Source organism: Brucella sp. IR073 (assembly GCF_049065735.1).
GTDB lineage: Bacteria > Pseudomonadota > Alphaproteobacteria > Rhizobiales > Rhizobiaceae > Paramesorhizobium.
Window position 1 is genome coordinate 113,421 of record NZ_JBAKHD010000007.1, and the last position, 57,671, is coordinate 171,091.

Sequence of the window (57,671 nt, forward strand, 5' to 3'; positions counted from 1 at the left end):
GACCATCGCCTGGGTCGCCCATCTGGATACTTCAAGCGAATATACGACCGATACCCATGCGCATGTGGTCGAATATAAGGGCGGCGACATCCTGCTCAATGCCGCGACCGGCGCGACCATGCGCGTTTCCGAATTCCCCGAACTCGAGCGCTACATCGGCGACCGGATCATCGTCACCGATGGTACCAGCCTGCTTGGGGCGGACAACAAATCCGCCATTGCCGAGATCATGCACGCCATGCAGGTGCTGACCACCCATCCGGAAATCGAGCATGGCGAGGTGAAGGTCGTCTTCGTTCCCGATGAGGAAATCGGGCTGCTCGGCGCCAAGGCGCTGGACGTTGCCTCCCTCAATGCCGATTTCGCCTATACGCTCGATTGCTGCGCCATTGGCGAGATCGTCTATGAAAACTGGAATGCCGGTGAATTCCGCCTGAGCTTCAAGGGCCAGCCGGCGCATCCCATGTCTGCCAAGGGAAAGCTGCGCAACGCGATCCTCTATGCGCAGGCGTTCATCGGGATGATGCCCGGCGGCGAGCGCCCGGAATATACCGAGGGCACCGAAGGCTATTATTGGGCGAAGGGCATTCAGGGCACGGTTGCCGAAACGACGCTGGTCATCGATATCAGAGATTTCACCCGCGACGGCTTCGAGGCGCGCCGGGCCTTCATCGAAAATCTGGCGGCGAGCTTCAACCAGCTTTACGGCGCCGGTACCGTCCATGTGGATTTCAAGCCCGTCTACCGCAACGTCGCCGAAAGCCTTGAGGGCGAGAACCGCTATCCGGTCGATCTGGCGCTACGGGCGATGCGCGCCATCGGCGTCGAGCCGGTCCCCGTGCCGATGCGCGGCGGATATGATGGCGCGGTGCTCTCGGAAAAGGGCCTGCCTTGCCCCAATCTTTTCTGCGGCGCGCATAATTTCCATTCGATCTACGAGTTCCTTCCGGTCGGCTCCCTCGTCAAGGCATCGCAGATGGTGATCGAGATATTGAAGAGCGCGGGCGAGAAAAAATAGTCAGGCCCGGCGCGATGGAGTAGCTATTCCATCGCGCCGGCTGCGTGTGCTTGTCAGTGCGCCATCATCTCGCGCGCAATTTCCTTTGCGCTCAAAGCGGACGGATAATAGGTCGGCCAGTTCGTCACTTCCTTAAGAAGGGCGGCGCGGTCATTGCCCCAGTAGAGGTGATAGTGGTCGGCGGCTTCCGGCGCGATCTTGTGGTCGCTGAACTGGATGTATTGCGGCGCCGCCTCGTCGCCATCCACCTTCTTGAAAATAAAGCGAACGCCGCGATTGCCCTTCTTGTACGTCAGGATTTCGTAGCCGTCGCTGGCATAGCGGGCCTGAAGCGGCTTCCCGTTTTCATAGAAGGTCACGGTGTCGCCCTTGATCTCGATCCGCTCGACATTCGTCCGGTAGCCGATCTCGTAATAGGCCTTGTATTCCTCGGCGGACTGGTCGCCCTGCTTCGCCTTGTGTTCCATCACCGGATCGAGCGTTCCGTCCTGGAGATAGGGATAGACCGATTGCCAGTCACCGGCCCAGTCCGAAAGGGGGCGTTCCGTGACCTGGCTGTCCTCGAAATAGCCTTTGTAGACCGGGTCGTCATGGTCGTGAGAATGCCCGTGAGCCGCGCCTGAGCCGCCGACGGCGACGATGGAGAAGGGCTGGCCTTCGACCGGGATCGTGCGGATTTCCTTCACCGTTTCCGGGTCGATCACGCGGATGACGGAATGGCGCGGATCGGTGATGACTATCTCGCCATCGGCAACAGCCAGGCGCGGACGCGGATCGCGCCAATGACCGTCCTTGCTGTAGGGCTCCGTGACCTTGCCCTTGCGGACGATTTCACCCTTGATCACGTCAAGCACATGCAGATTGCCGTCTTCGGTGAGGATATAGGCATTGCGCAGTTCTGCCGGATCGAGCACGAAATCGATGCGCCGGGTCGGCAGCTCGACCAGCCGGTAGGGCTTCTCATTGTCCGGGTCGATGAGGACGAGTTTGTCCTCCCCGTAATTGCCGAGGAAAAATTGCATCGCCTTGCCGCCAAGGAGCGTACTTGTATAGCCCTTCGGGAAATCGGCGGGGTAGGGGAGCATTTGCAGCTTCGGGCCATCAATGCCTCCTGGGCGCGCGACCAGAACGCCCTCCTTGCAGCCGAAGGCGACGAGCCGCGCGGACATGGCTTCGCCGTGAAGGTCCGTGCAAGTGGCGATATCGCCGACCTGCTTGCCATCCTCGCCGACAACGCGCAGCCCGACGCGGGGCGGCAGCTTATCGGGCGGGGTCTCGGCTTTCGTGTCCGGGACCGATACGAGGACATGGCGGCCCATGGTCACGGCGACACCGTGGTGAGGCTCTGTCGTATCGACGCTGCGCACCTGCGCCTTGCCTTCCAGAAGGGCCGCTTCGTCGATAATGTCCGCCTTGCCGCCATGGTCGTAGAAAAGCACCGCATGATCGTCATGCGGCACCACATGGCCGGGGCGCGCGCCTTCAAAGGTCACGGGAAGAAGTGCAGCATCCGAGACGTTGAGATCGCGATGATCGCCATGATCTGAAAATTCGATGCCGGTCTTAATGACATGCGTGATGCCATGGTCCGGCTGCGTCGCAAAAATGGTCTGGCCGGAGGCGCTGGCGGTCAGCGCCGCATGGCCCTTGAGCTGATAACGGCCAAGCTCCTTTCCCGTTTCGAAATCGATGGCGCGCACGACCGGCTGGGTATGGTCGGCGACGAATAGCCGCCAAGCCTTCTCCGTATCGCGATCATCGGCCAGCGCACCCGGCGTGGCCAGGGCGAGTGCCGCGGCCACGATGGCCGTCATGCGGTTTCGGGCGGGGGATATATTCATGGTGTCCCTTTCTTTCGTAGCGGGGTGGCAGGCCCGGTTGTGATGGCAGATGTGGTGGACGGTGCCTCACGAGCCTCATTAATGTTATTACATATCATATCGTAATAACATTACACAGATGCCATCTGTCAATCCCCGCAGCCCGGGCAAAATAAATAGACGAGCGCGCCCTCCGCCGCGCTCGTCCTTGTCGGCAGTTACCGGGTAATCTCCACTTTGGCCGTCCAGTCGCGCCCCTCCGGGACGGCGAGGACCGCTTAAATCTGCGCTATGCCGCCGTCGACAAATAGCTCGGTTCCCGCAATGTAGCTGGCATCGTCGCTCAGCAGAAACACTGCCGCCGCCGCGACTTCCTCGGGACGCGCCATGCGGCGGAGCGGAATCTGGGCGATGATCGCATTGCGGAATTCCTCTGACGTAGCCGCCATCATCGCCGTGTCGGTGGGACCGGGGCTGACGACGTTGACGCGAATGCCGCGCGGGCTCAACTCCGCCGTCCACGTCCGCGCGTAGGAACGCAGCGCCGCCTTGGTGGAGGAATAGACGCCGCGCTCCGGCACACCTGCCACCCCCGCGATGGATCCGACAAGCACCACCGACGCGCCTTCGCTCAAATCGCCAAGCGCCGCCTGCATGGCAAAGACCGGGCCACGGACATTGACCGCAAAATGCCGGTCGAAATGCTCCTGCGTCATCTCGCCGAGAGCCGCCGGCTCCGAAATGCCGGCATTAAGCACCAGCGCATCGATGCGGCCATGCGCGTCCCGGATGCTTGCGACCGCCCGTGCCACGTCATCAGGCACGCTCGCATCCGCGACAATGCCCCGCGCCCCTTGCCCCACCTTCGCCGCAGCCTCCTCCACTTCATCCGCGCGCCGCCCGGTGAGAAACACCGTCGCGCCCTCGGCGGCCAGCCGCTCAGCGATTGCGAGGCCGATACCCTTCGCTCCGCCGATCACCAACGCCACCTTGTCATCCATTCGAGCCATCGTCGTCTCCTTTGATTTAACGATGGCAGGATAGGTATACATCGTGTATCTGATATCAAGAACGCACTTTGGATAGCCTAGATATGACCGACGATACCGATCTCGAAACACTCTCACAGCGCGCATGTGCCGACATGGCGCGGGTGCGCCTCGTGCTGGACAAGATCGCGGACAAATGGACGATCCTGATCCTTACCGTGATCTGCCCGAAACCGGCGCGCTTCAACGAAATCAAGAGGCGCCTCGGCGGCGTTACGCACAAGGCGCTGGCAGACGCGCTGAAACGGATGGAGAAGAACGGGCTGGTGACGCGGACGGTGCTGCCGACTGCGCCCATCGGCGTGGAATACGCCATTACACCGTTGGGCCACTCACTGCGCCAGCCATTCGAGGCCCTTTGCGCCTGGGCGCTCACCCATGGCGATGCCATGGCAGCAGCATCGTTGCCGCCAGCGGAAGCCGAAACCAGCGGGAAGGAGCGGTAGCCGGGGCTATCGCATCATCGCTGCGACATTGCCGCCATCGACTGTGATGACCGCGCCGGTCGATGCCCGTGCCTTCACGAGATGGAGGACGGCTTCTGCCACGTCATCAGCGGTCACCTCGCGCTTCAGAAGATTGCCGCGCATGTATATGTCGGGCGTTACTCCCCGCGCGCGCGCCCGTTCCTCGACCATTTCATCCGTCATCAGCCCGGTTCGTATCCGGTCGGGGTGAACTGCGTTCACAGTGATGCCGTCACCGGCATGTTCCAGAGAATATTGGCGCATCAAGGCCAGAAGGGCGGCCTTGGACGTGCCGTAAGGACCGAAATCGGAACCCGGATTGACCGCCTGCTTGCTCACATTGAACACGATTGAGCCGCCCGTTCCCTGTTTTTGCATCACCTTCACCACAGCCCGTGCGATATAGTGATGGCTCCAAAAATTGAGATCGAACGCGGCCTTGAACAGCGCATCATCGACTTTGATCAAGGCTCCCTGAAAGGCCGCACCGGCATTGGAAATGAGGATGTCGATGCCGCCAAAATGCCTGACAATTTCGGCGACGGCATTCTCGGCCGCGGCAGGGTCGGTCAGATCGCAGGCGACGGCGAAGCCGCCGAGGCGCTTTGCTTCTGCTGCGACCCGCTCAGCATCGATGTCGATCAGGGCGAGCTCGGCGCCTTGGCTTTTCAGATTCTCTGCAATCGCAAGCCCAAGGCCACCGGCTGCGCCCGTCACCACAGCGATTTGCCGGGTGAGCGGCTTTTCCGTCTGCTTGGTCAGTTTCACCTGTTCCAGAGACCAATATTCGAGGTCGAAAAGATCTTCCTCCGGCAGGGCTTCGAACCGGTCGATACCCTCCGCCCCGCGGATGACCTCGATTGTGGCTTCCGCGACATCAGCGCAGATGCGAGCCGATTTTTGCGTCGCTCCCGCCGCGAAAAGTCCCACGCCTTCCACGTAAAAGACCCGGGGCATCGGATCGAGCATTTTCTTCCTGCCGCCGGCACGCGCATTGTTGCGCTCGAAATAGGCTTTGTATTCAGCGGCATAAGCCGCCACCGCCTCTTTCACACCCTCGGCCCATGTGTCGAGGCTGCCAATTTCGGGCCTCGGCAGGGCAATCCCATAGCGCTTGATATGGATGACATGCTCCGGCGTCGCGTTGCCGCGGCGCACGAGATCAGCAACATTGGGCGCGCCGCAGAAGTCGAGGATCTCGTCATTCACGCGATGCTCCAGGATGAAGCGGCGCGGGCGTCCTTCCTGCGATCCCGCCATGGCAATTGCACCGCGCAATACCGGCGCGATATCGCTGGCCGATGCGGAGGATGGGGGGATGGGGTTAGCGCTGGCGTTGCCGAAAGGATGCAAATTGCCCCTCATGATCCGCTGCTCCGCCCGGTCGATTGCGGCGATCATGTTTTCATAGGCTTCGCGCGGGTCTTCCGACCAGGTGAAGATACCGTGCTTCAGCAGGATCATGCCGGGAGCATCCGGACGGGCCGAAAAAGCCTTCAGGCAGGCTTTGGAAAGATCGAAACCCGGCATGACATAGGGAACGACGATCATTTCCGGGAAGGTTTCCCTGATAATCTCCTCGCCACGCGGCTGATTGGTGAGCGCTACGATGGCGTTGGCGTGGGTATGGTCCACATGCTTGAACGGCAGGATGGCATGAAGAATGGCCTCGACGGAAGGGTTGGGCGCAGCCGGATCGAGCAGCAATCGCCGCTGCAGCATGACCATGTCGTCATCCGACAGCGTCTCGTAATCGACCATTCCCCTCAAGGGCTCGAGGCGCAGCGCCGGCAAGCCGGCAGGCTCGATCGTGCCCATATCCCAGCCGCTGCCCTTGACGCAGAGCACGGAAACCTCGCTCCCATCATGGTCGGTCAGGACTGTCTTGACGGAGGTATTGCCGCCGCCATGCAGGACGAGCTTCGGCTCGGAGCCAAGAAGCCGTGTCGTATAGGTCCGGATAGCGACATCGCGGTTAACGCCCGCTTTTTCATATGCGCCGACGACCGCGTCGAAATCCGCCTGTGACCATTTTGATTTCATTTGTTGTTCCCCTAGCTGGCCGCCGCATATCCAAATGCGCGCACAAGACATGTTCCGGAAAAACTGGAATTTTCCGATTTAATGAAGCCTTATGAAGATCGCACTCCCTCTGTGCACAATTGACATATATATTTGACAATAGTCAACTGATAACGAGCCGAATTGATCGAATGGCATTTCTGTGCAACTCAGGAACGTGAGAGATAGTGGGAATCAATTATGAAATTGGGTGATTCATCGCCGCATGCCATCCCTGCGGAGTTCGACGACGCGGTGGTCTGGGCGGCGTGGCTTTATTACGAAAATCAGTTGACCCAGAACGAAGTCGCCCAGGAAATCGGGGTTTCGCGCGCAACCATCGTCAATTATCTTCAGGAGGCCCGGCAGAGGGGCGTGGTCAGGATTCTCATGAATCCTGACATCGTCGCGCGCACCGGCATCGCCCGCAAGCTCGCCGCGAAATTCGGCCTCACCGAAGCGCTTGTCATTCCGACCGAAAAATCCGTTACGCCGGAAGCGCGTCTGAAAGCGTTGGGCACCGGCGGCGCGCGGCTGATCGAGCGAATGGTGAAACCCGGTCAAACGATATGCGTGTCCTGGGGCCGCACCGTGCTGGCGGTCGCCGACGCAATCGCGCTGCCGCAGCCGCTGGAGGGGCTGACGGTGGTGCAGGTGACTGGCTCGTCTATCGGGAAGCGGGAATTCTCCGCCGAGCTGTGCACATCCATCATGGCCCGCAACATGGGGGCGACGAGCATCAACATGCTGGCGCCGGCGGTGCTGAGCACCGCCGCCCTTCGCGATGCGCTGATGGGCGAGCCGGTGCTCCAGCGGCAATTCGAGCTGATCGCAGAGGCCAGCATGATCGTGTTCGGTGTCGGCAGCCTTGCTGCCGAAAGTACGATGCGCATTGCCGACGTGGCGAGCAATGAGGAAATCGACGCCTATGCCGCGGAGGGCGCTGCGGCGGTCCTGATCTGCCGGTTCCTCGATCGCGAGGGCAACCAGATCGCCCGCGAGCTCGACCGCCGCGTCATTGGCATCGAGCTGGACGCGCTGCGCCGCGTTCCAAGCCGGCTTTGCGTCGCGGGCGGCGCGCACAAAGCCGAAGCAATTCGCGCGGTTCTCGCCGGCGGTTATGCCACGCATCTGGTCACCGACATGGACGCCGCTGAGGCGTTGCTTGCGAGTTAGGGCAATTTTATTTTTAAACGGAAGCGTTGGCGAGACAGTACCCCCCTCTGCCCTGCCGGGCATCTCCCTCTCAAGGGGGGGGGGGGATTACGCTTTCATCGATGCCCGGCACCAATCGCAAACGTCGCAGAATGAAGGCGGAAGATATTGTCAGCCAATCTCCCCCCTTGAGGGGGAGATGCCCGGGAGGGCAGAGGGGGGTTGCCTCGCAATTCCGCTAACTCAAATCGCGCTAGCAGCCCATTCCATCACCGTTTGACCGGCGCGCTGTTCATGAATGCGAGCGTCTCTTCGAACGAGCGGATACCCGCGTCGGATCCGAGTCCCGTCGCCACCAGCGCGGCTGAGGCCTGAGCGAAGTTCAGAGCATTCTTCAGATCCATCTTACGATGCAAGGCCGTAATGAACCCCGCATCGAAGGCATCGCCGCAGCCTGTCGTATCCACGACTTCGATCTGAAACGCGGGCTGGCGCATGATCTCACCGGACGCATCCATGAAACAGACACCGTCACCGCCGAGCGTGAACACGCAATGCTTTACGCCGCGCTTCAGAAAGAACGTTCCGGCTTCTTCCACGCTGGCCGCACCGGAGATCTGTTTCGCCTCCTCAATCGAAGGCATGAAATAGTCGATATGCGGGAAAAGCGGAGCGATGAGATCGAGCGTGCCCTCATTCGCGCCGAGCAGGTCGAAGGTTGTCGTCCTGCCGCGGGCTTTCGCTTCGGCGAGCAGTTTGCGGCTTGGCTCGCCGTCAAGCTTGGCCAGAAGTCCCGTGCCGCCGAGATGGATGATCGGTGGTGCCAAGACGGCGTCGAGCGCGCTGTCGGCGATCTCGAAATGATCGGACGCACCGCGCGCGTGCAGTGCCGGGCGGTCGCCATTGCGGCGGATATTCAGGATGGTGGAGGATGTGGGGACGCCCTTCAGCCGCTGCATCTGCGCCACATCGACGCCGAAGCGCTGAAGCGTCGCGATGACGAAATCCGCCTTCTCATCGTCGCCGACTGCGCCGACCGCAAGACAGTTGAGGCCGAGCTTCGCCAGATCCACGACGGTGCCGCCAGCCGTGCCCGCGACGGTCAGGCGGATTTCATCGATGAACTCGACATTGCCGCCCGGTGGAATGGCATCGACGGGCCTGCCGAGCACGTCAAGAATGTAAAGCCCGACAACCGACACGTCATGTGACATGAAAAACCTCCCAAAAAGATATGAAACCGCGCCTTCGAGCCTCCCGGAAAAGGCGCGCTGATTGTGCTCAGGCGCGATTGCGCAGGGCGAAAATCGTGCCGGCCAGCAGAATGAAGATGCCGACGATGGCAAGTTGCAGCGTGCTCGGAATGCCCACAAAGATGAGAACATTGCTGACGAGCGTTATCAGCAGCACACCGAGCAAGGTGCCGATGACCGAACCCGAACCGCCGGTGATGCGGGCGCCGCCGAGTACGACGGCGGCGATGATTTCCAGTTCCATCCCGGCGAGGTCGAAGGGATTGGCGAGGCGGTTGCTGGAGACATGCACCACGCCGGCAATCCCTGCCAACAGCCCGGCATAGGCGAAGACGAACAGCCTTACGCGAAAGAGGTTGATGCCAAGGCGCTCGGCAATGGCCGGATTGCCCCCTACGGCGAAAATCGCGCGGCCCATCAAGGTACGCTCTAAAATGAACCAGGTCACGAGGGCGGCTGCCGCGAGCACCAGAACCGTGGCGGGCAGAAACGATACGACGCCGTTCGACGCATGATGGGTGAAAAGCGAAGCCTTGCCGAAAGCGTCCATCGCCGCCGGAATATTCATGAACAGCGCCGTGCCCACGAAGGTCAACAGGAAGCTGCGGATGACATATTGCGTGCCGATGGTGACAATTAGCGACGGCGCCTGCAGTTTCTGCACCAGAAGGCCGTTCACGGCGCCGAAGGCAGCCCCGCCGAGGGCCGCAAGGATCAGGATAAGCGCCATCGGCATGTCCGGGAACCAGTTCGTGACGAGCATGGTGAGCGCGTACATCACGAAGGCTGCGATGGCGGTGAACGATACGTCGATGCCGCCCGAAGCCAGAACGACGAGGACGCCCATCGCGAACAGTCCGCGCACCACGGATGCCCGCAGAATGTCGAAAATATTGCTCATCTGCAGGAAATCGGGATTGGCGGCGATCACGGCGAGGCATGTCGCCACAGTCAGAAGCAGGGTGAACAGTTCCGGCCGGCGTCCCATCAGATCCCATAGGCGCTGCCCGGTGCCGCGGGGCGCCTTGCCGGGGATGGTTGCGGATGCGATCTCGCTCATTGAACGATCTCCTTCGACGCGCTGGCCATGGACTGATAGATGGTCTCTTCCGCCAGCCCCTCCGCCGGGTGAGCCGCAACGATGCGGCCATGGCGCATGACGAGAATCCGGTCGCAGTTCTGCAGGAGTTCGGGCAGGTCGTCGCTGATGATGATGACGCCCATTCCCTCATCGGCGAGACGCTGGATGATGCGGAAGATCGTATCCTTCGATCCCACATCGACGCCGACGGTCGGTCCATGAAGGATCAGCAATTTGGGGTTGATAGTCAGCCACCGCCCGATGAGGACACGCTGCTGGTTGCCGCCCGACAGGGATTGAACCGGAACCGAAACATCCGGCGCGACGATCTGCAAATCGGCGAGGCTCTGCTCCGCCACGCGCCTGGCGCGCCGGAAACTGATGACGCCCAGCGCGTTGCGCAGGCGGCCAAGGACCGGCAGGGTGATGTTGTCCTGGATCGGCTTTTCGAGGAAAAGGCCTTCGGTCAGACGATCCTCGGGTACATAGCCGATGCCGTATTGAATCGCCTCGGCCGTTGACCGGGGCGCTATTTCCTGCCCGTTGAGCCAAATCCTGCCTGCTGTCGCCGGTCTGACGCCCGCCAGCGCCAAGGCAAGTTCGTTGCGGCCGGAATCCATGAGACCGGTGATGCCGAGGATTTCGCCCTTCTTCAAGCTGAACGAGACGTTTTTGAACGCCACATTATCACCTAGATTTTCGGCCGAAATCATGATTTCGCCATGGTTCGGGTCGCTTCGATAGCGCGTTTCGCTGATTTCCCGGCCGGTCATGAGCCTACTGAATTCCGCCTTGCTATGCCCGGCGACCTCGAGCTCCGCTACCTTCAACCCATCGCGCATAATGATGGCGCGCCCGCCCAGCGACTTGCACTCATCGAGCTTATGGGTGACGAACAGGACGGCGACTCCCTTGCTTCGCAAGCCTTCGACGACACGGAGCAGATTGTCCACCTCCTGCCGCGTCAGTGATGTGGTCGGCTCATCCATGATCACGAGGCGAGCCTCGGAAGCGACCGCACGGGCGATGGCGATCAACTGGCGTGTCGCCAGGGCAAGCGTATCGGTCCTGCGGGAAAGGAATGCGCTGTCGGTAGGAAGATGCACCTCGGCCAGCGCGCGCCGGGCCGTTTCATAGAGCAGCGAGAGGTTCAGCCGCCGCGCCAGCCGACCGGACGCCGCGACAAGCTGTTCGGTAAAGGCGACGTTTTCGGCGACCGAGAGGTTGGGAAGCAGCGACAGGTCCTGATACACGGTCTCGATGCCTGCACGCAGCGCCCCGATGGCGCCGAGATCTCCGGCACGTTCGCCGGTCGCCTTGCCATCGATCAGGATCTGCCCTTCATCCGCAAGCTGCGCGCCCGAGAGTATCTTGATCAAGGTGCTTTTGCCGCAGCCGTTTTCACCCATCAGATGATAGATCTGCCCGCTTTCGATCGTCAGGCTGACATCCTTCAACGCCCTGACCCCGCCAAAGGATTTCCTGACGTTCCTGACCTCCAGAAAGGGGAGCGAAGCGTGTGACATGGCATCGGTGACGTGCATGGCGAATCCTTGGAAAACGCTCGAATATCCTTCCGGGGCCGTCGGGGGAGAGCGGCCCCGGAAGTTCTGGTTTGACGCGGTTTCCCGATCAGAACGGGAAATTCTTGTAGTTGCTCTTATCCGCGTCGACCCAAGCCTGTCCCTGGATGATGATGCCCTTGCCGGGTCCCTTGATGACGGTCATCTTCTCATAGCCGGGCACGCCAAGGTCCATGCCGTCCTTGATTTCCTCACCCTTCAGAACGAGATCGGAAACCTTGTTCATGACATAGCCCGCATCCTTCGGATCCCAGAAGAAAATCTGGTCGACCGCGCCGCTTTCGAGATAAGGCCCGGTATCCCTAGGCAAGCCCAGACCATAAACACAGGTCTTGTCCTGCAGACCGGCTTCCTCAACGGCGCGGCCAATGCCGATCACATCGATGGCCGACGATCCCTGAAAGCCCTTGATATCGGGGTATTTGCGCAAGATTTCCTTGGCCTTTTCATAGGCGCGGTTGGCGTCGTTGAACGACTCGTTCTTTTCGGCCACCAGTTCCATCTCAGGGTATTTCTTGGCGTTCTCCGCGCCGGCATCGACCCACTGATTGTGCGTCAGGCTGCCGAGCGATCCGACGAAGGAGGTCCACTTGCCGGATTTGCCCATGCATTCGGCGAGCTTTTCATTCATACGGGCGCCGAATGCCTTGTTATCGAAGGCTTCGATATCCACGTCCGTATTCTTGAGGCTGTCGCCTTCATGGGTAATGACCTTGATGCCGCGCTGGGAAGCGCGCCGCAGCACGCCTTCAAGCGCCGATGGGTCCATCGGAACGACGGCAATGGCCGATACGTTCTTGGCAACGAGGTCTTCGATGATGCGGGTCTGCTGCGCGGCATCGGCCTTGGCGGGGCCAATCTGGCTTGCACTGACATTGGGGTTGTCCTTGCCATAGGCATCGACCCCCTCATTCATGCGGATGAACCAGTTCTCACCGGTAACCTTGACCACGGTCACGATGGACGGCTTTTCCTGAGCGAAGGTGGTACCCGCCATCACGGCGCCGGCAAGCGCGGTCCCGGCTATCAGTTTGGAAAATATGCTCATATTTCTCCTCCATTGATATAAGCAGATGGTTTCTATTGTCGTTTTGGCCTGAGCCAGTAGCTGAGGTGCAGGCGGCCCGACGCCAGAAGCGCCAGCAGCAGGACACCCCAGGCGAGGTCACGGAAGAAGTTCGAAATATTCATGAAATTGAACAGGCTCGAGAGAATCTGCAGCGCCGTGGCGGCCAGCAGGACGCAGAGCACCTTGCCATAACCGCCCTCCGGTTTGACCCCGCCGAGCACGGCGATCAGGATCGCGATCAGCACGTATGAGCCGCCATAATCCCATTTCACCGATGAATTGCGCGCTGCGATGATGATTCCGGCGACGGAGGCGAGAAGCCCGCACAGCGTATAGGTGATCAGCAGCATCCGTTTTTCATTGATGCCGCCATAGCGCGCAGCCTTGGCGTTGCTGCCGAGCAGCATGAGTTTCACCCCGAAAGGCGTGAATTTGAGCAGGAAAGCCAGCGCCGCCGCGATGGCAAGAAACAGCGCGAAGCACATGGGAATGCCGAGAACGGGCATATTGCCGAAATTATCGAGCGGCTCGATATAGCCCATGCTGACGGCGGAACCATTGGTCAGAAACACGGCGATGCCCGTGAACAGAAGCTGGGTTCCGAGCGTGGCGATCAGCGGCGTGAGCCCTGCATAGGCGATCACGGCTCCGTTGATGAGACCGCCGGCCAGTCCGACGGCGAGGGCGAGACCCGCAAAGACCCATGAAAACAGCAGGGGCGCATCGTCCATCGAAATATACTGGCGCGTCAGCAGAAAGGCGACGATGCCTGCCAGATTCGCCAGCGCAATGCCTGAAAGATCGATACCGCCATTGCCCGAAATCATCGCCAGCATGACGCCCAGCGCGAGAAGGCCGAGTTCCGGAACCTGCGAGGCCATGGACTGCAGATTGTAGCTGTCCATGAAATTGGAGCCAGCCAACAACGCGCCCGCGGCCAGCACGGCAATGTTAATCAACGCAAGAAATAAGGTCTGCCAGTCCCGGCCATTCACTGCCAACTCGTCCTCCCTCGGCTGAAGTGCTTTGCGCTCTTCATCGGGCCCGCCGCCTCCACGGCCGTTGGCGATTGAAACCATCGCCACCCATTTTTGACATTTGTCAGGTTATTTTGTCTGTTGTCAATCCTGGTTTTGCGGTGAAGTGTAATTTGCGGTGGCGCCGCTTTCATTGACATTTGTCGAAAAGATATCGAACATTGTCAAGAGATAGATTGCGGGTGGCCTGGGAAGTGCCGGATAGCGGATTGTTTTTAGACAGAAGCAATTTGCATTTTCTCCAGCCTGGCGGCGGAGGCAGCGTTGAGGCATGGATTCCTGTGACAAGCACAGGAATGACGGATTGCTGGATTGTCTCTGATAACCTTCGACTTCAAAGCATGCACAACGGCTTACACTGGCGAACCGCCATCTCCACTTCCGTCATTCCTGTGCTTGTCACAGGAATCCATGCCTCGACATTTCCATCGCGACAACGGTGTAAAGGGTTTTGAGTCATTCCGTCTAAAAGCAATTTGCTCTCGATGGCCAACCCGCAGTCAGAACCTCCCGACGCATAGGAAGCCGTTATACAGGGATTCAACACGAGGCCCGCTGATCGCCGCGGACGGAAGCGTACGCTCAAGCCCCGCCCTCTTCAGCAAAAGCATCCCGCATGGCGCTAAGGATGATAATGGCGGAAGCCGAGCCGGGGTCGATATGTCCTAACGACCGCTCGCCCAGCCGCGCTGCACGGCCGCGCATGGCAATCATCGACCGCGTGGCATTGGCGCCGTCCTGGGCGGCAGCGAGGATGCTGTTCCACATTTCGCTTGGCGTCACCTTGCGAGCAGCCGCTTCCATGGCGGCTTCAGCTGCCGGAATCCAGGCATCGAGCATGGTTTTGTCGCCGCGCTGGCCCTTGCCGCGCTCCTTGATGCCGGCGGCTATGGCTTCGATAATGATGGCCTGGTCTGCCGGAGACAGGCTTTCCGTCGACGTCAAGGCTTGGGCGGCCTTGCGGAAGGCTGTGGCATAGAGCGGGCCGGTCGATGCGCCGGCGGCGTTCAGAAAGGCTGCGGCGGCTGTGGAAAAGACATCGGACGGCGATTCGCGGTCGAGGTCGAGCTTGGCGAGTTCACTGTTAACAGCGGCGAAGCCGAGCGACATGGTGATCCCATGGTCGGCATCGCCGATCGCGCCGTCGAGATCGGACAAATGATCCTGCTGCGCGTCGATGGCGATGGATATCAGCTGGAACATCCGGCTCAGGCGGCGCGCTGCATTTTCAGACATTGGATTTCCTCAACTCAACCACGAAGTCCTGCCGTTCGCCCCGGCAATTCAATTTACTTTTAGAAATGCAGTGTCGCATGGATGGCGAAGCAAGTCCGACAGCTCATTGTCCAGATGCAGGATCGAGATCGAAGCGCCCGCCATATCCAGCGAGGTGCAGTAATGCCCAACCCAGCTTGCCTCGATGCCGATATCCTTGGCCTTCAAACGCTGCGCGACGCGCCGGAACAGAATGTAGAGCTCCATCAGCGGCGTCGCTCCGAACGAGTTGACGAGAACGGCAACGCGGTCGCCCGGCACCGCCGTCATTTCGGAGAATATCCGGTCCATGATCCGGTCAGTGATTTCGTCCGCAGGCATCATCCGGTCGCGCACCACGCCGCGTTCACCGTGAATGCCCATGCCGATCTCGATATCGTCAGGCCCGATTTCGAAATTGTGCCGCCGGGTTTGCGGCAGCGAACAAGGCTCAAGCGCCACTCCGATAGTGAATGTCCTGTTGTTTGCCTTGCGCGTGACAGCTTCGCATTCAGCGAGCGAGAGGCCTCTGTCACAGGCCGCCCCGGCTATCTTGAAGACGAATATATTGCCTGCGACGCCGCGTCGTCCTTCGCGGTCTTCGACGGGTGACGAGGCGATGTCGTCGGTCGTCAAAACAGTGCGGACCTCTATGCCCTCCTCATGGGCCATTTCCGCCGCCATTTCGAAATTCATGACATCGCCGGCATAATTGCCATAGACGAAGAGGACGCCGTTGCCCCCGGACGCCGCTTTCGCGCATTCCAGAATAGGGGCAGGGGGAGGGGAGGAAAAGATATTGCCAATGGCGACAGCGTCGGCGAGCCCCTTGCCGACATAGCCCAGAAAGCAGGGCTCGTGCCCGGTGCCGCCGCCGATCACGAGGCCGACCTTGCCCTTTCGGGGGCCATGCTTTGCCACCAGACTCCGGTTTGAGCCTTTTACGGGCTGGATATAGTTGGCATGCGCCTTGGTGACTCCGTCAAGCATTTCCTCGACCACATCGTTGGGATTGTTGAGGAACTTCTTGATGTGCGTACGGAAATTGGCGGCAGGCTGGGTTGCGTCCGCAGCGCGCGAACGCTGCGATGCCTTTTGATCGAACTCTGTCACGCCATCGGCGTTCAATATGCCGCGCCCCGTCGCGGCGTCGGTGACAAGCACGTTTATATATCCGCCCCGAAGCGCGGCCAAGATTGCCTGTACCTTGTCGAATCCTCCGGCAACAGCGATGCGCGTTCCGATATTTTTCAGCATATCCAGGGAGATGCCGATGGTCCGCTCATCGAGGAGACCGGCTACGGGATGCCCGTGGGGATCGATGAAACGGCCGGCCACCACACCAACGGCTTTTTTTGCCAGATAGTCCTGGATAGAAACGGATTCGAAAAAGCCGCTGGTGTGAATGGTGGAATTCGGGCGAAGCGACGAAACACCGAACAGCGCCTTATTGGCGCGTGCCAGGACGGCGAACTGTTCTTCCAATAATGGTTCCTGCAGCAGTGCCGTGCGGACCTCCACGCTGGAGACGATTGCCGGCGCGGTGATGTTGACCAGCTTGGCTCCGACTGCCGTGGCAACCGCTGACGCACAAAGCTCCGGCGTGTAGCTGAAGGTGGCGCGGGTGCCGCCCGTCGCCTGGACCACCGTCATGTCCTGAAGGTTGGAAACCGACAGTTTTTCTGCAATCGACAGCGTCGTACGGCCCCAGGCGACCGCAAGCGTATCTCCTGACTTCAGGAGCTTCGCCAATGCCTGTGCGCCAGCGGAGCCGAGGCGGTCTATCAGCGCCCGCGATCCATCATCGCTCGGCACGACCAGGCAATCGGCAAGGCCGAAATGGCGCTTGAGTTCCTGCGCGATGGATAATGCGCTGAGCCGCTCGGGCTCAATGGAGATGTTGACGATACCCCGCTCCCGCGCTTCCGCGAGATAGCTGTTCACCGTCGCGCGCGATATGCCCATGATTTCGGCAATTTCGCCTTGGGTGCGGCCTTCCTCGTAATATAGCCAGCAGGCCCAGACATAGGGGTCATCGCCATAGCGAAGCGGCATGGCGCCAGTTTCCTCCGATAGCTCCGCTTTATTGACTGCTGCTTTCTTCGCTGATGACATCCGTCTGGCAACTCTGCGTTCGCGCCTGTAACGGCGTCGAAGATGACCGCGATATGGGGCCGGTTCAAGCGGTTTTCCGCAATAAGCGCATGGCCGGATCGAGCCCGGCCATGCAGATAGTGACGTTCGCTTGCAAAGCGCCGAAGAATTTGCGGTCAGCGAAGCTTGTGCGACGCGCCGAGCGACAGTTCCTTCAAGATGATGGCACAGGACGTGGCGCCCGCATCCAGAACGCCGAGCGAACGCTCGCCGAGCCGGCTGGCGCGGCCGATCTTTGCCACAAGATGGATTGTTGAATCGCGGCCCCGTTCGGCTGCCGCGATGAGCGCTTCGAGCGCATCGGAGAAAGATTTCCCTGATGCGATCGCCGCGTCGAACGCTTCGACAGCGGGCACGAATGTGTCGAGCAGCGTCTTATCGCCGACTTTCGCAGATCCGATCGACTGGATGCCGGCAAGGCCTGCATGAAGCATCTCACTGAACGCCTTCGCATCGATCTCTTCGACGCCTGCGAGCTTCTCGGCAAATTCGGTGAACATGACGCCATAGAGAGGCCCCATCGACCCGCCGATCTCCGTCATAAGCACGGTGCCCAGCGTATCGAGGGACTCGCTCAACGAAACGTTCCTGCCGCGAAGGCGTTCGGCGGCCATGCTGAAGCCCTTGGCCATGTTGACGCCGTGGTCGCCGTCGCCGATCTTGCCGTCGATCTCGCTGAGATAAGCCCGGTTCTCAATAATCCGGTCGGCTATAGCTAGAATGATGTCACCGGATGCGGCGTTGCTGAATGTCTGCATGTCTCAATTCTCTTACAGAAGCGCTGCGCACTGAACTTCCACGTCGAGAAGTTCTTTGAGTTCCGCGTCGAGCGCCATGACGGTCAATGTCGCGCCCACCATTTCAAGCGACGTGAAGTAGTTGCCGACATAGGTGCGGTAGATCTTCAGGCCGCGGCCGGTGATTTCCGCTTCGATCGTATCGTTGAGGATATAGAGTTCATTGAGCGGCGTCGCGCCGAGGCCCGAAACAAGCACGGCGACTTCGGTTCCCTCGGGGAGATCATGGTCGTCAAGGACGATCTTGCACATGTCCCTGGCAATCGCGTCGGCGGTCTTCAAGGGCTCGACCCGCACGCCGGGTTCGCCATGATGGCCAATGCCGACCTCCATCGTGCCCGGCTCGATCTGGAAGTTCGGATGCCCGACCGCCGGCAATGTGCAGGGGCCAAGGCCGACGCCGATGGAGCGGCAATTGTCGATGGCTTTCTGGGCGGTGGCGCGCACTTCTTCCAGCGACGCGCCGCTGGCGGCCTTGGCGCCGCCGATTTTCCACATGAAGATTTCGCCCGCCACGCCGCGGCGCTTTTCCCGCTCTTCGAAGGGGGCCGAGCATACGTCGTCATTGGCGACGACTGTGGCCACTTCGATCCCATCCTTGGCGGCCATCTTCACCGCCATCTTCACATTCATATTATCCCCGGCATAATTGCCGTAGAGGCAAACGACGCCCTTGCCGCCATTGGCTTCCTTGATGGCGTCATGAAAGCTCTTGGCCGTGGGAGACGAGAACAATTCGCCGACGGCGACGGCGTCCAGCATGTTCCGGCCGGTATAGCCGATGAAAGCGGGTTCATGGCCCGATCCGCCGCCGGTGATGACGCCGACCTTGCCCTGATAAGGCGCGTTTCTGGCAGCGATCACGCGCGGGTTTTCCGCGAGGCGAACAATATTGGCGTGGGCTTTCACAAAGCCTTTGACGGTATCTTCGACGACCTCATCGGAGTTGTTGATGAATCGCTGCATAATGTCTCCTATAAGCTTTGAGCCAATCGCTCACAGTATCGTATAGCCGCCGTCGATCAGGAGGTCGGCGCCGGTGATCATGTCCGCTCCGGCGGATGCGAGGAATACCGCCGCCGCGGCAATCTCCTCCGGATAGGCGAAACGGCCTGCCGGGATACGTTTTTTGGCGGCTTCGCCTTTTTCGCCCGCCCAAGCCTTTTTGCCGAGCTCGGTCAGGACGATGGTGGGGGAGATGGTGTTGACGTTGATCCCGTGACGGCCCCATTCGGCGGCGAAGGTTTTCGACATGCCGATCACCCCGAATTTCGAGGCGCAATAGGCGACATGCTCTTCGATGGCGACTGTGCCGGCCTGCGAGGCGATATTGATGATCTTGCCGCCCTGGCCTGCTGCAATCATGGCCTTGCCCACGGCCTGGGTGATAAGGAAGGTGCCCTTCAGGTTGATATCGATGGTTTTGTTCCAATGGTCGAGCGACAGCTCCTCCGCCGGCGCGAGGAACACGACGCCAGCGCTGTTGACCGCGATGTCGATCCTCCCAAAGGCGGAGATCACATCGGCAATGGCGTTATTGACCGATTCCGGTTTGGAAACGTCGCAGGCAAACGGCTTGGCACTGCCGCCGATTGCGTCGGCCTTGGCGGCGGCGATGGATAGGTCGATGTCAAGGATGGCGACCTTTGCGCCTTTCGCGGCGAAGGCGGACGCGATGGCCGCGCCGATGCCTGAACCTCCACCGGTCACCAGGGCGACCTTGTTCGAAAGCGGAAAATTAAGATCGATATGGGGCGTTGCTTCGGTCATTCTTTAAAGCCTCGGTTGGCGATGCGGGACGAATGTTCGCCCCGCATCGGTGTGGTTACTTCCGGGTTTCCAGCAGCTTATCGACGTTTTCCGCGGTGACCGGAGTCCAGGGGACGTTGTAGACCTTGTCCTTGCCGTCATTGAACGGCATGTCAGGATATTGGGCCCAGATGTCGGATTCCGGCTTGTAGTCCCCCTTTTTCGCGTGGAAGATCGCCAGATCGAGCGCGCCCTGCGCCTGGGCGCGGGCATCCTGCAGGATGCTCGTCATCGTCCCCTCCTTGACGGCGCGCAGGGCATCGGTGATGCCGTCGATACCGGCAATGGCGAAGTCCTCCGTTTTCAGATTGGCGGCCTTGATGGCCTCGATGGCACCGAGCGCCATTTCATCGTTCTGACCGATAACGCCGTTGATCTGGCCCGGATGGGCGGTCAGCCAGTTTTCCATCAGCTTCTGGGCTTCGGCTCGCGACCAATTGGCGGTCTGGTCTTCCAGCACCTTGACGTCGGGGCATTCTGCGAGCGCTTTCTTGTTGCCTTCCAGGCGCGAGATCTGCGCGGATTGGCCGATTGGGCCCTCCAGGATCACCACATTGCCCTTGCAGCCGATTTTGTCGAGGACGGTCTTGGCTTCCATGTAACCGGAGACAGTATCATCCGAACCGACATAGGACGCGAGAAGATCGGAGTTCACGCGGGTGTTGGAGCCGATAACGGGAATACCGGCATCATGCGCGGCCTGCACCGCAGTGGCGCCGGCTTCGATGTCGATGGGCACGAAGATGATCGCATCATATTGCTGCGTGATCATCGTGTTGAACTGCTCCTGCTGGACGAGCGCATCATAGCGCCCGTCGAAAACAGTCAGCTCGACTTCGCCCTTCTTGACGGCCGGATGCTCTTCGAGGGCCGCCGACCAAATCTGCATGAACTCCGCGTTTAGGCCGTAGACGGCGGCGCCAACCTTGATCTTCTTGTCCTGCGCCACCGCTGGCGAGGCCATCAGGGCTGTCGCCGCGGCAAGCGCGATCAGAAATTTCTTCATTCTTTCTCTCCTCCGTTGATTTCCCCGGCCGCCCGATGACGCCGGATATCGGGATGCGGCTCGCCGCCCCCCTCTGTCAGGGACTTCAAGCGCCCTGATTTCGTTTGTGGTCCAGCATGACGGCGCCGACGATCAGCGCGCCCTTCAGGACCTGTTGGTAATAGGATTGGACACCCATCAGGTCTAAGCCATTGTTCATGACGCCGATGATGAGGGCGCCGATAAGGGTGCCCGTGATGCGGCCGACGCCGCCCGAGAGGCTGGTGCCTCCGATCACGACCGCGGCAATGGCGTCGAGCTCGTAGGAAATGCCAGCCTGCGGCAGCGCCGAGCCTGTCCGGGCCGAAAGCAGCATTCCCGCCAGTCCGGCCAGACCGCCCGAGATGATGTAGACCAGCAGGCGCAGCCGCGAGACATTGATGCCCGAGGTGATGGCTGCATGCGGATTGCCGCCGGCGGCATAGATATAGCGGCCAAAGCGTGTCCGGTTCAGCACCCACCACGAGGCCAGAAAGACAATCGCCAGCAGCACCACCGGCATGGGGATGCCGAGAATATTGCCGGTGCCGATCCAGCGGAACTCGGGTGTCAGGGCAGGGACCGGACGCCCGCCGCCGTAAAGCAGCGTCATGCCGCGCGCCGCCGAAAGCATCCCAAGCGTGGCGACGAAGGCCGGCACCGCAAAGCGCGAGACGATGATGCCGACAATCGCGCCGCAGGCAATCCCGACCAGAAGCCCTATGGGAAGGGCGAGGAAAGCCGAGTAGGGCGCGCCCGGGACGCCTGATGTCGATGAGGTAGTGGCGAAACTTGCGCTGACAATGCCCGCCAGCGCCACAACCGAGCCCACCGAAAGGTCTATGCCGCGCGTCAGAATGACGAAGGTCATTCCGATGGCGAGGATGCCGTTGATCGAGGTTTGCAAAAGGACGTTGGAGATATTCCCGGCTGTCAGGAAATATTCGTTCGATATCGAGAGCACCAGCGCCAGCAGGACGAATGCGACGAAAATCCCGTATTCCTGAATGATCAGTTTGCCCTGTCCGGAGTGGAGCCAGGCGCTGAGCGAGTGATTCTGGGTGGACACGGATAACTACCCCTCTAATAGCGGCGATGCCGGGTGTTCAGGCTGACAGATGGACGAGCGATTGCGCGTCGGCCTGTTCCCGGCTGTAAATCCCTGCGGACCGACCGCGACGCATGACCATGATCCGGTCGGACATGCCCAGTACCTCATCGATCTCCGAGGAGATCATGACGACCGTGCCGCCTTCCCCGGCGAATTCGCATATGATGCGGTAAATCTCCCGCTTGGCGCCGACATCGACGCCTCGGGTCGGTTCGTCCAGCAGCAGAACCCTCGGCTTACGAAGAAACCATTTGCCGAGGACGACCTTTTGCTGGTTGCCTCCGGAAAGGCCGGAAACGGGCATCGTGTCGCGCGCTGCCTTGATCTGGAATCGCTCGATCATCCGCCTGGTGGCATCGGCTTCCATACGCCTGATCATATTGAAGCGGGGACTGAACGCCGGGAGGCTCGCCATGCAGATGTTGTTGCGGACGCTGTCGGTGAGATTGAGCCCTGTCAGCTTGCGGTCTTCGGTCACGAAGGCGATGCCATGCGCCATAGCATCGGCCGGCTTGGTCACCGCGATCTCCCGGCCGTCGATCCTGATGCTTCCTTTGGAGAAAGCATCGAGTCCGAACAGGCAATTGAATATCTCGCTTCGACCGGAGCCCATCAGCCCGTATATGCCGAGGATCTCGCCTTTATGGGCAGTAAACGACACATCCTCGATCTTGCCCGGCGCGGTAAGCCCGGCGACTTCTATGCCCGGCGTACTGCCCGGAACATTGGTCTTGATATATTCCTCGCCCAGTTCCCGGCCGACGATCATGCGGATCAGTCCGGCCCGGTCGATCTCTGCCAAGCTGCCGCTGCTGATATAATTTCCATCGCGGAATACAGTGTATGAATCGGCGATCTGGAATATCTCTGAGAGGCGGTGGGATACGTAGACGATGCCTTTGCCTTCGGCCTTGAGACGTTCGATGGCGGCAAACAGCTGTTGCGCCTCCTTCTCGCCGATGGCGGAGGTCGGTTCGTCCATGAAAATGACTTCGGCATTGTGACTCAACGCCTTGGCAATCTCCACTAGTTGAACCTGCGCTACCGACAGGCTCACCATCAGCTGCGACGGGCGGATGTCGAATCCGAGCCTGTCCAGCAAGACTTGCGCATTCCGGTTCATCGTCTTGAAATCGATGCTTCCGAAACGGCCGGACGGTTCACGTCCGAGATAGATGTTCTCGGCAACCGTCATATGCGGAACCGGGCTCAGCTCCTGCTCGATGATGGCAATGCCTGCGGCAAGCGCTTCGGCAGGGGTGGAATAGGTGACCTCCACGCCGCGGCGGCGGATGGATCCGCTATCGCGCGTGTAAATTCCCATGAGAATTTTCAGGAATGTGGATTTCCCCGCGCCATTGCCGCCGCACAAGGCATGAACCGACCCGGCCCGCAATTGGAGACGCCCGTTCGACAGGGCGGTCACACCGCCGAAGGACTTACGCAGCCCATCGACCTCAAGCAGATATTCCACGCTGAGCTCCTCCCCATTTCCGGCCCGCGCCGGGTCGTAGCCGAGTGCCCCTCCCTCGGCCGTTTTTTACAATATTCGGAGAGAAGATGACATTTGTCAATTGCCCGATTAGAATCATTTTCCCGAACGCGCGAAGCCAAAGTGACGCCGTTCGCCTTGCCCACTGAAATTGCGCCTACCGTCTTGCATTTTGATGGCCGCTTAAATTATCTAAGCAGCGTTCTCAGGGCGGGGTGGAATTCCCCACCGGCGGTATCGGGAGAGATCCCGGAGCCCGCGAGCGCTTTCGGGATGATCCCCGAGAGGTCAGCAGATCCGGTGCGATGCCGGAGCCGACGGTATAGTCCGGATGGAAGAGAGCAATGCTGTGGCTGCCGCCCCTCGTGCCGGCAGCGCGTGGCTTTGTTCGCCCAAGGGATATTTTGCGCTCGGTCACGGGCACGAAGATGCCGCCAGCCGGCTAACCCTTGAAAGGCTTGAAATGACTATCTCTAAAATCGAAGACGCAATCGAGGCGATTGCCCGTGGTGAAATGGTCATCGTTGTCGACGACGAGGATCGTGAAAACGAAGGCGATATCATTATCGCATCGGACAGCATCACGCCGCAGACGGTCGCTTTCATGATGAACCATGCCCGCGGACTGATCTGTGTGGCGATGGAAGGCGAGCGGCTGGACGCGCTCGATCTGCCCCTGATGGTGCCGCGCAACACCGAATATCATAAAACGGCATTCACGGTTTCGGTCGATTATATTCCGGGCACCACGACAGGCATTTCCGCCGCTGACCGTGCCAAAACCATCCGGGCGCTGGTTGACGATGGCGCCCGCCCCGAGGACTTCGCCCGTCCGGGGCACATCTTTCCGCTGAGAGCCAATCCCAAGGGCGTTCTCGGTCGTCCGGGGCATACCGAAGCCGCCGTCGATCTGTGCAGGCTGGCCGGGCGCTATCCGTCCGGCACGATCTGCGAGGTGGCCAATGACGACGGGACGATGGCGCGGCTGCCTGAACTCATGCTCTTTGCAAGGAAGCATGGTCTGTTGCTTGTCACGATCAAGGATTTGATCGGGTATATGGAGGAGCGCACCCATGTGAATGGGGTGTTGGAGATGGCGGGAACCGAGGAAAGCCGGAGATCAGGCAATCCCGCGCGCGTCTAGTGCCGATTGTGTTTTGATGGAATCGCGAGACACCCCCCTCTGTCCTGCCGGACATCTCCCCCTCAAGGGGGGAGATTACGCCTTCATCGACGCTTGGCACCAATCGCCAACCTTGCAAAATGGACGCGGACCGCGATATCAGCCAATCTCCCCCTTTGAGGGGGAGATGCCCGGCAGGGCAGAGGGGGGTACTGTCCCGCCGATGCTTCCGTTTAAAAACAAAATACCCTAAAACCCCATCAGCCCCGATGCTCGCCAATGCGGGTCGCGATGGCCTTGGCTATCAGGGCGAGCGACATGGCGCCCGGATCGGGATGGCCGATGCTGCGTTCCGCGAGCGGGCGGGCGCGGCCGAGGCGGGGGGAGAGGGGCGCTGTCGCCTCCGCTGCTGCCTCTGCGACCGCGGCGGCATTGGTCCATGCATTTGCCAGCGATTGCCCTTCCGATATGCCTTTTTCCAAGGTATCCACGAAGGGAATGAGGGCATCGACCAGCGTCTTGTCGCCTATTTTCGCGCCGCCGATTCGCGTGACGTCGTTGACCGCGGCGCGCGCGCCCTCAGCAATGGCGGACGCATCCAGACCGTCGGTATCGGAGAACGCGCTGCTCCACGATCTCAAAAGCAAGCCCCAGATCGCGCCCGATGTGCCGCCCGCCCGGTCCGCCCAGGCGTCGCCCGCTGCCGCGAGGGCCGATTTTGCCCCGGCACCGCTTTCGATAGCCGCATGGATCGCCTTGTTCGCCGCGGTGGCGCCCCGGCGCATGCCCTGACCATGATCGCCATCGCCGGCATAGGCATCCATCCGGCCGAGATCCTGCTCGCTTTTATCAAGCACATCGACGATTGTGCCGAAGAGGGCGGCAAGGCAGGCCGCATCGCGTCTGGAAACCTCCGACGAAGGAGGAAAGGCCGATGTTTCGTCTTCGGCGCTCGGAACCGCCTCAATTCTCTCAGTCCGGAAGGATTCTCCGCGCCGGAAGGCGGGTGTGTCGCAGGGGGCGAGCCATAGCTGTTCAAGCTCATCGTCTAGCCAGGTGATGGTGAGGGAGCAGCCCTGCATGTCGAGGCTGGTGACGAGTTCACCGACTTCGCCGCCCACGATCGCGACATCATGAGACCGCAGCGTCTTCTCCACGGCGCTCCAGAGGACGAACAATTCCTCATATTTGGTCGCGCCGAGGCCATTGAGCAAAATCGCCGCCCGTTTTGCGTTGGCGGGCCGTTCCTTCAGCAAGGTGCTGACGAGGAGGCTTGCGAGCTCCGTCGCCGAGACGAGATCGGTTTCCTGAATCCCCGGCTCTCCATGGATGCCAAGGCCGATTGCCATCCGGCCTGCGGGCACCGTGAAGAGCGGCTCCTTTGAGCCCGGCAGCGTGCATCCGCCGAAGGCGACGCCGAGCGAAGTGGTTCGCGCATTGGCATGGCGAGCCACGCGTTCCACTTCGTCAAGCGACATTCCTGCTTCGGCGGCGGCGCCCGCGATCTTGAACACGATGAAATCCCCCGCAATGCCGCGGCGCTGGATGTGACGGTCGGCGGGCGCGCTCGCGACATCATCGGTGACGGTCACGATCCTGATATCGATCCCCTCTGCCCGCAACCGCTCTGCGGCGACGCCGAAATTGAGCACGTCGCCGGCATAATTGCCGAAGCCAAGCAGGATGCCGCCGCCGTGATTGGCCTTGCGGCAGACCCGCGCGATGGCCGCGGTCGAGGGAGAGGCGAAGATCTCACCGGCAACCGCCGCATCGGCCATGCCGGGGCCCACATAGCCTGCAAAGGCTGGATAGTGGCCGGAACCGCCGCCGACGATCACGGAAACCTTGCCGCGCGGCACTCTGGTCGAACGGATGACACCGCCTGGAACGAGATGGACGTAGCGGCTGTAGACATTGGCAAAGCCTGCAAGGGCTGAAGCCGCAAAATCCTCTACGTCGTTGAGTATCTTGGTCATTCCGCTCTCCTCCATCCAGTGTGCTTCGTTCCATGTGAGCCTCCTGCTTACAGCGGAAGCAAGATTTTCGACAAGCGTTTCGTTGCTGATGCGTTCGACTGCTGGCTCAGGCGATCCCGTGCCGCTCTCGATAATGTGACACAAAATCATCATAAAAAATGTGATTTTGAGATTGATTGTTGTGATTTCGCCCCATTTGGCGTAATGAGAATCTGATTGGAGGAATTTCACATGCCCAAATCGACATCCGGCCTTTTCGAGCTGGCCAATTGCATTCGCGCGCTTTCCATCGATGCCGTCGAGGCGGCCAATTCGGGCCATCCCGGTATGCCGATGGGGATGGCAGACGCCGCTGCGGTGCTGTTTTCCAATCATTTGAAATTTGACGCCGCGGACCCGTCCTGGCCGGATCGCGACCGTTTCGTGCTGTCGAACGGGCATGGCTCCATGCTGCTCTACAGCCTGCTCCATCTGACGGGTTACGAAGGCGTGACGCTCGATGAGCTGAAGAATTTCCGCCAATGGGGTTCGAAGACGCCGGGCCATCCTGAATATGGGCATACGCCGGGCGTCGAGACGACGACGGGTCCGCTGGGGCAGGGGCTGGCTGGAGCCGTCGGCATGGCCATTGCCGAGCGCCATCTCTCCGATGTTTTCGGCGCGGGCCTTGTCGATCACCGCACCTATGTCTTCTGCGGCGATGGCTGCTTGATGGAGGGTGTCGGGCAGGAGGCCGTTTCGCTTGCCGGTCATCTCGGTCTCGGCAAGCTGATCGTCCTTTACGACGACAATTCCATTACCATCGACGGCCCCACCTCCGTCTCCTTCACGGAGGATGTGCCGGCCAAGCTGGCGGCGTGCGGCTGGCATGTGCAGCGGGTGGACGGCCATAATCACGCCGCCATTGACGCGGCTATTTCCCAGGCGAAGGCGGAGGAGAGCAAGCCGTCGCTGATCGCGCTGAAGACCGTCATCGGTTTCGGCGCGCCGACGAAGGCGGGCAAGAATTCCTCCCATGGCTCGCCGCTTGGGGCAGCGGAAGCCGTTGGCGCCAAGGCCGCCATTGGCTGGACCTCGGCGCCCTTTGAAATACCTGCTGATCTCTTGCAGGAATGGCGCGCCATCGGGCGGCGGGGGCAGACGGCGCGCAGTGAATGGGCGGATCGGCTGGCGGCGGCAGAGCCAACGCTCGGCGCGGAATTCCAGCGGCGCATGCAGGGATCGCTGACGGAGAGCTTCGACAAGGCCATTGCGGAAGCCCGGACGCGGCTTTTCGAAGCGCCGCAAGCCGTCGCAACCCGCAAGGCCAGCCAGATCGCGCTCGAGACGCTGACCGCCGCGCTGCCGGAAATGCTGGGCGGTTCTGCCGATCTGACCCATTCCAACCTGACGCGGGTGGCAGCTGTCGATACGGATTTCACCGCCAGCTCTCCTGGGCGCTATGTCAGCTACGGCGTGCGTGAGTTCGCCATGGCCGCGGCTATGAACGGGATGGCGGTGCATGGCGGCATCATTCCCTATGGCGGCACCTTTCTGGTGTTCTCCGATTACTGCCGCAATGCCATCCGGCTTTCGGCTCTGATGGGAACGAGGGTGGTCTATGTGCTCACCCACGATTCCATCGGGCTTGGCGAAGATGGCCCCACGCACCAGCCGGTCGAGCATATGGCGAGCCTCAGAGCCTTGCCGAACCTGCATGTGTTTCGCCCAGCGGATGCGGTCGAGACGCTGGAATGCTGGGAAATCGCATTGCGCGACGGTAACAAGCCCTCGGTCCTGGCGCTTTCCCGGCAGAACGTTCCGCAGCTTCGGCGGGAGCCGGAAATGGAAAACCGTTCCGCCAAGGGCGCCTATGTCATCAGGAACACGGCGGGTAAGCGTGACGTGACGCTGCTGGCGACAGGCACGGAAGTCGCGCTGGCCGTGTCGGCGGCGGAAGAACTCGCAAAGGAGGGGATCGCTGCGGCGGTCGTCTCGATGCCGAGCTGGGACCTCTTCGAAGCGCAGCCTCGGGAGTATCGCCGCGAGATTCTCGGCAGTGCGCCAAGGCTTGCCATCGAGGCCGCATCCAAGTTCGGCTGGACCCGATATGTCGAGAGCGAGGACGACGTCATCGGCATGGACGGCTTCGGCGCGTCCGCCCCTGCCGAAGTGCTTTATGAAAAATTCGGCATCACCAGGGAAGCGATCATCGAGCGCGTCCGTGAAGTGACAGGTGCGGTCCATGAATCCGTTGCCTGATCTGAAGCTCGAGCTGGAAGGCGACGTCAGCGCGCTGAACCATAAGCCGGTGGAGCGCTATCTGTCCGGCTGGGCGGGCGGCGACACCGACCGCCAAGCGGTCGCGGAACTGCTTAAGGCGATCCTTCGCGGTGCCGCGGTTTTGTCGAAGCGCATCGCGGCAGGCAAGCTTCCGGGCGATCCGGGCCGGCTGGTCGGCTCGAACACCGATGGCGACCGGCAGAAGAGCATCGACGTCGGCTCGCACCGGCTTTTCGTCGATCTGCTTATCGCTGCCGGAGCCGCACAAGTCTTATCAGAGGAAGCGGAACTGCCCATCATGGGGCAGGCCGGTGGAAACTATGCCGTCGCAATCGATCCCCTGGATGGTTCCGGCAATGTGGGGCTTGGCGCGCCCCTGGGGACGCTCTTTTCTATTCTGCCCAATCGGGCCGGGGTCGATCCCTTCCTGCAGCCGGGGCGCGAGCAGGTCGCGGCAGGTTATGTTTCCTATGGCAATTCCGTCGATCTTGGCTTCTCGGTGGGCGAGGGGCTGGTGTTTGCCACCATGGACCCTGAGAGCGGGCGGTTCTTGATCGTCGCGGAGAAGGTCATGCTTCCCCGCGAAACCGCCGAGCTCGCTTACAACGCCTCCGTCTACCGCCATCTGCGGCCGGGCATGAAAGCCTATGTGGACGATTGCCTGCAAGGCAAGGCCGGCCCGCGCGGGCAGGACTTCAACATGCGCTGGCTGGGGGCGGCTGTCGGCGAACTGCACCGGATTTTGCAGAAGGGCGGTTTGTTCTTCTATGTGGACGATCAGCGTCCCGGCTATGAGCAGGGACGTCTGCGCCATGTCTATGAAGCGAACCCCATTGCATTCCTGTGCGCTTCAGCGGGCGGAAAGGCATCGGACGGGCATCAGCCGATCCTCGAAAAGCAGCCGCAAACCTATCACGGGCGCACCAGCCTCATCTTCGGGTCGGCTGAGGAGGTCGACACGGTCTGCGATTATATCGCCCGCCATCAATAGCAAGGGACAACGTCATGGCACGTATTACGCTTCGCCAATTGCTGGATCATGCCGCCGAACATGGCTATGGCGTTCCGGCCTTCAACATCAGCAATATGGAGCAGGCGCTGGCGGTGATGGAAGCTGCCGATGCGACGAAATCGCCTGTCATCATGCAGGCCTCGCGCGGCGCGCGCAGCTACGCCAATGACATCATGCTCCGGCACATGATGGATGCGTGCGTCGAGATTTATCCGCATATCCCCGTCTGCGTTCACCTTGACCATGGCAATGAGCCAGGCACTTGCATGACTGCCATCCAGTCCGGCTTCACCTCAGTCATGATGGACGGCTCGCTGGAGGCGGATGGCAAGACGCCCGCCGACTGGACCTATAATGTTGATGTCACGCGGCAGGTGGCCACCATGGCGCATCTCGGCGGCATTTCCGTCGAAGGCGAGCTCGGTGTTCTCGGCTCGCTGGAGAGCGGCATGGGCGATCAGGAGGACGGGCACGGCGCCGAAGGCCAGCTTTCACACGATCAGCTGCTGACCAACCCCGATGAAGCCGCGAAGTTCGTCGCGGAAACCAAGGTCGATGCGCTGGCCGTCGCCATGGGCACAAGCCACGGCGCGTATAAATTCACCCGCAAGCCTGACGGCGATGTTCTCGCGATGCATGTCATCGAGGAAATCCATCGGAAGCTGCCGAATACGCATCTGGTCATGCACGGCTCCTCATCGGTGCCCGAGGAATTGCAGGAAATCATCAACCGCTATGGCGGCGACATCAAGCCGACATGGGGCGTGCCGGTGGAGGAGATCCAGCGGGGCATCCGCAACGGCGTGCGCAAGATCAACATCGACACGGATTGCCGCATGGCGATGACCGGCCAGGTCCGCCGCGTGCTCACCGAAAACCCGGCCGAGTTCGATGTCCGCAAATATATGAAGCCCGCGATGGCAGCGCTGACGAAGCTTTGCCGCGAGCGTTTCGAGCAGTTCGGCACAGCAGGGCACGCCGAAAACATCGCGCCATTGACCCTCGCCGAGATGGCCCGGCGCTACAAGACAGGTGAGCTCGATCCGGTTCTGGCCTGACTTCCCCCGAAGGCCAGCACGGCAGCACCGCACGTCCTTTTGATGTGCGGTGCTGTTTTTATTTGGGGGGTAGTGCGTTTTGTTTTTTGACGGAAGCGTTGGCRGGACAGCGCCCCCTCTGTCCTGCCGGACATCTCCCCCGCAAGGGAGGGAGATTACGCCTTCATCTGTGCTCGGCGCCAATCGCAAACGTTGCAACGAGCGGCGGAAGGCAGTGCCAGCCAATCTCCCCCCTTGCGGGGGAGATGTCCGGCAGGACAGAGGGGGGCGCCTCGCGATGCCGTTAAAACGTAAATTGCGTTAGAACCTCAACCCATGGCACGCTTCCAGCAATGACACCGTCCTCCCCACCTCCCCCCGCCGCCTTTCCTCGCTCCAGCCAAGAGCAGCTCCCGTTATCGCCGCAACTTCTTCCAGACCGGATCGCGACAGAAACCCTTCAATCGCAATAGTCGTCCGGCGCATCACGATATCAGCGAGATGGGTGACCATTTCCGACCGTGCAATCCAGTCGATCTCGCCTCTTGTATAACCGGGGATATGTTCAAGCGATGCTTCGCTTTGGAAGTTCTTGAGGTGGGCGAGAACGACATCGCATGTCGTGCCATAGCGCGCCAGCAGCCGGCCGACGAGTTCGGGATTGAGCCCGTAGGTGTTGCTCCGCGTCTCGATCCAGCTGTTGCGGCTTGTCTCATCAGCCGGGAATGCGCGCCCGCCGCCAATGGGTTCCATCTGCGTGCTTTGGCGACGCGGCGCGGCGAGCTGTTTTAAAAGCGTATCGGCGACTTCTTCCGCAAATCCGCGGAACGTCGTCCATTTCCCGCCGACGAGGGAGACGATGGAAAAGGGCCGCTCCGCCGTGGGAGGGAGGAGGGGGGCCGAATGATCCCGGCTTATGAGTCCGGGCTGCGCGGCGTCGGATGCCGGCAGGGGCCGGATGCCGCTATAGGTATAGACGATCTGGCTTCGGTCGAAATGCATCCGCGGCAGCAGCGATTTCAAGCTTGCGAGGAAATAGTCGACTTCGTTTTCCTCGCATTTGATGTTGTCCGGATCATCCGCCTTGATATCCGTGGAGCCGACGAGAGCAAGGCCCAGATATTCGTAGACCAGGCAGATGCGGCCATCGTCTGCTTCGAAATAGATCATCCTTCCTTTCAGGCTCTCGACCAGTTCAGGATGCCTCAAGAGGATATGCGAGCCCTTCGTCCCGCCGATCAGCTTTGTCGGCTCGCCAAGGCTGGCATTGATCCTGTCGATCCAGGGGCCACCGGCATTGACGACGATCTTGGGCCGGGCGGTAAAGTGATGGCCCTGATCGTCCTTGAAGGTGAGCACGCCGCCATCGCGGCTCTCCAGTTCGGCATAATTCCGGGCACGGGAACCGGGGCTTGCTGCCAGCCCGTCGTTGACGAGTTCCCAGACCAGCCGCTCGGGCCGGGCGATCCTCGCGTCGTAATAAATCCCGCCCGCGACGATGCGCGGTGTTATCGCTGGCATCTCCTTGAGCGCGGCTTTGCGGAACAGGAAACGATGTTTGGGCATGACGCGGTGACGCGCGCCGTAGACGTCATAGAGCCAAAGGCCGATCTTTATGAGGAGTGCACCTCGGCTGCGCGGCGCAGTGGTCGATCCGGCAAGGGTGCGCAGTGCCGCGAGCGCGCCCTTCGCATAGGAGAAAGAGGGGAGGAATGTCGGAAGCGGCTTCACGCAATGGGGCGCATTGCGCAGGAGCAGGTTGCGTTCGAGTGTCGATTGGGCGACGAGGCCCAACTCGCCGGTTTCGATATATTTGATCCCGCCATGGATGAGCCGGGAAGGGGCGGCGCTGGTTCCGGAGCCAAAATCCGCTTTGTCCACAACAAGGCATTTGACACCTTGCAGGCAGAGCTCCCGGAATAGACCGGCGCCATTGATGCCTGCGCCGATGATTACTACGTCGTAATCATCGGAGAAATCGGCGTCGGCGCTTTGCGCAATCTGATCGTTCATGATTTCATTCCATCGGCGGCAGGTGATCCCAGTTTCTGGAGCTTCGGCCAGACAGGCTTCATCGCTTCCGTCAGTTCAAGAAACACCTGGTATTTGGCTTCATAGGCCGCGCGGCGCTCCGGGTCCGGCTGGTAAACTGTCTCGATTTCGCTGATATCTCGGGGATCGTCCGTGGGCTTGGCGTACACGCCGATGCCTGCGCCGGCGCACAGCGCGGCACCCCAGGCCGCTGCCTCCTCGGTTTTCGTCGCCGCGACCGGCATTCCCAGCACATCGGCAAAAAGCCCGGCAACCATCGGGTTTCTGGAAATGCCGCCGGTCAGCCGGGCTGTTTGGGGCGAGAAGCCGTCGCGCAAGGCGTCAATATGAATGCGATGATTGAAGGCGATGCCCTCGATGATGGCCCTGATGATATCACCGCGATCATGCCATGCGCTGAGACCGAAGAGCCCTGCGCTCGACGCACCCGCGAAAGGCGAGCCGAAAAGATAGGGATGGAAGATGACGCTGGAGGCTCTGTCCGCCGAGGCTGCGAGTTCTTGCGCCATCAACGCATGGATGCTTTCGCCAGCCTCTTCGGCGGTTTTTGCCTCCTCGGCGCAGAGCCGTTCGATGAACCAGTCATAATTGGCTGTCGAGGCCGGCGATATCGACATATTGTTCCACTCACCGGGCAAAATCCCGTTGCGGCAGAACCAGCGGGCATCGATTTGAGGCTGGTCCGAAACCGTTTCGTTGATCGAATAGGTCCCGGCGACAACAGCCACCACGCCTTCGCCATAACCGCCGATACCGAGGGCGGAGGCGGTGACGTCATGGAGGCCCGCAACGACAGGCGTTCCCGCGATAAGCCCTGTTTCCTGCGCCGTCGAAGCCGTCACGTGACCGGCGACGTCCACCGACGATGCGATGGGAGGACGTTTGTCCCACAAGGCTTCGAGGCCGAAGAGCTCAAAGGCCGCTTTGCTATAGGCCTGCGACCGGACATCGGTGAAAGACGTGCTCGCCTCGGTGCGGTCGGTGCCGATGGTCCCGCAAAGGCGATAGCGCAGCCAGTCCTTGGCGGCCATGAAATGGGCTATGTCGGCAAAGCGGTCCGGCTCATTGTCCTTCACCCAGCGCAGGATCGCCGAAGGCGCGGAAGCATGCGGGCGTTGTCCGGTCAGTGAAAGGGAATGTTCGGCGACGTTGCCGCTGTTCCACCGGTCCGCGACATCGGCCGCTCTGGTATCCAGCGACAGGATTGCCGGCCCGAGGGGCCGTGTCTCACGGTCGAGAAGATAGATGCCGTCGCCATGGGCGGTTGCCGCGATTGCCATGATGTCACCTGCGGGCCGCCCCATGCTGGCAACGGCTTCACGGATCGCTTCAGCTGTCGCGCTCCACATGAGCTCCATGTCGCGTTCCACATGGCGCGGCCGGGGAATGATCTGCGGAATGCGGCGGCGGGCTACCGAGAGGACGCGCCCGTCAATATCGAAAATGACCGCCTTGGTGACCGTCAATCCGCTGTCTATTCCGAGAATGCTCGCCATTTTGTCTTCCTGTGCTTTGGAACCGGGCATCCGTCGGCTTATGCGCCTGACATGAGGTCAGTCCGGCTGTTTGCTGCCCGCCACGACCACATTGATCCCCTTCGAGCGCATACGGGACAGATGCTCGATGGGTGTATCTTCGTCGACAATGACAGCATCGAACTCTTCGAGCGCGGCAAACCGATGCAGCGCGCGGCGTTCAAACTTGGTGTGATCGGCGAGCAGAATCCGCTTGGCCGCGGACTCGAACATGGCCCGCTTCGTTTCGATGGTTTCAGGGGATTGGTGAAAGGCGCTATCGTCGATGATCGCGGCCAGTGACAGGAAAACCGTGTCGGCGCGGAGGCGCCGAACTTCGTTGATGGTGATATGGCCCATGAAGGCGTTGCACCAATTATAGAACTGCCCGCCGAGACTGATCAGGTTGAGATCGCGGATACCTTTGAGTTCATTGATGAGGATCAGCGAATTCGTGATGACCGTGAGGGGCACCTTCGAAGGCAGCAAAGCCGTCATCTGCTGGACAGTGGTGGAATCATCGAGGATGAGAGCCTGCCCGGTCTCGACAAACCGCAGCGCGGTCTGCGCGATCGATTTCTTCTCATTGGCCTGCCGGGTCGCGCGGTAGAGATCGCTCGATTCGATGAGGCTGGTAGGGGTGGCTGTGACGATGCCGCGCGTCTTGCGGATGATGCCCCGGCTGACGAGATCATCGACATCGCGATGGGCTGTCATGAGGCTGACGCCGAAGCGCTCCGTCAGGTCTTCTATTCGGATCGACCCCTCGGCAATCACCGTCTCGGCAATCAGCTGGCGGCGGGCCAACTGTCTGGCATGCCTGCTGTCGCTCGGCATTTCGTCCGACAGCATGTCTTTAACGTCGACTGGCTCTTTCATGATCGCCCTCTCCACGAAAATCTGCCTGTCGGGCTTCGTAACCGGTATCTCGCAGCGCGCAAAGGTCTCAATCGCCAATCCGGCAACCGGGAGGCGCAGGATCGCGCCTCCCGATTTTCCCTCATTATTCGCTCATAACGAACGGAGCGGTGTACTTATCGACATTCTCCTTGGTGATCAGGATGCAGTCGAACAGCTGCTTTTCGCGATCCACACCGGTTTTGCCGGTCTTGAGAAAGTTGTCCGCCTGCTTAACGGCGGCTTCCGAGAACACCGCCACGGGCTGAAGGACGGTGTACTGAAGTTCTCCGGCCTTGATCGCCGCGACGGCGTCGGGCGAACCGTCGAAGCCGCCGACCTTGACCTGGTCGAGCTTGCCAGCCTCCTTCAGCGCGGCGATTGCGCCGAGAGCCATTTCGTCATTGCCGCTGATCACGCCGATAATGTCGGGGTGCGCCTGCAGCATGGACTGCATCTTGTCATGGCCCTGGGTGCGGTCCCAGTTCGCCACTTCCTTGGCAACCTTCTCGAGGTCGGGATATTGCGTCAGAATGCTCTCATAGCCGTTGGAGCGGGTGGCCGCATTGTTGTCGGAGGGGCTGCCGAAGAGTTCGGCATATTTGCCCTTCTCGCCAACGACTTCTACCCACTTCTGGGCACCAAGGGCCGCGCCCTGCGCGTTGTTGGAGACGAGCTGCGCCTTGGCGAGGCCTTCCTGGTTGATTTCCGCATTGACCAGGAACACCGGGATGCCTGCGGCTACCGCCTTCTTAACCGCACCGATCGAGCCGTCAGCGTTGGCAGGGTCCAGAATGATTGCGGCGGACTTGTTGGTGATCGCCGTATCGATCAAATTGCTTTCCGTGTTGGTGTCGCCCTTGTGCGCGCTGACGACGGCCTTGTAGCCGAGCTTTTCCGCTGTCGCCTTGGCGACCTGGCCTTCCGTATACCAGTAGGGGTTGGACGGATCGTTGACGATGATCGTCATCAGCCCATCGGCCCAGGCTGCGCTGGTGAGCAATGGGACGGCGGCGATTGCCGCCAGAAGTATGCGCTTGCCTTTGTTGAACATAGTCTCACTCCCTTTCAATGAGTTGAGGTTGCGCCGGTTTCCGGCATTGTTCCCCGCGATCAGTCCCTTAAGTCGCCTCCTTGCCTCCCGCGGAAGAGCTTGGGTTCGCCGCAGCTGGGATCAGCGGCGGCCATATTTGATGCTGTTGAGCAGCACGGCCATGACGATGACAGCGCCGGTGAAGACGGTCTGCCAATAGGCGGAGACGCCGATGATCACGAGGCCGTCGGACAAAAAGCCGATCACGAACGCGCCGAGCATGGTGCCGATGACCGTGCCGCGACCGCCCGTAAGCGCTGCGCCGCCGATCACGACCGCGGCAATGGCCGTCAGCTCATAGGTCGTGCCGGCTGTCGGGCCTGCCGATGTGAGCTGGGACGAGAGGACGAGACCCGCCACCGCCGCGCAGATGCCCGAAAGCATATAGACGGCGATTTTGACGCGCTTGACGGGAACGCCGGAGAGTTCGGCCGCGCGCTCGTTGCCGCCGGAGGAATAAAGCCAGCGGCCGAAAGCGGTGCGCGAGAGGAGGATGCCGCATGCGATGGCGAAAACCGCGAGCACCAGCACGCCGATGGGGACCCCGGCAAGGCGATTGAAGCCGAGCCAGTCGAAACCGGTATTGCCGAGTTCCGGGCGTCCGCTCAGATTGTTGTAGGTCAGGCCGTTGGTCATCAGCAGCGCGATGCCGCGGGCGACATAGAGCACGCCGAGCGTCGCGACGAATGCAGGAACGCGCAAATAGGCGATGAGCACGCCGTTGACCGCGCCGACAGCAGCGCCGAGCAGGCAGGTCAAAATCACCACCACCCAGACCGGCGGATAGACGATGACGCCGAACTGGGGCAGGGTGACGCCCTGCATGAGAAACCCGGCCACGACACCGGCTAACCCCAGGGTGGAGCCGACCGAGAGGTCGATGCCGCCATTCAGGATGACCAGCAGCATCCCGATCGCCAACAGCCCGAAAATGGCGACATGGGATGCCATAATCAGGAAATTGTTGACGGTGAAGTAGTTCGGCGACATCGACGAGAAGACGATGATGATGGCGATCAACGCGAAGAACGCGCGGCCTTCGAACAGCAGCTCTATCAGGCTCTTCTTGCGCTTACCCTTCGCACTGGGTTTGCTTGTTTCCACGGAAGTGGTGACCGACATTTCCGGCTCCTTCACTCGGATTAGTGCGTGACTACAGCCTCACCCGAGGCAGCCATGATTTGTTCTTTGGTGACATCAGGGCCGAACTCGGCTGAAATGCGCCCTCGGCGCATGACGACGATACGGTGAGCGATGCTCAGGCATTCGCCGACTTCTGAGGTCGTGTAGATGACGGCGAGCCCCTGCCGGGCGCGCTCGGCGAGCAGCTTGAAAACCTCGGCCTTGGCCCCGATGTCGATGCCGCGGCTCGGTTCGTCGAGCAGGATCACCTCCGGATCGGTCGCGAGCATCTTGCCGATGACGACCTTTTGCTGGTTGCCCCCCGACAGCGAGCCGATGGCAGCCGCGCCGCCGTCGGTCTTGATGTGCACCCGCTGAATCGCATCGCTGATGAGCTGCGCTTCTCGGGCAAAGGAGGTAAAGAAGGCGCGCGTTATCGCGCCGATGCTTGCGAGCGAAAGATTGCGGCCAACGGTCATCGTCTGGACAAGCCCGTCACGCTGCCTGTCCTCGGGCACTAGAACGAGGCCGTTCCGAATGCACTCTGCGATGGATTGCCCCGTTACGTCCCGTCCCTTGAGGGTCACTTTCCCGGATGAAGGGGGAAGCCGCCCCGCGACAGCTTCGAGCAACTCCGTCCGGCCCGCGCCCATCAGACCATAGATGCAGACGATCTCGCCTTCACGGACAGACAGGCTCAAATCATCGACTAGATTATACTCCGCCCCGGTAGGGTCAGGCACCGTCAAACCATCGATGGATAGGGCGACATCGCCGATGGTGTAGCCAGTGGGAGGAGAGCCGAGATTGAAATTCTCGCCGACCATATGGCGCACGATCCATTCCAGATCGATGTCCTTGCGCTCCGCATAGGCGGTCATCGTCCCGTCGCGCAGCACCACGGCATGATGGGTGATCTGCAGCGCCTCTTCCAGATGATGCGAGATATAGACGATCGCCACGCCCTTGCTCGTGAGATCCCGGATGACCTTGAACAGCACTTCGACTTCGGAGGCGCTGAGCGCCGAGGTCGGCTCGTCCATGATCAGGATGCGCGAGTTGACGGAGAGCGCCCGTGCGATTTCCACGATCTGCTGCTGCCCAAGGCGGAGTTCCTCGACCGGCGTGAGCGGGTCTATATCCTCCTCGAGTTCGGCCATTAGCGCACGGGTCTGACGCTCTTCTTCGGCGAAATCCACGCCCGTTGCCGTCCGGATCTCGCGTCCCATGAAGATGTTGTCGCGCACATTCATGTTCGGCGCGAGACTGAGCTCCTGATGGATGATCGAAATACCCCGTTCCCGCGCATCCGTGGAAGAGGAGAAGGTAACAGGCTGCCCATCGAGCACGATCTCGCCCGATGTCGGCTTGACGACGCCGGAGAGGATTTTCATCAGCGTGGATTTGCCCGCGCCGTTCTCGCCGAAGAGTGTGGTGACCTGGCCGCGCCGGATCTCGAAATTCACGCCTTTCAGCGCATGGATATTGCCATAGGATTTCGCGATGTTGCGCGCGGCGAGCACAACCTCGCCCGCCTGTCCGGGGGATTGGGTGACGCTCATTTTACCTCGAGCCTCACTGGTGTCACGATCCAGCTCTTCGGGTTCACCAGCTTGAAGACCCCCACCACGGAGATCGTCTTGCCGGAGAGGGCGTTGGGATCGATGTTTGCCAGAACGGTCTTCTTGACCTCATTGTTGATGGCCGTCCCGGCGTCCTGATACTCGATCTGATTGGTGAACTGATCGAAATGAATGTCGCCGGTCGCATCCCGCAAATCCGTTCCCGTCAGGGCCGGGCCGGTCTGCACACGCACGGTGATCTCAGGCGGCAGGCCTTCAATCGAGACGGTGCTGTAGTTGGACTTGCGCTCACCCACAACGGCGGTGAACGACACGGGGAGCACCGGCCCTGTTGAGGTCGCTACGCCATATTTCTGGCCGGCTGCCTGCTTGTCCGCCTGGATCGCCTTTGCCAGCTCGACGGCATCGACGGCGCGCTTCGAGACGCTCTCCTGGATTTTCGGGAATTCCTGCGCGCCAAAGGCTTCCGGCGAGAATTTCTGCTCGCGCACGTCATGCTGGGAGCCGATCACGACGACTTTCGTGTCGAAGGCCATGGCGCCCACCAGGGCAATAGCGGCTACGCCTAATATCCACATATACCGTTTCGACGGCTTGGCGGCTTTTCGTCTGGTGCGTTCGGTCATGGGTGTGCCTCGGCAATTCCCCGAAGGGAGTGCTGGTGTCTGGTGTCAGGAATTGGAGCGTCGGTTTTCCGTGGCGGCGCGAGCATGAGCTGGCAGCGTTTCCACGCAGAAAAGCCGATCACGGGCTTCCGCCTCATGGCGGTTGATTGTGTTTGCCACGATTTCCTCCCATCAAGATGCCAAACGGAGGTCTCCCTGCTCCGTCCGGCCCAGCAATCATCACGATCACTGCGTTATGGTCGTGTTAATTAGTGCAATTGGTATGTTAAGTTCGTGGGCGCTGTCAACCGGGCATATTTCACATTCTGGGTAAAACATTCCGGTCTTATCGGAGGGCCGCGCCGCATTCCGTCCTTAATTCGTGTTTAGTCGAGGCGCCGCGCCCCTGCCGCTCAGTGCGAAGATAATTGGGTGCCGTGGAATATAAATCTGGGATAAGCTTCTGATATATATGTAAAAAATATCATGATCGCGCGCGGTTGGTCCGCGCGGCGCATAAGTCCCGATTTGTCGCGTCACTCGCGGGCTTCATCTGAGGACGAGGTCTCCGGCTATCGGAGTGAGTGAGCGTTTACGCTTATTGTATATGAAAAAAAATGCGTGTAGAGAAAAAAAATACAAAGCCTGTGTTATGTTTGTGGTATATATGTATGAGCGACCAACCGTGGCTCGAATACCAGGCGGAGCGGAGGCCTGAGGCGTCTTTGTGAGCCAAATGCAGGGAGGAGTGAGATGGATTTGATCGGTTTAGCGCCTCCATCGGGCGCAAATGTGATGCACCGCGAGGCCGGTCATGGCTGAAGCGCAGGATCTGATCATCGGAATCGATGCGGGCACCTCGGTCATGAAGGCGGTTGCCTTCACGCTTGCCGGACAGCAGATCGCCTCCGCGTCCGTCCGCAACAGCTATAGCGCCAAAGCCGATGGCTCGGTGACGCAGTCGCTGTCAAGCACATGGGAGGATTGCGTAAAGGCGCTGCGTGGCCTTTCCGAAAAAGTCGAACATCTTTCGCGAAGGGTGGCCGTCATCGCCGTTACGGGGCAGGGTGACGGTACCTGGCTGGTCGGCAAGGATAACCGGCCTGTTGCCGATGCCTGGTTATGGCTCGATGCGCGCGCTGCGCCCACAGTGGTGCGCCTTTCGGCCCTTGAGGCCGACCGTGCGCGCTTCGAGGCGACGGGCACCGGCCTCAACACATGCCAGCAGGGCAGCCAGATGGCGCATATGGACCGCCATTATCCTGAATTGCTTGATGGCGCCGAAGCTGCCATGCATTGCAAGGACTGGCTCTACCTGAACCTGACGGGCGTTCGGGCGACCGATCCGTCCGAGGTAAGCTTCACCTTCGGCAATTTCAGAACCCGCAATTATGATCCGATGGTTCTGAAGGCTCTCGGTCTCAGCCATCGGCGCAATCTCCTGCCCGATGTTCTCGAGGGAACGCAAACGACCCATCCGCTGAGCTCTGAAGCCGCATCGGCCTGCGGCCTGGCGGCGGGGACGCCGGTATGTCTCGGCTATGTCGATATGGTGATGACAGCGCTCGGGGCAGGGGTGCGAAGCGGCGGCGAAAATGCTGCCTGTTCCGCCATAGGCTCTACCGGCGTCCACTTGCGCGCCAAGGCGGTTGGCGATGTCACGCTCAACCAGGAGAAGACGGGCTATGTGATCGCCTTGCCGATCCCCGGCATCGTGACCCAGGTGCAGACGAATATGGGCGCGACCATCAATCTCGACTGGTTGCTGCAGGTGGGCGCAGACCTGTTGGCCGATTTCGGGGTCGAGGTGACGCTGGAGAATCTCATCGCCCGAGTGGATCATTGGTTCGCCGCGAGTAACCCGGGCGGCATCGTCTATCATCCCTATATATCCGAAGCGGGCGAGCGCGGTCCGTTCGTCAATGCCGAGGCGCGCGCCAATTTCAGCGGGCTCTCCAGCCGGCATCGCTATCCCGACCTGGTTCGCGCCGTCATCGAAGGCTTGGGGATGGCGACGCGCGACTGTTACGCGGCCATGGGCACCTTGCCGCCGGAAATCCGTATCAGCGGGGGCGCGGCCCGCTCCAACGCGCTTCGTCAGACGCTTGCCGCCGCACTCGATGCACCTGTGCGGGTGAGCTCGCGGGAGGAGGCCGGAGCGGCCGGCGCAGCCATGATGGGAGCGGTTGCCATCGGCGCCTACCGCAACATGGACGATTGTATCGCCGATTGGGTGGCGCCGTATCTGGGCAAGGCGGAGACCGCGGAGAAGGCGGCGACAGAGCGGATGCAACGGCTCTTCACGGCCTACCAGACCATTCGAAAGGGCGTGACGCCTGCCTGGAGCATCCTGGCGGGCCATTGAAATTAACCTGATGTGCAATATGCGGCGCGAAGCGATCGTGTCTACGGCGCGCCGAGGGAGTTGGCAGGAATGACGGAACCCGAAACATACGACCTCTTCGTCATCGGTGGAGGCATCAATGGTGCCGGCATTGCCCGGGATGCGGCAGGGCGCGGATTGTCGGTTCTCATGTGCGAGAAGGACGATCTTGCCGAAGGCACCTCTTCGCGTTCCGGCAAGCTTGTCCATGGCGGGTTGAGATATCTCGAATATTATGAGTTCCGTCTTGTCCGCGAAGCGCTGATCGAGCGGGAAGTGCTCTTGAACTCCGCCAGCCATATCATCTGGCCGATGCGCTTCGTCTTGCCCCACAGCCCGAATGACCGACCGGCATGGCTGATCCGCCTCGGCCTTTTCCTTTACGACCATCTGGGAGGGCGCAAGAAGCTGCCCGGCACCCGCACCATCGACCTGCGCCGTGATCCCGAGGGCGCCGCGATAGAGGACCAATACACCAAGGCGTTCGAATATTCCGACTGCTGGGTGGATGATGCCCGCCTCGTTGTTCTCAACGCCATGGACGCCGCTGAAAAAGGTGCGAAGATATTGACGCGCACGGCATGCACCAGCATCCGCCGCGAAAAGGGGATGTGGACGGCGCAGTTGCGGGACGTCAATAGCGGTGCTGTCACCACCATCCGTGCCCGCGCCGTCGTCAACGCCGCAGGTCCCTGGGTCAACGATGTGATCGGCAGGATCGCCGGGGCCAACAGCCGCCGTTCGGTGCGCCTCGTCAAGGGCAGCCATATCATTGTGCCGAAGTTCTGGAGCGGGCAGAATGCCTATCTGGTCCAGAACAGCGACAAGCGCGTGATCTTCATCAACCCTTACGAGGGCGACAAGGCCCTGATCGGCACCACCGACATACCCTATGAGGGGACACCTGAAACGGTTGCCGCCGACGAGGCGGAAATCGAATATCTCATCAAGGTGGTCAACCGCTATTTCAAGGAGAAGCTGCGGCGGTCCGATGTAATCGAGAGTTTCTCAGGCGTGCGGCCGCTTTTCGATGACGGCCAGGGCAATCCTTCAGCCGTCACCCGCGACTATGTCTTCGACCTCGATGAGACGGATGGCGCGCCGTTGCTCAACGTGTTCGGCGGGAAGATCACGACATTCCGCAAGCTCTCCGAGCATGCCTTGCAAAAATTGCAGAAATATTTCCCGAAAATGGGAGGGGACTGGACGGCCAGGGCCACTTTGCCGGGCGGCGACATCCCCAACGCCGATTATGTGGCGTTCTTCGAGACCTTGCGTGCGGCATATCCATGGATGCCGCGCCATCTCATCGATCATTATGGCCGGCTTTATGGAACGCGGTTGCGTGAAATCGTCGGCAATGCCGCCTCGCTGGATGGGCTTGGACGTCATTTCGGCGGCAATCTCTACGAGGCGGAGGTTCGTTATCTGGTCAAAAAGGAATGGGCGCAGACCGCTGAGGATGTGGTGTGGCGGCGAACCAAGGAGAGCCTGCGCATGACTCCGCAGCAGAAGGCCGAGTTTGCCGAATGGTTCCGGTCGGAACTGGCGAACGCTGCGTAACTTCCTCCCGAACTTATCGAGATCAGACATGCCCCTCACTCTGTCGCTGAACACCAATCCGCTCGTCAATCGCTTCGCTGAGCCCGACGACCTCATCGATATGGTCGCGCGCGATCTGAAGATCAGGGATCTGCAGCTGACCCATGAATTCATCAATCCGAGCTGGCCGGCACCTGTCATCAACCGGCTGACCCGCCAGATGAGGGGAGCCTTGCAACGCACGGGTGTCCGCGTCACCTCAGGCATGACCGGTCCCTATGGCCGCCTCAATCATTTCGGCCACCCGGAACGGGATGTTCGCCGCTATTACGTCGACTGGTTCAAGACATTCGCCGATATCATCGGAGAGCTTGGCGGCACGTCTGTCGGCACGCAGTTCGCCATCTTCACCTATCGCGATTATGACGATCCGGACCGGCGGGAAGAGCTCATCGACATAGCAATCGATTGCTGGGCTGAAGTTGCCGAGCATGCCCGTGCGGCGGGTCTCTCCTATGTCTTCTGGGAGCCGATGAGCATCGGGCGCGAATTTGGCGAAACGATCGAGGCCTCAATGGCGTTGCAGGATCGAATTTCCGCGTCGAAAATGGCCATTCCCATGTGGATGATGGCCGATATCGACCATGGCGACGTCACCTCGGATAACCCCGATGATTACGATCCCTATGCATGGGCGCGCGCGGTGCCGCCTGTCTCGCCGATCATCCACATCAAGCAGAGCCTTATGGATAAGGGCGGCCACCGTCCGTTCACCGCGGAGTTCAACGCCAAGGGCCGGATACAGCCCGAGCCGCTATTGGAAGCGTTTCGCCAAGGCGGTGCGACGGATAACGAAATCTGCCTCGAATTGTCCTTCAAGGAACGGGAGCCAAACGACCGGCAGGTCATTCCGCAGATTGCCGAAAGCATTGCATTCTGGGCGCCCTATATCGACACCGGCGCATCGGAGCTTAATATCGGCTGAAGCCCTGTGGGGGGAGTCGCGGAGACAGTAGCATTCGTCATGTCGGATTATGAGAACTCGCTGGCTGTAAGGGCTGCCTGGCTGCATTATGTCGGCGGGTTGACGCAAGCTGCCGTGGCAAAAAGGCTCGGCATCCCCGGAGTGAAAGCGCACCGTCTGATTGCGCGCGCCGTCGCCGAAGGCGTGGTCAAGGTGAGCATTGACGGCGAGATCGCCGAATGCGCCGATCTGGAAACGCGGCTGTGCCAGCGTTTCGGCCTCGATTACTGCGAGGTCGCGCCTGAGATTGACGGCGACGATGGCCTCGCTCTCACGACGCTCAGCCATGCCGGCAGCCGTTTCCTGAGACAGGAGATCGAAACGGGAGAAAGCAAGGTCATCGGCTTCGGCCATGGCCGGACCCTTTCCGCCGCCGTAAGCCAGATGCCGCGCATATCCGCCGGCGGCAAGACGTTCGTTTCACTCCTGGGCGGCCTCACCCGAAATTATGCCGCCAATCCGCATGATGTCATGCATCGGCTGGCTGAGAAAACCGGGACGCAGGCCTATGTCATGCCCGTGCCCTTCTTTGCCAATTCCGAGGAGGACAGGGACGTCTTCCTCGCCCAGCGGGGGGTGCGGGAGATTTTTCAGCTGGCAAGCAGTGCCGATCTCAAGATCGTCGGTATCGGCAGCGTGGATGCCGACGCGCATCTCTTCAAGTCCGGCATGCTGGAAAAGCAGGAGATCGAGGAAATTGCCGCTTTGGGCGGTGTGGGCGAGCTCCTGGGACATTTTTTCGACAATAGAGGGCGGATCCTGCAAACCTCCGTCACGGCGCGCACATTGGCGGCACCGCTCGCGGAGACCGGCAAAGACCGGCTGGTGGCCATCGCGGGCGGCTTCATGAAGATTGCCGCGATCAGCGCTGTTCTGCACAGCAACAAGCTCCACGGGCTCATTACGGACGAGGCGACCGCCAAGGCGCTGCTCGGATAAAAGCCGATATCGAAATCACAGAAATTATGTGACTTTGTTAAAAAACGCTGTTATCTTCTGAGTGATCCCTCGGCGCGGAAAGCTTGACGATGAAACGCGAAGAACGCAGGCAGGAAATCATAAACCTTCTGGTCGAAACCCGGGCGGTCGACCTCGATCATCTGGCCGAGCGCTTCGCCGTATCGAAAATGACCATTCACCGGGATCTCGACGATCTCGAAGCTGCAGGCGTCCTGCGCAAGATTCGCGGCGGGGCGACCATCGATGCCGGTACGCAATTCGAGAGCGATTTCCGCATCCGGCAGATGCAGGAGGCCGAAGTCAAGCAGGCGATCGGGCGTGTTGCGGTCGATCTGGTCGAGCCGGGGATGACGATCATCGTCAATGACGGCTCCATGGCCGCGGTCTTCGGCGAAATGCTTCTTGAAAAGCGCCCGCTGACCATCGTGACCAACAATTCGGCGATCATGGAGAGGGTCAAAGGCGAAAGCGGCATCCGCCTGATTGCCCTCGGAGGCGTCTACTCGCCCAAATTCAATGCTTATCTCGGAATTATGACGGAAGAAGCTCTGTCGCGCTTACGTGCGGACATCGCCTTCGTGTCGACGCCGGCGGCGTCGGGCCGGTTTGCCTATCATATGGATGAAGACGTCGTGCGAACGAAGCGTGCGATGATGAAATCCAGCCGGCAGAGCTGCCTGCTCATCAACAGCAGGCGTTTTGGCCACACGGCGCTGCATGTGCTGGGCGAGCTCTCCGAATTCACCACAATCATATCGGACAAGCCCCTGCCGGAAGACATTTCGGTCGAGCTTGTCCGTGCCGGCACCATAATCAAAATCGCGAGACGGGAGGAAGACAATTGAGCCAGGAACGGCGCTATTGGGTTGGCACCAGCTGGAAGATGAACAAGACGCTGGCGGAGGCGTTGGCTTTTGCCGAGGGCTTGAAGGAGGCCGACTCCAACAGGCATCCTCAAATACAGCGTTTCGTCATCCCCCCCTTTACCGCGGTGCGGCAGGTAAAGGAAGCCTTGGGCGGTACGTCGGTCAAGGTCGGCGCGCAGAATATGCACTGGGCGGATCATGGCGCGTGGACCGGGGAGATTTCTCCGCTCATGCTGAGGGATTGCGGCCTTGATATCGTCGAACTCGGCCATTCCGAACGCCGCGAATATTTCGGCGAAACCGACGAGACGGTCGGGCTGAAAACCGAAGCCGCCGTCCGCCACGGCCTCACACCGCTCATCTGCATCGGCGAAACCCTTGAAGACCGCGAAAGCGGCAGCGCCGCGGGGGTATTGGCCCGGCAGGTGAGGGGGGCTTTGTCGCGTCTTGCAGGCGAGCAGAAGCAGGCGGAAGTCTTGCTTGCCTATGAGCCCGTCTGGGCCATCGGCGAAAAGGGCATTCCGGCCACCGCTGATTATGCCGATGCCCGCCATGCGGAAATTGCCGCCATTGCCGAGGAGGTTATGGGACGGAAGATTCCCTGCCTCTATGGCGGCTCGGTCAACCCTGAGAATTGTCAGGAACTCATCTCTTGCCCGCACATCGACGGGCTCTTCATCGGCCGCTCGGCCTGGCAGGTCGAAGGCTATCTCGACATCCTGGCGCGCTGCGCCGCAACCATCTGAGGAGACACAAATGAAACTTGCAATTGCCGGAGACAGCGCAGGCGAGGGGCTTGCAAAGATTCTCGCCGATTACTTGAAGGATCGCCATGAGGTCGCGGAAATCTCCCGCACCTCGCAGGGTCCCGACGCCTTTTACGCCAATCTCTCGGACCGGGTGGCATCCGCCGTTCTGGCGGGTGAATACGACCGCGCCATTCTGGTTTGCGGCACCGGCATCGGCGTCTGCATCGCCGCGAACAAGGTTCCCGGCATCCGGGCTGCCCTGACCCATGACACTTACTCTGCCGAACGCGCGGCGCTTTCCAACAATGCGCAGATCATCACGATGGGCGCGCGGGTGATCGGCCCGGAACTCGCCAAAGCGATCGCCGATGCCTATCTGGCCCAGACCTTCGACGAAAACGGCCGTTCCGCAAGCAATGTGAACGCCATCAACGAGGTCGACGCCAAGTACAACGCAAAGAAGGGCTGACGGCTCAAGATGGGTTCGCCAAGGGGATAGGCGAACCCATCTGCCTTCCTCATGTACCTTGCACCGACCAAATCACGACGCTGCCGGGAAATTTTCTCGAAAGGGCTATCGGGGCTTGACGGAAGCGAGGTGCTTGTGATTTGCCACACTGGCAAGTTCTATGGCCCGCATTGAGGGGAAAGACGGTCCTTGATGATCTATTCAAAGAGGAACCGCGCCGGGCCGTATCATTTTAAGTCGACCGCAATCCAGGTGCGAGCGAGTGGGGAATAGAATGTTGAATTTTGGACTTGTCGGATGCGGTCGTATTGCAAAAAGGCATTCGGAGCTTCTCGGTAACAATCAGATCGCGGGCGCAAGGCTTGCTGCGGTTTGTGATATCGTCCCGGCGAAGGCTGAGAAGATCGCGCGGCAGTTCTCCGTGCCTGCCTACACCGACATGCACCAGATGATGACGGACAGCGATATCGATGTCGTTGTCGTTCTCACGGAGAGCGGTCTGCATGCCCAGCACGTGGTTGAGTTGGCGCGTCACGGCAAGCACATCGTCGTCGAGAAGCCGATGGCGCTTACGCTTGAAGATGCTGACGAGATGATCCGCGCTTGCGACGAGGCGGGCATAAAGCTTTTCGTCGTCAAGCAGAACAGGTTCAATGTTCCGGTCGTCAAAATGAGGGAGGCCCTCGAGGCCGGGCGTTTCGGCAAGCTGGTTATGGGAACCATCCGCGTCCGCTGGTGCCGCGATCAAGGCTATTACGATCAGGACCCGTGGCGGGGCACCTGGGCGCTCGACGGCGGTGTGCTGACGAACCAGGCAAGCCACCATGTCGATCTGCTCGAATGGATGATGGGCGACGTCGAGTCGGTCTTCGCCAAGAGCACCACTGCCCTCGCGGACATTGAAGTCGAAGACACCGCTGTGGTCGTCCTCAAATTCGTCAACGGTGCGCTCGGCGTTATCGAGGCGACAACGGCCACACGCCCGAGAGATCTCGAAGGATCCATCTCCATGCTCGGCGAGAAGGGCACGGTGGAGATCGGCGGCTTTGCCGTCAACCAGATGAAAGTATGGAACTTCGTGTCACCGGAACCGGGCGATGACGAAGCCATGACGACCTATTCGGTCAATCCGCCCAATGTGTATGGCTTTGGTCACCAGGCCTATTATGAGCACGTGGTCGAGAGCATTCACCAGGGAAAGCGGCATCTGGTGGACGGTCTTGCCGGCCGCAAAAGCCTTGAGCTGATCACCGCTATTTACCAGTCGATCGAAACGGGCAGGGAAATTTTCCTGCGCCGGGCCAGGGACACCATTCGCCTGGGAAGACGTGACTGATGACACCGCAATTTCGATCTGTCGGTGTCGTTGATGTGGAATGCGGCTCCAATGTGGTTGTTGTCGAGCCGAGCAATCTCTACGGCTGTACGCTTCATGACGGCGTCTTCGTCGGACCCTTCGTGGAAATTCAGAAGGACGTGCGGATTGGTGCGCGCACCCGTATTCAATCGCACAGCTTTGTCTGTGAACTGGTGACGATCGGGCAGGATTGCTTCATCGGACACGGGGTTATGTTCATCAACGATACATTCTCGACCGGAGGTCCGGCCCGTGGCGACAAGACGAAATGGAAATCGACCGTCATAGGCGACCGCGTCTCCATCGGAAGCAATGCCACCATAATGCCGGTTACGATTTGTGACGACACGGTAATAGGTGCAGGTGCGGTCGTAACGCGTGACATAAGAGAGCCGGGCATTTACGCTGGTAATCCAGCCAGAAAGATCAGGTAATGGGTGGAATGGTTAAGTTTCTCGATCTTGCCGAACAATATAAGAATCTGAAGGCAGACATCGATTCTGCGATTGCGCGGGTGATTGCGGACTCCGCCTTCATAGGCGGTCCCTATGTGCAGGCATTCGAGCGGGAATTTGCCGCTTGGGTCGGCTCGCCATATTGCATCGGCGTGGGGAATGGAACGGATGCGATCGAGATCGCAATCGAAGCGCTCGATCTTCCCGAGGGCTCCGAGATCATCGTTCCCGGAAACAGCTTTATCGCCAGTTCGGAAGCCGTATCGAGAAGCGGGCATCGGGTGGTTTTTGCCGATGTGGATCCCGCCTGCTATACGCTGGACCCTGCCGATGTCGAGCGGCGGCTGACGCCGCGCACCTCTGCCATCATGGCCGTTCACCTCTACGGGCATCCGTGTGACATGGATGCCCTCATCGATATCGCGAAGCGAAACAATCTGCGCATCATCGAGGATTGCGCCCAGGCGCACGGCGCCGAATATAAGGGGCGGCGCATTGGCACGATAGGCGACGTTGCCACATTCAGCTTCTATCCGGGCAAAAACCTTGGCGCCTATGGCGATGCGGGCGCTGTTCTGACCGGTGACGCGGACTTGGCCCGGAAGATTCGCATGATCGCCAACCATGGCCGCGTCGCGAAATACGAGCATGAATTCGAGGGCAGGAATTCGCGTCTTGATGGCATCCAGGCGGCCATTCTCAGCGCGAAGCTGCCCTATGTCGAGGATTGGACGGCGCAGCGCATTAAAGTCGCTGACCGTTATCTCGAACAGTTGAGCGATGTGCCGCAGATCGTTCTGCCGCAGCGCAAGAACTGGGCGCGGCAGGTTTATCATCTCTTCGTGGTGCGCACCGAGCAGCGGGATGCGCTTGCCCGGCATCTCGGAGAGAATGGAATCCAGACGGGCATTCACTATCCCGTGGCGCTGCCCAAACTCCAGGCCTATGCAGCGCATGGTCAGGCTCAGGAAGACATGTTTGTCAACCGAAGCGACAAGACGCTCCTTAGCCTTCCGATAGGAGAGCATCTTTCGCTTGAGGATGTCGACCAGGTTTCGGGAACGATACGTACGTTCTTCGGAAGATGAAAGCTGCTCGAGCGATATTCAGCTCGGCAATGATTTATGCCGTCACCAATGCCATGGTCGGCGTGGTGCCGGTCGCGCTTCTGCCTCTGTTGACGCGCGAATTTACTCCGGACGAATATGGTATCGTGGCGATGTATACCGTATTCGTCCAGATGATGGGGTTGCTTGTCGGCCTGAGTGTCCATGGCGCGGTCGGCGTGCGGTATTTCGACCGCGAGGAACTGGATTACCCCCGTTTCGTCGGAACCTGTCTCATCATCCTGCTGGCCAGCTCGTCCGTCACATTTATTCTCGTTCTTCTGGCCGGACCTTTTCTGGAGCGCGTCATAGACATACCGGCTCCATGGATGCTGGTCGCCGTTGCCGCTTCCGCATGCGCCTTTCTGACGCAAATCAGGCTCGCAATCTGGCAATCGAGCAAGCACCCTGTCCCGTTCGCAGCCATGCGTATCTTCCAGGCGGGTGTGGACATCAGCCTTTCCTTGATTTTCGTCATCGTGATGAAGATGGCGTGGCAAGGCCGGACAGGCGGGATGGCCATAGCCTTGTTTTTCACCGGCATGGCATCATTGATTTCCCTTTGGCGGGGAGGGTGGATCACCTTTAAATTCGATCCCGGCTATGCCCGTAGCGCGCTGCGGTTCGGCGTGCCTCTGATCCCGCACGCGGTCGGAGGATTTCTCGTCGCGACCGTTGATCGATTCCTGATCACCAATATTCTCGATGTAGCCAAGACCGGCATATACATGGTGGCCGTGCAGGTCGGGATGATCGTGTTGATGGGCGTGGATGCGGTCGCCAGGGCCGTTTCGCCATGGCTCATTGAAAGCTTAAAGGCAAACGACGCCCGGAAGGACATCCTTGTCGTCCGGCTGACCTATGTCTATTTCATTGCCGTGCTGGGCGGAGGCTTTCTGCTCGGCATAATAGCTCCGCCTGTGCTTGCGGCCATCGTAGGTCCTCAGTATCAGGAGGCTGCCCCCATCGTCATCTATTTGGCGATAGGGCAGGCTATCGGCGGACTATATCTCATCATGTCCAACTATATCTTTTTTACGGGCCGGACAGCGCAATTGGCTGTCATTTCCGTTTTGAGCGGCGTGCTGAATACCGCGCTTTCTTACGTGCTCCTGAAGGCGATCGGACTTCAGGGCGCAGCGGTTGCGTTTATCGCGGGCCAAACCATGCTGTTTCTCGGAACATGGCGGCTGGCCGCACGCGCCCGGCCCATGCCTTGGCTAAAGGCGCTGGCCATATGACGGGCAATTCCTCCTTCCCCACGTTCCGGGATATGATTCTGATCGAAGATGACCCGGCCTTGTTCGCTGTGACCTGCGAACGCACGGGGATTCCCTATTGGGCGCTGATACGCAATGTCGTGTTCCGCGCCATGATGAGCGACTTCTTTTATGACGCGCCGATACCACCCGCCGGCGCCTCTCGTCGCGTTTCTGCGAAAGCTATCGTCACTCTTGCCAAAGGAACGGCCCATAATATCCGCTCCAGAGCTTCCGTTCCTGATGGCATCTGCATCATGGCATCCGGCATGGGCTTGCAGATCCGAAACGGCCGCTGGTTCAACCGGCTTTGCGATCATTTCGCATTGGCGGCGCCTGCAGAAACACTCGTAATCGAAGAGGGATTTCGCTGGAACTGGCCATTCCCCCGCGTGTTTGAACAGGTAGCATTCCATGCCCCGTATCAGGTGGCCGGTGAGCTTTCAGGGCGCGTCCTGGCGAGGTCCAGCCATCGCAAAAAAGCAGCTGAGATTATCGCGATTGCGGCGAGGCGTGCCAAGGAGCAGATCGGCTGGTCGCCGCCGCAGAGCCGAATAGCGCAAATCGAGAAAACTCTGGCGCGCCGCGCGGCAGCAGCGCCGTTCATGTATTCGATGTATCGTCAGATGCTGCGCGCCACGGGCGCGAAGCTTCTCCTGAAAGAGGAGGGCTGCTACAGCCGGTCGGCGGTAACAGTGGCCGCAGCGCGTTCCCTGGGCATCCATGTCGCGGAATACCAGCATGGAATGATATCATCGGGGCATGATTCTTACAATTTTGCTCCAGCGGCAATAGCGAACGAGGCGCTTCGTCGCTGCCTTCCGGACACGCTCCTTTGCTATGGCGACTGGTGGGCCGAGCAAGTCAACGCGCCGGTGGAGAAGATATCCATCGGCAACCCGCACCGGGAAGATGTACTCACCCATATCAGCCAGCCGGCGCGCAAAGAGACGTTTCTCGTCATCGGCAACGGCATAGAGACCCAGCGCTATATGGGGCTGGCGGTGAAGCTGGCGGAAGGGCTGGGAGGTACCGGCGTCAAAGTCGTATTTCGTCCCCATCCGTTTGAACGAGCCAGCGTCGCGGAAACCGCGCACCTTTATCCTACAGTCGAGATTGACACGCGTGCCGATATCTATCAATCACTCGCCGATGCCAGGTTCGTGATCAGCGAAGTGTCGACTGCATTGTTCGAAGCTGTTGGCCTGGCTGATTGCATATTCGTATGGGATACGCCGAAGTCGAGGTCCGGTTTGCCGAACCATCCATTTATCGATGTAGCCGATGCTGAAGATATTATCCGTCGCGTATGTGGGAACGATGTTTCGGGCAATAAATGTGATGAAGACGCGATATGGGCTAAAAATTGGCGAGAGAATTATCGCTCGTTTCTGACAAGACAGGGTGTAGCCGTCCATGGTCGCTGAACTGATAACCATCGTCGATTACGGCACGAGCAACCTTGGCTCGATGCGCAACATGCTGAAAAAAATCGGCGTTCGCAGCGAGATCGCCTCTACGCCGGAAGCTGTTTTGTCGGCGGGGAAGATCATAATCCCCGGTGTCGGTGCTTTCGATGCCGGCATGCGGAAGCTCCAGCAATCCGGATTGATTGAAGCGCTGAATCACAAGGCCCTCGTAGAGAAGGTGCCGATTCTTGGTGTCTGTCTTGGCATGCAGCTCATGACCGAGGGAAGTGAGGAAGGCGAACTCCCCGGTCTTGGCTGGGTGTCCGCCCGCACCGTGCGCTTCGATCAAAAATCCAATCCGAGCCTGCGGGTTCCCCATATGGGCTGGAACCTGGTGCGAGCCGTGAAGGATGCGCCTCTTGCCAATGGCGCAAAAGAGGACGCTCGCTTCTATTTTGCCCATTCCTATTTCGTCAGCCCCGGCAATCGCGATGACGTGGTGCTTGAAGCCACTTATGGAAACCAGAATTTCGCCGCGGCATTTCAGAAAGACAACATCATGGGAGCCCAGTTCCACCCGGAGAAAAGCCACCGCTACGGGATCGCCTTCCTCCGTAATTTTGTGGAGCTTTGATAGATGTTGCTGCCGCGTGTAATACCGACGCTTCTGCTGAAAGGCAGCGGACTGGTCAAGACCGTCCAGTTCAAGAACCCCACCTATATCGGCGATCCGATCAACGCCATTAAGATATTCAACGACAAGGGCGTCGATGAGCTCGTCCTTCTCGACATCACCGCCAGCCAGGAAAAACGCGAACCCTCATTCGAGATAATCGCGAAGATAGCCGATGAATGCTTTATGCCGCTCGCCTATGGGGGAGGGGTCACCTCCATCGAGCAGGTCAAGCGGATCTTCGGCATTGGCATCGAGAAGGTGGTTATCAACTCCGCTGCCCTGACCAATCCGCAGCTCATTACCGATATAGCGAGAGAGTTCGGAAGCCAGGCAGTCGTCGTCGCCATCGATGTGCGCCGGAAGCTCTTCGGACGATATGAAGTGGTGACCGCGCGTGGCGCAAAGGGCACGGGTCTCGATCCCCAGGCCTATGCGCGGCAATGTGAGCAAGCGGGCGCAGGAGAAATTCTGCTGACCGCGGTTGACCGGGACGGCACGATGACGGGGTACGACCACGCCCTGATCGCATCGGTTTCAAAGCAGTTATCGATACCTTTGATCGCATCTGGCGGTGCGAAGGATCTCGCCGACTTTGCTGAAGCCGTCAATAAGTCCGGCGCGGCCGCCGTGGCCGGCGGCGCGATCTTCGTGTTTCAGGGAAAGCATCGCGGCGTGCTGATCACCTATCCAGACCAAAACGCATTGTTCCAGAGCTTCAACGCATCGGGCATATCTTAGGGGTAAAGGAGTTCGTACCAGTGACAGCGCCATATAGAATATGCGTCCGTTGCGTCATGGATACCAGCGAGCCGCATATCGAATTCGATGAGCACGGCGTATGCAACCATTGCAAGCTGCATGAGGAGCGGGTTGCGCTTGCGCCTTTCTCCAAGCCCGATGCAGAAGCGCGTCTGGACCAGGTCATTGCCCAAATAAAGGCGGACGCCAAAGGTGACTATGATAGCATTGTCGGTCTCAGCGGCGGTGTCGATAGCTCTTATGTCGCTTACCAGGCGGTGAAGCGCGGTTTGCGTCCGTTGGCGGTTCATTTCGACAATGGCTGGAATAGCGAGCTTGCCGTCACGAATATCGAGAGGATGGTCAAGCGGCTGGGTCTGGATCTGGTGACCTATGTCATCGACTGGGATGAATTCCGGGACATCCAGCGGTCGTTCTTCCGCGCGGGCGTGATCGATATCGAAATGGTGACTGATCACGCGATCTTCGCGGCTATGTTCGGAATAGCCAAGAAGCATAAGATCAAGACGATCCTGTCGGGCACGAATGCCGCCACCGAATCCATCATGCCTGCCTCCTGGGCACATTTTAAGTTCGATCTGCGGAATCTAAAGGCGATACACGGCCGCTTCGGAAGTGTACCGATTTCCAACTATCCTACGATCAGTATTTGGAAGATGGCCTGGTATTACTATGTCCATGGTCCTAAAGCCGTCAGCCTTCTCAACTACATTCCGTATCGCAAGGATGAAGCGATGGCGGTCCTGGAAAAGGAGCTTGGCTGGGCTTATTATGGCGGAAAGCACTATGAGTCCGTCTTCACCAAGTTCTACCAAGCCTACATCCTTCCCCGGAAATTCGGTGTAGACAAACGAAGAATCCACCTTTCCGACCTGATCATGAACGGAGAGGTCACGCGGGAAGAAGCGTTGGCAGAGCTCAGCCGCCCCCTGCTGGAAGCGCAGGAGGCAGAGGAATTGCGGGAATATGTATGCAAGAAGCTCGGCTTCTCTGAGGCCGAATTTCAGGAATATATGACAGCGCCGCCAGTGAGCCATTTTGACTTTCCTTCCTATGCGAAACTGGCAAATTCGCTCGTCGCGATTCACAGGCGTAAGAGATATCAATAGTGCGTATCCTCGAACGGAAGTCGGCTCCGACCGCCGTAAATTTATTTCTCCCCTATCTCCCACCCTATCCAGGCGCTGGTTCGATCCGCGCCCTATCCTTCGTGAATGGGCTGGTGGCGGAGTCTCGCCGGCGCGGTCTGGAGATAAAAATTCGCGTGTTCACGGCGACGCGCAATCCGACTCCCATCGACGGCGCCGAAGTGCATCAGCTCAAATTCACGGCGCCTGAAAACAATCTGTCCTTTGCGAGACGGCTCTGGGGAGAGTTGCTGCTGGGGGGAGGAGCGGCCTACGAGATCCTGCAAAAGGGCCGAAACACCGACATATTGCTGGCGTCGTCACCACCCTTTATCCCGAGCTTGATGCTGGGGTTGCTCGTGTCGGCTTTCCGTCGGCGCTATGTGCTCGATATCAGGGATTTATATCCTCTGGTTTATGCCGACGCCAAACTGATCTCGAAAGACTCGCTTTTATACCGCTGGTTGGAGAAACTGGAGCACGCTTGGCTGGGCCGCGCCTCTCTTGTTTTCGGTGCGACTGGAGGGTTGGCAAGACATATACGTGCGACCGGGACGAAAGCGCGGGTTGAGACATTATACAACGGCTTTCCCGAGAAGCTTCGTGAGATCAGGACGGCCAAGAGAGAACGCTTTACAGCCTGTTTCCATGGCATCCTCGGGCAATTTCAAGATATAGAAGGTCTGGTAGAGGTCGCCAAGCGGCTGCTTCCCCATGGTATCGACGTTGTTGTCGTCGGATACGGTGCCAAAGAGAAAATTCTGACGGGCGCAATACCGGCGAACCTGCAATTTCTCGGGCGGCAAAGCTTTGAGGACACGATGAAAATCGTTTCCTCCTGCCATATTGGTTTATGTCTGCGCCGTGACGGCGAGATATCCCGAGATGCGTTTCCTGTAAAAGTCTGGGAATATGTCGGCCTCGGGCTGCCGGCCGTTGTCACGCCTTTTTGCGAGGCGGGCGAGTTTCTTGAGAGTAGGGAATGCGGGGTTCAGTTCGAAACCGGCGATCTCGATAAGCTTGTCCAGTGGATTGTTTCCATGAGAGACAATCCCGCGCAATATCGCGCGCATGTGGAAGCCTGCCATGCAGTTGGCACTGAATTCACCAGGGAAAGTGTCGGGATTGCAGCTGCGCGTATAATTCTGGATGGGCATTTCGAGCAGGGGCTCCACACGCTCTCCCGTTAAGCCTCGTCATTTCCCACCGCGTTTGGGCGTGCCCGATGTCACCAATTGCCGCGTGAAGCGGTAGAGGAACCAGACAATCGCGAAGAACAGGACGACGCCTGCGATCAGCGCAGGCTCGGCAAAGCTGTCGCCCACCAGAGCGAGCGGCGTATCCTTTCCCGAGCCGGCGACGATGCCGGCGAAAACGACGCCCCACAGGCTCTCGCCGACAATCAGTCCGGTTGCGGTAAGCACGCCCATGCGGCTGGCAAACTCGGCATTCGCCTGACCGGATGCCCAGCGTTCATAGAACCAGCCCAGCACCGCGCCGATGACGGTGGGCAGGATCACGCTCATCGGCAGGTAGATTCCCATGCCTACGCCGAGCGGCGGCAGGCGCAGCCGGCGCGTGTAGCCCAAGGCCTCGTCCAGGATCACGAAGCCCACCCCGGCGACAGCGCCCCAGCCGATCATCGTCCAGTCGAGATTGCCCCCGAGGACGCCCTTGGCAAGCGCGGAAATCAGCGCCGCCTGCGGTGCGGGAAGCGCATCGGGCCCAGCGCCCGGCGCACCGGCAAAGCCGAACGCAGTGTTGAGGAGATCGAGCACCGGGGGAATGATGAGCGATCCGAACACGACGCCAATGACCAGCGCAAGCTGCTGTTTCCAGGGCGTTGCGCCGACGAGCTGGCCAGTCTTCAGGTCCTGAAGATTGTCATTCGAAATGGAGGCGATGCCGAAGACGATGCTGGTGACGATCAGCGCATAGGCGATGAGCGCGCCTGTGGTATCGGCATTCTGGTGCCACCCGAACAGGCCGGCAAGCATGAGCGAAGCGGCGACGACGGAGA

48 protein-coding genes and 1 riboswitch (2 of these 49 cut by a window edge) are annotated in these 57,671 nt (G+C 60.0%); of the genes, 23 read left to right on the top strand and 25 right to left on the bottom strand.

The window, feature by feature from the left end; genetic code table 11:
- On the top strand, nucleotides 1-1,018 hold the 3' portion of the coding sequence (gene pepT, locus ACOWVG_RS15665; protein ID WP_420963242.1) for a peptidase T. It extends 215 nt beyond the left edge of the window; the window shows 1,018 of its 1,233 coding nt (coding positions 216-1,233); the start codon falls outside the window, past its left edge; its stop codon occupies nucleotides 1,016-1,018.
- 53 nt (nucleotides 1,019-1,071) lie between these two features.
- Here the strand turns inward: pepT and aztD are convergent, their stop codons facing one another.
- Nucleotides 1,072-2,859 carry a zinc metallochaperone AztD gene (gene aztD / locus ACOWVG_RS15670; RefSeq protein ID WP_420963243.1) on the bottom strand — a complete coding sequence of 596 codons (1,788 nt, stop codon included), beginning with the start codon at nucleotides 2,857-2,859 and terminating at the stop codon, nucleotides 1,072-1,074.
- Nucleotides 2,860-3,116: 257 nt separating this feature from the next.
- On the bottom strand, nucleotides 3,117-3,848 hold the full coding sequence (locus ACOWVG_RS15675) for an SDR family NAD(P)-dependent oxidoreductase (RefSeq protein ID WP_420963244.1): 732 nt from the start codon (nucleotides 3,846-3,848) through the stop codon (nucleotides 3,117-3,119).
- 83 nt (nucleotides 3,849-3,931) lie between these two features.
- On the opposite strand from ACOWVG_RS15675, the gene ACOWVG_RS15680 reads away from it, so the two are divergent.
- On the top strand, nucleotides 3,932-4,333 hold the full coding sequence (locus ACOWVG_RS15680; RefSeq protein WP_420963245.1) for a winged helix-turn-helix transcriptional regulator: 402 nt from the start codon (nucleotides 3,932-3,934) through the stop codon (nucleotides 4,331-4,333).
- Nucleotides 4,334-4,339: 6 nt separating this feature from the next.
- Here the strand turns inward: ACOWVG_RS15680 and ACOWVG_RS15685 are convergent, their stop codons facing one another.
- Complete coding sequence (locus ACOWVG_RS15685; protein WP_420963246.1) at nucleotides 4,340-6,397, bottom strand: bifunctional aldolase/short-chain dehydrogenase; 2,058 nt, start codon at nucleotides 6,395-6,397, stop codon at nucleotides 4,340-4,342.
- A gap of 219 nt (nucleotides 6,398-6,616) precedes the next feature.
- On the opposite strand from ACOWVG_RS15685, the gene ACOWVG_RS15690 reads away from it, so the two are divergent.
- Entirely contained in the window at nucleotides 6,617-7,591 is a 975-nt protein-coding gene (locus ACOWVG_RS15690) for a sugar-binding transcriptional regulator (RefSeq protein ID WP_420963247.1), read from the top strand.
- A 248-nt stretch (nucleotides 7,592-7,839) separates the two neighbouring features.
- Here the strand turns inward: ACOWVG_RS15690 and ACOWVG_RS15695 are convergent, their stop codons facing one another.
- The 13 genes from ACOWVG_RS15695 to ACOWVG_RS15755 all read right to left on the bottom strand — a co-directional run bounded on the left by ACOWVG_RS15695 (nucleotide 7,840) and on the right by ACOWVG_RS15755 (nucleotide 23,216).
- On the bottom strand, nucleotides 7,840-8,784 hold the full coding sequence (locus tag ACOWVG_RS15695; protein ID WP_420963249.1) for a carbohydrate kinase family protein: 945 nt from the start codon (nucleotides 8,782-8,784) through the stop codon (nucleotides 7,840-7,842).
- A gap of 67 nt (nucleotides 8,785-8,851) precedes the next feature.
- Nucleotides 8,852-9,883, bottom strand: a complete 1,032-nt coding sequence (locus ACOWVG_RS15700; RefSeq protein WP_420963250.1) for an ABC transporter permease — start codon at nucleotides 9,881-9,883, stop codon at nucleotides 8,852-8,854.
- Nucleotides 9,880-11,448, bottom strand: a complete 1,569-nt coding sequence (locus tag ACOWVG_RS15705; RefSeq protein WP_420963251.1) for a sugar ABC transporter ATP-binding protein — start codon at nucleotides 11,446-11,448, stop codon at nucleotides 9,880-9,882. Before ACOWVG_RS15705 ends, ACOWVG_RS15700 begins: the two co-directional genes overlap by 4 nt.
- Nucleotides 11,449-11,536: 88 nt before the next feature.
- Nucleotides 11,537-12,535, bottom strand: a complete 999-nt coding sequence (locus ACOWVG_RS15710) for an autoinducer 2 ABC transporter substrate-binding protein (RefSeq protein ID WP_420963253.1) — start codon at nucleotides 12,533-12,535, stop codon at nucleotides 11,537-11,539.
- Between the two features lie 32 nt (nucleotides 12,536-12,567).
- Complete coding sequence (locus tag ACOWVG_RS15715) at nucleotides 12,568-13,551, bottom strand: ABC transporter permease (RefSeq protein ID WP_420963309.1); 984 nt, start codon at nucleotides 13,549-13,551, stop codon at nucleotides 12,568-12,570.
- A gap of 624 nt (nucleotides 13,552-14,175) precedes the next feature.
- The gene (gene dhaL, locus ACOWVG_RS15720; RefSeq protein WP_420963254.1) at nucleotides 14,176-14,829 is read right to left on the bottom strand and encodes a dihydroxyacetone kinase subunit DhaL; all 654 of its coding nucleotides are present in this window, start codon (nucleotides 14,827-14,829) and stop codon (nucleotides 14,176-14,178) included.
- 48 nt (nucleotides 14,830-14,877) lie between these two features.
- Nucleotides 14,878-16,962, bottom strand: a complete 2,085-nt coding sequence (locus tag ACOWVG_RS15725; protein ID WP_420963255.1) for a bifunctional sugar-binding transcriptional regulator/dihydroxyacetone kinase subunit DhaK — start codon at nucleotides 16,960-16,962, stop codon at nucleotides 14,878-14,880.
- A 155-nt stretch (nucleotides 16,963-17,117) separates the two neighbouring features.
- Nucleotides 17,118-17,759, bottom strand: a complete 642-nt coding sequence (gene dhaL / locus ACOWVG_RS15730; RefSeq protein WP_420963257.1) for a dihydroxyacetone kinase subunit DhaL — start codon at nucleotides 17,757-17,759, stop codon at nucleotides 17,118-17,120.
- Nucleotides 17,760-17,771: 12 nt separating this feature from the next.
- Nucleotides 17,772-18,764, bottom strand: a complete 993-nt coding sequence (locus ACOWVG_RS15735) for a dihydroxyacetone kinase subunit DhaK (protein WP_420963259.1) — start codon at nucleotides 18,762-18,764, stop codon at nucleotides 17,772-17,774.
- Nucleotides 18,765-18,794: 30 nt separating this feature from the next.
- On the bottom strand, nucleotides 18,795-19,568 hold the full coding sequence (locus tag ACOWVG_RS15740) for a GolD/DthD family dehydrogenase (RefSeq protein WP_420963260.1): 774 nt from the start codon (nucleotides 19,566-19,568) through the stop codon (nucleotides 18,795-18,797).
- 55 nt (nucleotides 19,569-19,623) lie between these two features.
- Nucleotides 19,624-20,613, bottom strand: a complete 990-nt coding sequence (locus ACOWVG_RS15745; RefSeq protein WP_420963262.1) for a substrate-binding domain-containing protein — start codon at nucleotides 20,611-20,613, stop codon at nucleotides 19,624-19,626.
- Between the two features lie 85 nt (nucleotides 20,614-20,698).
- The gene (locus ACOWVG_RS15750; RefSeq protein WP_420963264.1) at nucleotides 20,699-21,700 is read right to left on the bottom strand and encodes an ABC transporter permease; all 1,002 of its coding nucleotides are present in this window, start codon (nucleotides 21,698-21,700) and stop codon (nucleotides 20,699-20,701) included.
- Nucleotides 21,701-21,737: 37 nt separating this feature from the next.
- Complete coding sequence (locus tag ACOWVG_RS15755) at nucleotides 21,738-23,216, bottom strand: sugar ABC transporter ATP-binding protein (protein ID WP_420963265.1); 1,479 nt, start codon at nucleotides 23,214-23,216, stop codon at nucleotides 21,738-21,740.
- 215 nt (nucleotides 23,217-23,431) lie between these two features.
- Nucleotides 23,432-23,581, top strand: a riboswitch (FMN riboswitch).
- Between the two features lie 116 nt (nucleotides 23,582-23,697).
- Here ACOWVG_RS15755 and ribB point away from each other — a divergent pair.
- On the top strand, nucleotides 23,698-24,378 hold the full coding sequence (ribB, locus tag ACOWVG_RS15760) for a 3,4-dihydroxy-2-butanone-4-phosphate synthase (RefSeq protein ID WP_420963267.1): 681 nt from the start codon (nucleotides 23,698-23,700) through the stop codon (nucleotides 24,376-24,378).
- Between the two features lie 239 nt (nucleotides 24,379-24,617).
- On the opposite strand, the gene ACOWVG_RS15765 is transcribed toward ribB, so the two are convergent.
- Nucleotides 24,618-26,333 carry a dihydroxyacetone kinase family protein gene (locus ACOWVG_RS15765; protein WP_420963268.1) on the bottom strand — a complete coding sequence of 572 codons (1,716 nt, stop codon included), beginning with the start codon at nucleotides 26,331-26,333 and terminating at the stop codon, nucleotides 24,618-24,620.
- 231 nt (nucleotides 26,334-26,564) lie between these two features.
- Here ACOWVG_RS15765 and tkt point away from each other — a divergent pair, with 231 nt between their 5' ends.
- The 3 genes from tkt to fba are packed head-to-tail and all read left to right on the top strand — an operon-like array spanning nucleotide 26,565 to nucleotide 30,665.
- Nucleotides 26,565-28,574 (top strand): transketolase, encoded by a 2,010-nt coding sequence (gene tkt / locus ACOWVG_RS15770; RefSeq protein WP_420963269.1) that lies wholly within the window; start codon nucleotides 26,565-26,567, stop codon nucleotides 28,572-28,574.
- Nucleotides 28,558-29,586 (top strand): class 1 fructose-bisphosphatase, encoded by a 1,029-nt coding sequence (locus ACOWVG_RS15775; RefSeq protein WP_420963270.1) that lies wholly within the window; start codon nucleotides 28,558-28,560, stop codon nucleotides 29,584-29,586. Before tkt ends, ACOWVG_RS15775 begins: the two co-directional genes overlap by 17 nt.
- Before the next feature lie 14 nt (nucleotides 29,587-29,600).
- Nucleotides 29,601-30,665 (top strand): class II fructose-bisphosphate aldolase, encoded by a 1,065-nt coding sequence (fba, locus tag ACOWVG_RS15780; RefSeq protein WP_420963271.1) that lies wholly within the window; start codon nucleotides 29,601-29,603, stop codon nucleotides 30,663-30,665.
- Between the two features lie 300 nt (nucleotides 30,666-30,965).
- Here the strand turns inward: fba and ACOWVG_RS15785 are convergent, their stop codons facing one another.
- From ACOWVG_RS15785 to ACOWVG_RS15815, 7 genes are all read right to left on the bottom strand, one after another.
- Nucleotides 30,966-32,657, bottom strand: coding sequence for an FAD-dependent oxidoreductase (locus tag ACOWVG_RS15785; protein ID WP_420963272.1), 1,692 nt, complete (start codon nucleotides 32,655-32,657; stop codon nucleotides 30,966-30,968).
- A complete protein-coding gene (locus ACOWVG_RS15790; RefSeq protein ID WP_420963273.1) occupies nucleotides 32,654-34,192 on the bottom strand; it encodes an FGGY-family carbohydrate kinase in 1,539 nt (512 codons plus the stop codon). The genes ACOWVG_RS15785 and ACOWVG_RS15790 overlap by 4 nt, the downstream gene beginning before the upstream one ends.
- 57 nt (nucleotides 34,193-34,249) lie before the next feature.
- A complete protein-coding gene (locus ACOWVG_RS15795) occupies nucleotides 34,250-35,089 on the bottom strand; it encodes a DeoR/GlpR family DNA-binding transcription regulator (RefSeq protein WP_420963274.1) in 840 nt (279 codons plus the stop codon).
- A gap of 124 nt (nucleotides 35,090-35,213) precedes the next feature.
- Nucleotides 35,214-36,161, bottom strand: a complete 948-nt coding sequence (locus tag ACOWVG_RS15800) for a D-ribose ABC transporter substrate-binding protein (RefSeq protein ID WP_420963275.1) — start codon at nucleotides 36,159-36,161, stop codon at nucleotides 35,214-35,216.
- A 120-nt stretch (nucleotides 36,162-36,281) separates the two neighbouring features.
- Nucleotides 36,282-37,322, bottom strand: a complete 1,041-nt coding sequence (locus ACOWVG_RS15805) for an ABC transporter permease (RefSeq protein WP_420963276.1) — start codon at nucleotides 37,320-37,322, stop codon at nucleotides 36,282-36,284.
- A 20-nt stretch (nucleotides 37,323-37,342) separates the two neighbouring features.
- On the bottom strand, nucleotides 37,343-38,884 hold the full coding sequence (locus ACOWVG_RS15810) for a sugar ABC transporter ATP-binding protein (RefSeq protein ID WP_420963277.1): 1,542 nt from the start codon (nucleotides 38,882-38,884) through the stop codon (nucleotides 37,343-37,345).
- Entirely contained in the window at nucleotides 38,881-39,531 is a 651-nt protein-coding gene (locus tag ACOWVG_RS15815; protein ID WP_420963278.1) for a DUF2291 family protein, read from the bottom strand. The genes ACOWVG_RS15810 and ACOWVG_RS15815 overlap by 4 nt, the downstream gene beginning before the upstream one ends.
- 793 nt (nucleotides 39,532-40,324) lie before the next feature.
- Here ACOWVG_RS15815 and ACOWVG_RS15820 point away from each other — a divergent pair.
- The 16 genes from ACOWVG_RS15820 (at nucleotide 40,325) to ACOWVG_RS15895 (ending at nucleotide 56,841) form a co-directional block, all read left to right on the top strand.
- Nucleotides 40,325-41,875, top strand: a complete 1,551-nt coding sequence (locus ACOWVG_RS15820; protein WP_420963279.1) for an FGGY-family carbohydrate kinase — start codon at nucleotides 40,325-40,327, stop codon at nucleotides 41,873-41,875.
- Nucleotides 41,876-41,944: 69 nt separating this feature from the next.
- Nucleotides 41,945-43,456 carry a glycerol-3-phosphate dehydrogenase gene (locus tag ACOWVG_RS15825; RefSeq protein WP_420963280.1) on the top strand — a complete coding sequence of 504 codons (1,512 nt, stop codon included), beginning with the start codon at nucleotides 41,945-41,947 and terminating at the stop codon, nucleotides 43,454-43,456.
- A gap of 28 nt (nucleotides 43,457-43,484) precedes the next feature.
- Nucleotides 43,485-44,420 (top strand): sugar phosphate isomerase/epimerase family protein, encoded by a 936-nt coding sequence (locus ACOWVG_RS15830; RefSeq protein ID WP_420963281.1) that lies wholly within the window; start codon nucleotides 43,485-43,487, stop codon nucleotides 44,418-44,420.
- Nucleotides 44,421-44,459: 39 nt separating this feature from the next.
- Nucleotides 44,460-45,398 (top strand): sugar-binding transcriptional regulator, encoded by a 939-nt coding sequence (locus ACOWVG_RS15835; RefSeq protein WP_420963282.1) that lies wholly within the window; start codon nucleotides 44,460-44,462, stop codon nucleotides 45,396-45,398.
- Between the two features lie 89 nt (nucleotides 45,399-45,487).
- Nucleotides 45,488-46,264, top strand: a complete 777-nt coding sequence (locus tag ACOWVG_RS15840) for a DeoR/GlpR family DNA-binding transcription regulator (protein WP_420963284.1) — start codon at nucleotides 45,488-45,490, stop codon at nucleotides 46,262-46,264.
- A complete protein-coding gene (locus ACOWVG_RS15845) occupies nucleotides 46,261-47,031 on the top strand; it encodes a triose-phosphate isomerase (protein WP_420963285.1) in 771 nt (256 codons plus the stop codon). The genes ACOWVG_RS15840 and ACOWVG_RS15845 overlap by 4 nt, the downstream gene beginning before the upstream one ends.
- Nucleotides 47,032-47,041: 10 nt before the next feature.
- Nucleotides 47,042-47,503 carry an RpiB/LacA/LacB family sugar-phosphate isomerase gene (locus ACOWVG_RS15850; RefSeq protein ID WP_420963286.1) on the top strand — a complete coding sequence of 154 codons (462 nt, stop codon included), beginning with the start codon at nucleotides 47,042-47,044 and terminating at the stop codon, nucleotides 47,501-47,503.
- Nucleotides 47,504-47,777: 274 nt separating this feature from the next.
- On the top strand, nucleotides 47,778-48,839 hold the full coding sequence (locus tag ACOWVG_RS15855) for a Gfo/Idh/MocA family protein (protein WP_420963287.1): 1,062 nt from the start codon (nucleotides 47,778-47,780) through the stop codon (nucleotides 48,837-48,839).
- Nucleotides 48,839-49,294, top strand: a complete 456-nt coding sequence (locus tag ACOWVG_RS15860) for an acyltransferase (protein ID WP_420963288.1) — start codon at nucleotides 48,839-48,841, stop codon at nucleotides 49,292-49,294. The genes ACOWVG_RS15855 and ACOWVG_RS15860 overlap by 1 nt, the downstream gene beginning before the upstream one ends.
- Nucleotides 49,294-50,403 carry a DegT/DnrJ/EryC1/StrS family aminotransferase gene (locus ACOWVG_RS15865; RefSeq protein WP_420963289.1) on the top strand — a complete coding sequence of 370 codons (1,110 nt, stop codon included), beginning with the start codon at nucleotides 49,294-49,296 and terminating at the stop codon, nucleotides 50,401-50,403. The genes ACOWVG_RS15860 and ACOWVG_RS15865 overlap by 1 nt, the downstream gene beginning before the upstream one ends.
- 29 nt (nucleotides 50,404-50,432) lie before the next feature.
- Nucleotides 50,433-51,662, top strand: coding sequence for a lipopolysaccharide biosynthesis protein (locus ACOWVG_RS15870; protein WP_420963290.1), 1,230 nt, complete (start codon nucleotides 50,433-50,435; stop codon nucleotides 51,660-51,662).
- A complete protein-coding gene (locus tag ACOWVG_RS15875) occupies nucleotides 51,659-53,107 on the top strand; it encodes a hypothetical protein (protein WP_420963291.1) in 1,449 nt (482 codons plus the stop codon). The genes ACOWVG_RS15870 and ACOWVG_RS15875 overlap by 4 nt, the downstream gene beginning before the upstream one ends.
- Nucleotides 53,097-53,723 carry an imidazole glycerol phosphate synthase subunit HisH gene (gene hisH, locus ACOWVG_RS15880; protein WP_420963292.1) on the top strand — a complete coding sequence of 209 codons (627 nt, stop codon included), beginning with the start codon at nucleotides 53,097-53,099 and terminating at the stop codon, nucleotides 53,721-53,723. Before ACOWVG_RS15875 ends, hisH begins: the two co-directional genes overlap by 11 nt.
- Nucleotides 53,724-53,726: 3 nt before the next feature.
- The gene (locus tag ACOWVG_RS15885; protein ID WP_420963293.1) at nucleotides 53,727-54,503 is read left to right on the top strand and encodes an AglZ/HisF2 family acetamidino modification protein; all 777 of its coding nucleotides are present in this window, start codon (nucleotides 53,727-53,729) and stop codon (nucleotides 54,501-54,503) included.
- A gap of 20 nt (nucleotides 54,504-54,523) precedes the next feature.
- Entirely contained in the window at nucleotides 54,524-55,633 is a 1,110-nt protein-coding gene (locus ACOWVG_RS15890; protein WP_420963294.1) for an N-acetyl sugar amidotransferase, read from the top strand.
- Entirely contained in the window at nucleotides 55,633-56,841 is a 1,209-nt protein-coding gene (locus ACOWVG_RS15895) for a glycosyltransferase family 4 protein (RefSeq protein WP_420963295.1), read from the top strand. Before ACOWVG_RS15890 ends, ACOWVG_RS15895 begins: the two co-directional genes overlap by 1 nt.
- A gap of 6 nt (nucleotides 56,842-56,847) precedes the next feature.
- Here the strand turns inward: ACOWVG_RS15895 and ACOWVG_RS15900 are convergent, their stop codons facing one another.
- A protein-coding gene (locus ACOWVG_RS15900; protein ID WP_420963296.1) for an OPT family oligopeptide transporter crosses the window boundary here: on the bottom strand, nucleotides 56,848-57,671 show its 3' portion. 1,129 nt of this gene lie beyond the right edge of the window; the window shows 824 of its 1,953 coding nt (coding positions 1,130-1,953); the start codon falls outside the window, past its right edge; the stop codon is at nucleotides 56,848-56,850.

What these genes read in the sequence shown, in the direction of transcription:
- aztD (WP_420963243.1), bottom strand. Translation starts at nt 2,859, where the DNA reads ATGAATATATCCCCCGCCCGAAACCGCATGACGGCCATCGTGGCCGCG.
- ACOWVG_RS15675 (WP_420963244.1), bottom strand. Translation starts at nt 3,848, where the DNA reads ATGGCTCGAATGGATGACAAGGTGGCGTTGGTGATCGGCGGAGCGAAG.
- ACOWVG_RS15680 (WP_420963245.1), top strand. Translation starts at nt 3,932, where the DNA reads ATGACCGACGATACCGATCTCGAAACACTCTCACAGCGCGCATGTGCC.
- ACOWVG_RS15685 (WP_420963246.1), bottom strand. Translation starts at nt 6,397, where the DNA reads ATGAAATCAAAATGGTCACAGGCGGATTTCGACGCGGTCGTCGGCGCA.
- ACOWVG_RS15690 (WP_420963247.1), top strand. Translation starts at nt 6,617, where the DNA reads ATGAAATTGGGTGATTCATCGCCGCATGCCATCCCTGCGGAGTTCGAC.
- ACOWVG_RS15695 (WP_420963249.1), bottom strand. Translation starts at nt 8,784, where the DNA reads ATGTCACATGACGTGTCGGTTGTCGGGCTTTACATTCTTGACGTGCTC.
- ACOWVG_RS15700 (WP_420963250.1), bottom strand. Translation starts at nt 9,883, where the DNA reads ATGAGCGAGATCGCATCCGCAACCATCCCCGGCAAGGCGCCCCGCGGC.
- ACOWVG_RS15705 (WP_420963251.1), bottom strand. Translation starts at nt 11,448, where the DNA reads ATGCACGTCACCGATGCCATGTCACACGCTTCGCTCCCCTTTCTGGAG.
- ACOWVG_RS15710 (WP_420963253.1), bottom strand. Translation starts at nt 12,535, where the DNA reads ATGAGCATATTTTCCAAACTGATAGCCGGGACCGCGCTTGCCGGCGCC.
- dhaL (WP_420963254.1), bottom strand. Translation starts at nt 14,829, where the DNA reads ATGTCTGAAAATGCAGCGCGCCGCCTGAGCCGGATGTTCCAGCTGATA.
- ACOWVG_RS15725 (WP_420963255.1), bottom strand. Translation starts at nt 16,962, where the DNA reads ATGTCATCAGCGAAGAAAGCAGCAGTCAATAAAGCGGAGCTATCGGAG.
- dhaL (WP_420963257.1), bottom strand. Translation starts at nt 17,759, where the DNA reads ATGCAGACATTCAGCAACGCCGCATCCGGTGACATCATTCTAGCTATA.
- ACOWVG_RS15735 (WP_420963259.1), bottom strand. Translation starts at nt 18,764, where the DNA reads ATGCAGCGATTCATCAACAACTCCGATGAGGTCGTCGAAGATACCGTC.
- ACOWVG_RS15740 (WP_420963260.1), bottom strand. Translation starts at nt 19,568, where the DNA reads ATGACCGAAGCAACGCCCCATATCGATCTTAATTTTCCGCTTTCGAAC.
- ACOWVG_RS15745 (WP_420963262.1), bottom strand. Translation starts at nt 20,613, where the DNA reads ATGAAGAAATTTCTGATCGCGCTTGCCGCGGCGACAGCCCTGATGGCC.
- ribB (WP_420963267.1), top strand. Translation starts at nt 23,698, where the DNA reads ATGACTATCTCTAAAATCGAAGACGCAATCGAGGCGATTGCCCGTGGT.
- ACOWVG_RS15765 (WP_420963268.1), bottom strand. Translation starts at nt 26,333, where the DNA reads ATGACCAAGATACTCAACGACGTAGAGGATTTTGCGGCTTCAGCCCTT.
- tkt (WP_420963269.1), top strand. Translation starts at nt 26,565, where the DNA reads ATGCCCAAATCGACATCCGGCCTTTTCGAGCTGGCCAATTGCATTCGC.
- ACOWVG_RS15775 (WP_420963270.1), top strand. Translation starts at nt 28,558, where the DNA reads ATGAATCCGTTGCCTGATCTGAAGCTCGAGCTGGAAGGCGACGTCAGC.
- fba (WP_420963271.1), top strand. Translation starts at nt 29,601, where the DNA reads ATGGCACGTATTACGCTTCGCCAATTGCTGGATCATGCCGCCGAACAT.
- ACOWVG_RS15785 (WP_420963272.1), bottom strand. Translation starts at nt 32,657, where the DNA reads ATGAACGATCAGATTGCGCAAAGCGCCGACGCCGATTTCTCCGATGAT.
- ACOWVG_RS15790 (WP_420963273.1), bottom strand. Translation starts at nt 34,192, where the DNA reads ATGGCGAGCATTCTCGGAATAGACAGCGGATTGACGGTCACCAAGGCG.
- ACOWVG_RS15795 (WP_420963274.1), bottom strand. Translation starts at nt 35,089, where the DNA reads ATGAAAGAGCCAGTCGACGTTAAAGACATGCTGTCGGACGAAATGCCG.
- ACOWVG_RS15800 (WP_420963275.1), bottom strand. Translation starts at nt 36,161, where the DNA reads ATGTTCAACAAAGGCAAGCGCATACTTCTGGCGGCAATCGCCGCCGTC.
- ACOWVG_RS15805 (WP_420963276.1), bottom strand. Translation starts at nt 37,322, where the DNA reads ATGTCGGTCACCACTTCCGTGGAAACAAGCAAACCCAGTGCGAAGGGT.
- ACOWVG_RS15810 (WP_420963277.1), bottom strand. Translation starts at nt 38,884, where the DNA reads ATGAGCGTCACCCAATCCCCCGGACAGGCGGGCGAGGTTGTGCTCGCC.
- ACOWVG_RS15815 (WP_420963278.1), bottom strand. Translation starts at nt 39,531, where the DNA reads ATGACCGAACGCACCAGACGAAAAGCCGCCAAGCCGTCGAAACGGTAT.
- ACOWVG_RS15820 (WP_420963279.1), top strand. Translation starts at nt 40,325, where the DNA reads ATGGCTGAAGCGCAGGATCTGATCATCGGAATCGATGCGGGCACCTCG.
- ACOWVG_RS15825 (WP_420963280.1), top strand. Translation starts at nt 41,945, where the DNA reads ATGACGGAACCCGAAACATACGACCTCTTCGTCATCGGTGGAGGCATC.
- ACOWVG_RS15830 (WP_420963281.1), top strand. Translation starts at nt 43,485, where the DNA reads ATGCCCCTCACTCTGTCGCTGAACACCAATCCGCTCGTCAATCGCTTC.
- ACOWVG_RS15835 (WP_420963282.1), top strand. Translation starts at nt 44,460, where the DNA reads ATGTCGGATTATGAGAACTCGCTGGCTGTAAGGGCTGCCTGGCTGCAT.
- ACOWVG_RS15840 (WP_420963284.1), top strand. Translation starts at nt 45,488, where the DNA reads ATGAAACGCGAAGAACGCAGGCAGGAAATCATAAACCTTCTGGTCGAA.
- ACOWVG_RS15850 (WP_420963286.1), top strand. Translation starts at nt 47,042, where the DNA reads ATGAAACTTGCAATTGCCGGAGACAGCGCAGGCGAGGGGCTTGCAAAG.
- ACOWVG_RS15855 (WP_420963287.1), top strand. Translation starts at nt 47,778, where the DNA reads ATGTTGAATTTTGGACTTGTCGGATGCGGTCGTATTGCAAAAAGGCAT.
- ACOWVG_RS15860 (WP_420963288.1), top strand. Translation starts at nt 48,839, where the DNA reads ATGACACCGCAATTTCGATCTGTCGGTGTCGTTGATGTGGAATGCGGC.
- ACOWVG_RS15865 (WP_420963289.1), top strand. Translation starts at nt 49,294, where the DNA reads ATGGGTGGAATGGTTAAGTTTCTCGATCTTGCCGAACAATATAAGAAT.
- ACOWVG_RS15870 (WP_420963290.1), top strand. Translation starts at nt 50,433, where the DNA reads ATGATTTATGCCGTCACCAATGCCATGGTCGGCGTGGTGCCGGTCGCG.
- ACOWVG_RS15875 (WP_420963291.1), top strand. Translation starts at nt 51,659, where the DNA reads ATGACGGGCAATTCCTCCTTCCCCACGTTCCGGGATATGATTCTGATC.
- hisH (WP_420963292.1), top strand. Translation starts at nt 53,097, where the DNA reads ATGGTCGCTGAACTGATAACCATCGTCGATTACGGCACGAGCAACCTT.
- ACOWVG_RS15885 (WP_420963293.1), top strand. Translation starts at nt 53,727, where the DNA reads ATGTTGCTGCCGCGTGTAATACCGACGCTTCTGCTGAAAGGCAGCGGA.